General features: G+C 63.7%; 52 protein-coding genes (1 of these 52 only partly in view). 24 read left to right on the forward strand and 28 right to left on the reverse strand.

The genetic code is table 11. The features are described from left to right. The coding region (locus AAFO90_RS08060) for a calcium-binding protein (RefSeq protein ID WP_347509046.1) at positions 1 to 997 on the forward strand (997 nt) is incomplete at its 5' end. A 150-nt stretch (positions 998 to 1,147) separates the two neighbouring features. Here the strand turns inward: AAFO90_RS08060 and AAFO90_RS08065 are convergent. The 6 genes from AAFO90_RS08065 to AAFO90_RS08090 all read right to left on the reverse strand — a co-directional run bounded on the left by AAFO90_RS08065 (position 1,148) and on the right by AAFO90_RS08090 (position 8,837). Then, on the reverse strand, positions 1,148 to 2,425 hold the full coding sequence (locus AAFO90_RS08065; RefSeq protein ID WP_347509092.1) for an amidohydrolase family protein: 1,278 nt from the start codon (positions 2,423 to 2,425) through the stop codon (positions 1,148 to 1,150). After that, positions 2,425 to 3,369, reverse strand: a complete 945-nt coding sequence (locus AAFO90_RS08070; RefSeq protein ID WP_065272625.1) for an ABC transporter permease — start codon at positions 3,367 to 3,369, stop codon at positions 2,425 to 2,427. Before AAFO90_RS08070 ends, AAFO90_RS08065 begins: the two co-directional genes overlap by 1 nt. 1 nt (position 3,370) lies before the next feature. Next, positions 3,371 to 4,420 carry an ABC transporter permease gene (locus AAFO90_RS08075; protein ID WP_274866999.1) on the reverse strand — a complete coding sequence of 350 codons (1,050 nt, stop codon included), beginning with the start codon at positions 4,418 to 4,420 and terminating at the stop codon, positions 3,371 to 3,373. Then, positions 4,410 to 5,954, reverse strand: coding sequence for an ABC transporter ATP-binding protein (locus AAFO90_RS08080; protein ID WP_347509048.1), 1,545 nt, complete (start codon positions 5,952 to 5,954; stop codon positions 4,410 to 4,412). The genes AAFO90_RS08075 and AAFO90_RS08080 overlap by 11 nt, the downstream gene beginning before the upstream one ends. A 16-nt stretch (positions 5,955 to 5,970) precedes the next feature. Beyond that, positions 5,971 to 6,996, reverse strand: a complete 1,026-nt coding sequence (locus tag AAFO90_RS08085; protein ID WP_347509049.1) for a BMP family protein — start codon at positions 6,994 to 6,996, stop codon at positions 5,971 to 5,973. A gap of 233 nt (positions 6,997 to 7,229) precedes the next feature. Beyond that, positions 7,230 to 8,837: an acyl-CoA synthetase gene (locus tag AAFO90_RS08090; RefSeq protein ID WP_347509050.1), complete on the reverse strand. Its 1,608-nt coding sequence runs from the start codon at positions 8,835 to 8,837 to the stop codon at positions 7,230 to 7,232. Between the two features lie 220 nt (positions 8,838 to 9,057). Here AAFO90_RS08090 and AAFO90_RS08095 point away from each other — a divergent pair, with 220 nt between their 5' ends. Genes AAFO90_RS08095 through AAFO90_RS08105 form a run of 3 tightly spaced genes read left to right on the forward strand, consistent with a single transcriptional unit; the run spans position 9,058 to position 13,349 of the window. Continuing rightward, entirely contained in the window at positions 9,058 to 9,765 is a 708-nt protein-coding gene (locus AAFO90_RS08095; protein ID WP_274837614.1) for an ABC transporter ATP-binding protein, read from the forward strand. Between the two features lie 4 nt (positions 9,766 to 9,769). Continuing rightward, entirely contained in the window at positions 9,770 to 12,133 is a 2,364-nt protein-coding gene (locus tag AAFO90_RS08100; protein WP_347509051.1) for an FtsX-like permease family protein, read from the forward strand. 7 nt (positions 12,134 to 12,140) lie between these two features. Beyond that, complete coding sequence (locus tag AAFO90_RS08105; RefSeq protein ID WP_347509052.1) at positions 12,141 to 13,349, forward strand: HlyD family efflux transporter periplasmic adaptor subunit; 1,209 nt, start codon at positions 12,141 to 12,143, stop codon at positions 13,347 to 13,349. Between the two features lie 28 nt (positions 13,350 to 13,377). On the opposite strand, the gene AAFO90_RS08110 is transcribed toward AAFO90_RS08105, so the two are convergent. The 7 genes from AAFO90_RS08110 to AAFO90_RS08140 all read right to left on the reverse strand — a co-directional run bounded on the left by AAFO90_RS08110 (position 13,378) and on the right by AAFO90_RS08140 (position 20,671). Further along, positions 13,378 to 14,874: a class I adenylate-forming enzyme family protein gene (locus AAFO90_RS08110; protein WP_347509053.1), complete on the reverse strand. Its 1,497-nt coding sequence runs from the start codon at positions 14,872 to 14,874 to the stop codon at positions 13,378 to 13,380. Between the two features lie 48 nt (positions 14,875 to 14,922). Then, entirely contained in the window at positions 14,923 to 15,369 is a 447-nt protein-coding gene (locus AAFO90_RS08115) for a PaaI family thioesterase (RefSeq protein ID WP_347509054.1), read from the reverse strand. Between the two features lie 135 nt (positions 15,370 to 15,504). Further along, positions 15,505 to 16,329, reverse strand: a complete 825-nt coding sequence (locus AAFO90_RS08120) for an IclR family transcriptional regulator (protein WP_347509055.1) — start codon at positions 16,327 to 16,329, stop codon at positions 15,505 to 15,507. 18 nt (positions 16,330 to 16,347) lie between these two features. Continuing rightward, the gene (locus tag AAFO90_RS08125) at positions 16,348 to 17,688 is read right to left on the reverse strand and encodes a TRAP transporter large permease (protein ID WP_274837618.1); all 1,341 of its coding nucleotides are present in this window, start codon (positions 17,686 to 17,688) and stop codon (positions 16,348 to 16,350) included. Continuing rightward, positions 17,688 to 18,200 carry a TRAP transporter small permease gene (locus AAFO90_RS08130; RefSeq protein WP_347509056.1) on the reverse strand — a complete coding sequence of 171 codons (513 nt, stop codon included), beginning with the start codon at positions 18,198 to 18,200 and terminating at the stop codon, positions 17,688 to 17,690. Before AAFO90_RS08130 ends, AAFO90_RS08125 begins: the two co-directional genes overlap by 1 nt. 121 nt (positions 18,201 to 18,321) lie before the next feature. Further along, entirely contained in the window at positions 18,322 to 19,383 is a 1,062-nt protein-coding gene (locus tag AAFO90_RS08135; protein ID WP_065273719.1) for a C4-dicarboxylate TRAP transporter substrate-binding protein, read from the reverse strand. A 220-nt stretch (positions 19,384 to 19,603) separates the two neighbouring features. After that, on the reverse strand, positions 19,604 to 20,671 hold the full coding sequence (locus tag AAFO90_RS08140) for an AraC family transcriptional regulator (protein WP_347509057.1): 1,068 nt from the start codon (positions 20,669 to 20,671) through the stop codon (positions 19,604 to 19,606). A gap of 182 nt (positions 20,672 to 20,853) precedes the next feature. Here AAFO90_RS08140 and AAFO90_RS08145 point away from each other — a divergent pair, with 182 nt between their 5' ends. Genes AAFO90_RS08145 through AAFO90_RS08155 form a run of 3 tightly spaced genes read left to right on the forward strand, consistent with a single transcriptional unit; the run spans position 20,854 to position 23,414 of the window. Further along, positions 20,854 to 21,630: an SDR family oxidoreductase gene (locus AAFO90_RS08145; protein WP_347509058.1), complete on the forward strand. Its 777-nt coding sequence runs from the start codon at positions 20,854 to 20,856 to the stop codon at positions 21,628 to 21,630. A 38-nt stretch (positions 21,631 to 21,668) separates the two neighbouring features. Beyond that, positions 21,669 to 22,904 (forward strand): styrene monooxygenase/indole monooxygenase family protein, encoded by a 1,236-nt coding sequence (locus AAFO90_RS08150; RefSeq protein ID WP_347509059.1) that lies wholly within the window; start codon positions 21,669 to 21,671, stop codon positions 22,902 to 22,904. A gap of 9 nt (positions 22,905 to 22,913) precedes the next feature. After that, the gene (locus AAFO90_RS08155) at positions 22,914 to 23,414 is read left to right on the forward strand and encodes a flavin reductase family protein (protein ID WP_347509060.1); all 501 of its coding nucleotides are present in this window, start codon (positions 22,914 to 22,916) and stop codon (positions 23,412 to 23,414) included. Between the two features lie 19 nt (positions 23,415 to 23,433). Here AAFO90_RS08155 and AAFO90_RS08160 read toward each other — a convergent pair whose 3' ends face one another. After that, positions 23,434 to 24,369, reverse strand: coding sequence for a glyoxylate/hydroxypyruvate reductase A (locus AAFO90_RS08160; protein ID WP_347509061.1), 936 nt, complete (start codon positions 24,367 to 24,369; stop codon positions 23,434 to 23,436). A 123-nt stretch (positions 24,370 to 24,492) separates the two neighbouring features. On the opposite strand from AAFO90_RS08160, the gene AAFO90_RS08165 reads away from it, so the two are divergent. Beyond that, entirely contained in the window at positions 24,493 to 25,728 is a 1,236-nt protein-coding gene (locus AAFO90_RS08165; protein ID WP_347509062.1) for an acyl-CoA dehydrogenase family protein, read from the forward strand. A 5-nt stretch (positions 25,729 to 25,733) separates the two neighbouring features. Beyond that, positions 25,734 to 26,549, forward strand: coding sequence for a thioesterase family protein (locus AAFO90_RS08170; protein ID WP_347509063.1), 816 nt, complete (start codon positions 25,734 to 25,736; stop codon positions 26,547 to 26,549). A 325-nt stretch (positions 26,550 to 26,874) separates the two neighbouring features. On the opposite strand, the gene truA is transcribed toward AAFO90_RS08170, so the two are convergent. Next, complete coding sequence (gene truA, locus AAFO90_RS08175; RefSeq protein WP_347509093.1) at positions 26,875 to 27,654, reverse strand: tRNA pseudouridine(38-40) synthase TruA; 780 nt, start codon at positions 27,652 to 27,654, stop codon at positions 26,875 to 26,877. Between the two features lie 175 nt (positions 27,655 to 27,829). Here truA and AAFO90_RS08180 point away from each other — a divergent pair, with 175 nt between their 5' ends. Genes AAFO90_RS08180 through AAFO90_RS08190 form a run of 3 tightly spaced genes read left to right on the forward strand, consistent with a single transcriptional unit; the run spans position 27,830 to position 30,725 of the window. Then, positions 27,830 to 29,248 (forward strand): YcjX family protein, encoded by a 1,419-nt coding sequence (locus AAFO90_RS08180; RefSeq protein ID WP_347509064.1) that lies wholly within the window; start codon positions 27,830 to 27,832, stop codon positions 29,246 to 29,248. Next, positions 29,245 to 29,700 carry a GNAT family N-acetyltransferase gene (locus AAFO90_RS08185; protein WP_347509065.1) on the forward strand — a complete coding sequence of 152 codons (456 nt, stop codon included), beginning with the start codon at positions 29,245 to 29,247 and terminating at the stop codon, positions 29,698 to 29,700. The genes AAFO90_RS08180 and AAFO90_RS08185 overlap by 4 nt, the downstream gene beginning before the upstream one ends. Further along, positions 29,700 to 30,725: a TIGR01620 family protein gene (locus tag AAFO90_RS08190; protein ID WP_347509066.1), complete on the forward strand. Its 1,026-nt coding sequence runs from the start codon at positions 29,700 to 29,702 to the stop codon at positions 30,723 to 30,725. Before AAFO90_RS08185 ends, AAFO90_RS08190 begins: the two co-directional genes overlap by 1 nt. Before the next feature lie 9 nt (positions 30,726 to 30,734). Here the strand turns inward: AAFO90_RS08190 and AAFO90_RS08195 are convergent, their stop codons facing one another. Then, the gene (locus AAFO90_RS08195; RefSeq protein ID WP_347509067.1) at positions 30,735 to 31,175 is read right to left on the reverse strand and encodes a group III truncated hemoglobin; all 441 of its coding nucleotides are present in this window, start codon (positions 31,173 to 31,175) and stop codon (positions 30,735 to 30,737) included. A 175-nt stretch (positions 31,176 to 31,350) separates the two neighbouring features. Between AAFO90_RS08195 and AAFO90_RS08200 the strand changes: the two genes are divergently transcribed. Then, positions 31,351 to 32,646 (forward strand): calcium-binding protein, encoded by a 1,296-nt coding sequence (locus AAFO90_RS08200; RefSeq protein WP_347509068.1) that lies wholly within the window; start codon positions 31,351 to 31,353, stop codon positions 32,644 to 32,646. Between the two features lie 111 nt (positions 32,647 to 32,757). Beyond that, a complete protein-coding gene (locus AAFO90_RS08205) occupies positions 32,758 to 33,468 on the forward strand; it encodes a VIT1/CCC1 transporter family protein (RefSeq protein ID WP_274827710.1) in 711 nt (236 codons plus the stop codon). 151 nt (positions 33,469 to 33,619) lie between these two features. Here the strand turns inward: AAFO90_RS08205 and AAFO90_RS08210 are convergent, their stop codons facing one another. Then, a complete protein-coding gene (locus tag AAFO90_RS08210; protein WP_347509069.1) occupies positions 33,620 to 34,162 on the reverse strand; it encodes a hypothetical protein in 543 nt (180 codons plus the stop codon). Between the two features lie 327 nt (positions 34,163 to 34,489). On the opposite strand from AAFO90_RS08210, the gene ileS reads away from it, so the two are divergent. Then, on the forward strand, positions 34,490 to 37,486 hold the full coding sequence (gene ileS / locus AAFO90_RS08215; RefSeq protein WP_347509070.1) for an isoleucine--tRNA ligase: 2,997 nt from the start codon (positions 34,490 to 34,492) through the stop codon (positions 37,484 to 37,486). A gap of 126 nt (positions 37,487 to 37,612) precedes the next feature. On the opposite strand, the gene AAFO90_RS08220 is transcribed toward ileS, so the two are convergent. Further along, on the reverse strand, positions 37,613 to 38,179 hold the full coding sequence (locus AAFO90_RS08220; RefSeq protein ID WP_347509071.1) for a hypothetical protein: 567 nt from the start codon (positions 38,177 to 38,179) through the stop codon (positions 37,613 to 37,615). A gap of 326 nt (positions 38,180 to 38,505) precedes the next feature. Here AAFO90_RS08220 and AAFO90_RS08225 point away from each other — a divergent pair, with 326 nt between their 5' ends. Then, positions 38,506 to 38,994 carry a methylated-DNA--[protein]-cysteine S-methyltransferase gene (locus AAFO90_RS08225; protein WP_347509072.1) on the forward strand — a complete coding sequence of 163 codons (489 nt, stop codon included), beginning with the start codon at positions 38,506 to 38,508 and terminating at the stop codon, positions 38,992 to 38,994. Positions 38,995 to 39,037: 43 nt separating this feature from the next. Here AAFO90_RS08225 and AAFO90_RS08230 read toward each other — a convergent pair whose 3' ends face one another. Beyond that, positions 39,038 to 39,679 (reverse strand): hypothetical protein, encoded by a 642-nt coding sequence (locus AAFO90_RS08230; protein ID WP_274867016.1) that lies wholly within the window; start codon positions 39,677 to 39,679, stop codon positions 39,038 to 39,040. A 181-nt stretch (positions 39,680 to 39,860) separates the two neighbouring features. Further along, on the reverse strand, positions 39,861 to 40,556 hold the full coding sequence (locus AAFO90_RS08235) for a CDP-alcohol phosphatidyltransferase family protein (RefSeq protein ID WP_065272653.1): 696 nt from the start codon (positions 40,554 to 40,556) through the stop codon (positions 39,861 to 39,863). 482 nt (positions 40,557 to 41,038) lie between these two features. Here AAFO90_RS08235 and AAFO90_RS08240 point away from each other — a divergent pair, with 482 nt between their 5' ends. Next, positions 41,039 to 41,650 carry a class I SAM-dependent methyltransferase gene (locus AAFO90_RS08240; RefSeq protein ID WP_347509073.1) on the forward strand — a complete coding sequence of 204 codons (612 nt, stop codon included), beginning with the start codon at positions 41,039 to 41,041 and terminating at the stop codon, positions 41,648 to 41,650. Positions 41,651 to 41,669: 19 nt separating this feature from the next. Here AAFO90_RS08240 and AAFO90_RS08245 read toward each other — a convergent pair whose 3' ends face one another. From AAFO90_RS08245 to fsa, 3 genes are all read right to left on the reverse strand, one after another. Then, the gene (locus tag AAFO90_RS08245; protein ID WP_347509074.1) at positions 41,670 to 42,590 is read right to left on the reverse strand and encodes a tyrosine recombinase XerC; all 921 of its coding nucleotides are present in this window, start codon (positions 42,588 to 42,590) and stop codon (positions 41,670 to 41,672) included. Further along, positions 42,587 to 43,300, reverse strand: a complete 714-nt coding sequence (locus AAFO90_RS08250) for a DUF484 family protein (protein ID WP_274831324.1) — start codon at positions 43,298 to 43,300, stop codon at positions 42,587 to 42,589. Before AAFO90_RS08250 ends, AAFO90_RS08245 begins: the two co-directional genes overlap by 4 nt. 409 nt (positions 43,301 to 43,709) lie before the next feature. Further along, positions 43,710 to 44,363: a fructose-6-phosphate aldolase gene (gene fsa, locus AAFO90_RS08255; RefSeq protein ID WP_347509075.1), complete on the reverse strand. Its 654-nt coding sequence runs from the start codon at positions 44,361 to 44,363 to the stop codon at positions 43,710 to 43,712. 134 nt (positions 44,364 to 44,497) lie between these two features. Here fsa and AAFO90_RS08260 point away from each other — a divergent pair, with 134 nt between their 5' ends. Further along, complete coding sequence (locus AAFO90_RS08260) at positions 44,498 to 46,693, forward strand: primosomal protein N' (RefSeq protein ID WP_347509076.1); 2,196 nt, start codon at positions 44,498 to 44,500, stop codon at positions 46,691 to 46,693. 64 nt (positions 46,694 to 46,757) lie between these two features. On the opposite strand, the gene AAFO90_RS08265 is transcribed toward AAFO90_RS08260, so the two are convergent. The 4 genes from AAFO90_RS08265 to AAFO90_RS08280 form a co-directional block, all read right to left on the reverse strand. Then, the gene (locus AAFO90_RS08265; protein ID WP_347509077.1) at positions 46,758 to 47,537 is read right to left on the reverse strand and encodes an anti-sigma factor; all 780 of its coding nucleotides are present in this window, start codon (positions 47,535 to 47,537) and stop codon (positions 46,758 to 46,760) included. After that, on the reverse strand, positions 47,534 to 48,058 hold the full coding sequence (locus AAFO90_RS08270; RefSeq protein ID WP_274831320.1) for a sigma-70 family RNA polymerase sigma factor: 525 nt from the start codon (positions 48,056 to 48,058) through the stop codon (positions 47,534 to 47,536). The genes AAFO90_RS08265 and AAFO90_RS08270 overlap by 4 nt, the downstream gene beginning before the upstream one ends. A 30-nt stretch (positions 48,059 to 48,088) precedes the next feature. Beyond that, complete coding sequence (locus AAFO90_RS08275) at positions 48,089 to 48,466, reverse strand: hypothetical protein (RefSeq protein ID WP_065272661.1); 378 nt, start codon at positions 48,464 to 48,466, stop codon at positions 48,089 to 48,091. A gap of 97 nt (positions 48,467 to 48,563) precedes the next feature. Next, the gene (locus AAFO90_RS08280; RefSeq protein WP_065272662.1) at positions 48,564 to 49,625 is read right to left on the reverse strand and encodes a YeeE/YedE family protein; all 1,062 of its coding nucleotides are present in this window, start codon (positions 49,623 to 49,625) and stop codon (positions 48,564 to 48,566) included. A gap of 129 nt (positions 49,626 to 49,754) precedes the next feature. On the opposite strand from AAFO90_RS08280, the gene AAFO90_RS08285 reads away from it, so the two are divergent. The 3 genes from AAFO90_RS08285 (at position 49,755) to AAFO90_RS08295 (ending at position 52,443) form a co-directional block, all read left to right on the forward strand. After that, positions 49,755 to 50,990: an MFS transporter gene (locus AAFO90_RS08285; RefSeq protein WP_274834521.1), complete on the forward strand. Its 1,236-nt coding sequence runs from the start codon at positions 49,755 to 49,757 to the stop codon at positions 50,988 to 50,990. A gap of 125 nt (positions 50,991 to 51,115) precedes the next feature. Then, positions 51,116 to 51,988, forward strand: coding sequence for a 50S ribosomal protein L11 methyltransferase (locus tag AAFO90_RS08290; protein ID WP_274834520.1), 873 nt, complete (start codon positions 51,116 to 51,118; stop codon positions 51,986 to 51,988). A gap of 110 nt (positions 51,989 to 52,098) precedes the next feature. Continuing rightward, the gene (locus tag AAFO90_RS08295; protein WP_274867028.1) at positions 52,099 to 52,443 is read left to right on the forward strand and encodes a hypothetical protein; all 345 of its coding nucleotides are present in this window, start codon (positions 52,099 to 52,101) and stop codon (positions 52,441 to 52,443) included. 162 nt (positions 52,444 to 52,605) lie between these two features. Here the strand turns inward: AAFO90_RS08295 and AAFO90_RS08300 are convergent, their stop codons facing one another. Next, positions 52,606 to 52,824, reverse strand: a complete 219-nt coding sequence (locus AAFO90_RS08300; protein ID WP_065272666.1) for a DUF1127 domain-containing protein — start codon at positions 52,822 to 52,824, stop codon at positions 52,606 to 52,608. A 349-nt stretch (positions 52,825 to 53,173) separates the two neighbouring features. Here AAFO90_RS08300 and ruvC point away from each other — a divergent pair, with 349 nt between their 5' ends. The 3 genes from ruvC to ruvB all read left to right on the forward strand — a co-directional run. Further along, positions 53,174 to 53,671, forward strand: coding sequence for a crossover junction endodeoxyribonuclease RuvC (gene ruvC / locus AAFO90_RS08305; protein WP_065272667.1), 498 nt, complete (start codon positions 53,174 to 53,176; stop codon positions 53,669 to 53,671). Continuing rightward, positions 53,668 to 54,360 (forward strand): Holliday junction branch migration protein RuvA, encoded by a 693-nt coding sequence (ruvA, locus tag AAFO90_RS08310; RefSeq protein ID WP_347509078.1) that lies wholly within the window; start codon positions 53,668 to 53,670, stop codon positions 54,358 to 54,360. The genes ruvC and ruvA overlap by 4 nt, the downstream gene beginning before the upstream one ends. Positions 54,361 to 54,497: 137 nt before the next feature. After that, positions 54,498 to 55,413: the 5' portion of a Holliday junction branch migration DNA helicase RuvB gene (gene ruvB, locus AAFO90_RS08315; RefSeq protein ID WP_347509079.1), read on the forward strand. 116 nt of this gene lie beyond the right edge of the window; 916 of the gene's 1,032 nt are visible here — the first part of the coding sequence; it begins with the start codon at positions 54,498 to 54,500; the stop codon falls past the right edge of the window.

A 55,413-nucleotide genomic window follows, 5' to 3' on the forward strand; every position in this document is an offset into this window, starting at 1 on the left:
CGTACAAGGTAGCAACGGCGACGATAATCTGAACGGCGGCACGGGCAATGACAGTGTGCTTGGCGATCGCGGAAATGATATTCTGGACGGCGGTGACGGCAGTGACACTCTGGATGGTGGATTGCACGATGATATCTTGACCGGAGGGAGCGGGCTTGATGTGCTTACGGGCGGCTCTGGCAATGACTTTGTCGATGGTGGAATCGGCAGCGATACGATCTATGTCAGCAGTGGCTATGACACGCTCAAGGGCGGCGATGGCGCTGATACGTTTATCGTAGATGGTCTCGAAGTTACGGATAACATCGACGGGGGTTTGGGGTCGGATACATTGTTCTTTGCAAGTGGTGTTGCAACCATTCGCTCCAACTCAACAGCCCCGATTGGCATTGAGATCATCGAGCTGTCGGATGATACCACTGGCATCCTGAGAATACGTAACGCGAACGCGGCCACATTCGACTTTAGCGGCACGACGCTGGTGGGTACCAACACGATCGAGATCTATGGCTCGGCCAACACTCCGATCGAGGTGACCGGAACAAATTGGGGTGATCATCTTATCGGCGATTCTACTGCAATGAACACGCTGAATGGGGGCGGTGGGAACGATACCGTACAAGGTAGCAACGGCGACGATAATCTGAACGGCGGCACGGGCAATGACAGTGTGCTTGGCGATCGCGGAAATGATATTCTGGACGGCGGTGACGGCAGTGACACTCTGGATGGTGGATTGCACAATGACACCTTGTCCGGAGGCAACGGTGCAGATGTCTTCGTATTCGCCACCGATGGGGCCGAGGATGCAATTCTCGATTTTCAAGACAATATCGATACGCTGCAGTTTGTCGGATTGGGATTGAGCGATACGCAAGACGCTTTGAGCTATGCCGCCCAGGTTGGGAATCACGTTGTATTCGATTTTGCAGGCGCAGAATTGCTTACAGTAGAGAATGTTCTTCTCGCCGACCTTTCGGATGACATTCTCGTTTAAAGGATAAGATCTCGGCTCGCGGTCTTTGACAGATCCGCTGCCGAAAGCAGCAAGCGCAAGTTACGCCGCAAGCGCGGCGTAACAGCACCCCCATTTTCCTGCAAAAGGACTAAATGCTCGACAAGCGAAGGTCACTTGTGGACCTGCCCTCTACCCCACCTCATGCCGCCGCCGCACAGTCTCGGGCCGTCCCGGCAGCATAAGGCGCGCGTCCCCACGGGCGCTGCGGGCAATCACTTTGCCCTTGGCGACCACTGCTAGGCGGGCGGGGCGCAGGCGGACGGCTTCGGTGGGGGTGCTGGCATCCAGAACCACGAGGGAGGCGTCGTTGCCCACCCTCAGGCCATAGTCCTGCAGTCCGATGATCTGGGCGTTGACCTCGGTCACCATGGTGAAACAGCGGGCCATCTCATCGGGGTGGCTCATCTGCGCCACGTGGAGACCCATGAAGGCGACGTCCAGCATGTCTCCGGTGCCCAATGAATACCAGGGATCCAGCACACAGTCCTGACCCCAGCCGACGGGGATGCCCATCGCCTGCATTTCCTTCACCCGGGTAAGACCCCGGCGTTTGGGGAAAGTATCGTGCCGCCCCTGCAGCATGATGTTGATCAAGGGGTTGGGGATCGCGGAAATCCCGGCCTCGGCGATCAGGGGTAGCAGTTTGCTGACGTAGTAGTTGTCCATCGAATGCATCGAGGTCAGGTGACTGCCCGCAACGCGCCCCTCTAGGCCGAGCCGCTGGGTCTCATAGGCCAGCGCCTCGATATGGCGGGACATGGGATCGTCGGTCTCGTCGCAGTGGATGTCGACCATCAGGCCACGTTCGGCGGCGATCTCGCAGAGGTCACGCATCGACTGCGCGCCGTCCGCCATGGTGCGCTCAAAGTGAGGGATGCCGCCCACGACCTCGACCCCCATATCCAGCGCGCGGATCACGTTCTCGCGCCCCGTCTTGGTGCGGTAGAGGCCATCCTGCGGGAAGGCGACCAGCTGCAGGTCGATGTAATCTTTGACCTTCTCCTTCACCTCCAGCATGGCGGTGACGGTGTTGAGGTGATCGGGCGTTGTATCCACGTGAGAGCGGATCGCCAGCGTCCCCATCGAGGCCGCCCAGTCGCAATAGGTGAGGGCGCGCTCGACCATCTCATCCACGGTGGCAATGTCGCGCAGTTCCCCCCAAAGGGAGATCCCTTCGAGCAGCGTGCCAGAGGCGTTGAGCCGGGGTTTGCCGTAGGACAGCGTCGCATCCATGTGGAAATGCGGATCGACAAAGGGCGGCGCCACGAGATCGCCGCTTGCGTCGATGACCTCACCCGCTTCGGCATCGAGACGGGTCTCGATGGCGGTGATCTTGCCGCCTGTAATGCCGATATCGGCGGTTGTTCCATCGGGCAGGGTGCCGCCCTTGACGATCAGGTCGAACATCATCTTTCCCCCTTGTTGAAGGGCACCATCAGCGCCGCCGGGATCTCGGCGCGGCGGGACATCACCACCAGCGCCAGAATGGACAGGATATAGGGCATCATCAGGAAGACCTGATAGGGCACCACGGCCCCGATGCCGGTTTGTTGCAGTCGGATCTGCAGGGCGTCAAAGGCGGCAAACAGCACCGCGCCCAGCACTGCCTTGCCGGGTTTCCAGGCGCCAAAGACGACCAGCGCGATACAGATCCAGCCGCGCCCGTTCACCATGTCGAAGAAGAAACTGTCAAAGGCCGACAGCGTCAGGAAGGCGCCGCCAATGGCCATGAAGCCTGAGCCGACCACCACCGCGCCCATGCGGATCGCGGTGACCGACAGGCCCTGCGCCGCTACGGCTTGCGGGTTTTCCCCGGCCGCCCGCACCGCAAGGCCCAAGGGCGTCCGGTAAAGCACCAGCGCCGTCAGCCCCGCCAGCACAAAGGCGGCATAGGTCAGCGGCGTCTGGGAAAAGAGGGCAGGGCCTACGAGGGGCAGATCTGACAGAAGCGGGATCTCATAGGGCTGAAAGGCGGTGATTTTCGGCGGCGAAGACACCTCGGGCAGGATCACCCGGTAGGTATAGAAGGTCAGCGAGGTCGCCAACAGCGTCAGCCCGACCCCGACCACGTGCTGCGACAGGCCAAAGGGCACTGAGAATACCGAATGCACCAGCCCCAGCATCATGCCGGTCAGCATGGCCACCGCGACCCCGCCCCACAGCGGCAGACCGCCCCAGACCGCGATCCAGCCTGCAAATGCGCCCGCGACCATGATGCCCTCGATGCCGAGGTTCAGAACGCCCGCGCGTTCGCAGATCAGCTCTCCGATGGTGGCAAAGATCAGCGGCGATGCGATGCGGATGGCTGCAGCCCAGAAACTGGCCGACAGCAGGATGTCGATGAGATCCATGTCAGTCCCTCCGCAGGCGGAATTTGGTGAGAAGGATCGCTAGCACCATGAACAACAGGGCCGAGGCGAGCATGATATCGGCAAGGTAACTGGGCACGCCTGCGGCGCGGCTCATGCTGTCGGCGCCGACAAAGATGGCGGCCACGAACAGCGCCGCGACAACCACGCCCAGCGGGTGCAGCAGCGCCAGCATGGCGACCACGATGCCGGTGTAGCCAAAGCCGGGGCTGAGATCGAGCGTCAGCGATCCCTTGAGGCCCGAGACCTCGGAAAAGCCCGCAAGACCGGCAAGGCCACCGGACAGCAGCGCGGTTTTGAGGATCACCTTGGTGACCGGGATGCCGGCGAAACCGGCGGCCTCGGCATTCTGGCCGACGGCGCGCATTTCATAGCCCAGCGTGGTGCGGGTGTTGATCACCCAGACGGCAAGTGCCGCGATCAGCGCCAGCGCAAAGCCCCAGTGCAGGCGCAGCCCTTCGACGATGCGGGGCAGGCGAGCCTCTGGCAGCAGTCGCGCGGATTTGGGCCAGCCCATGCCCATGGGATCCTTCAGCGGCCCTTCCAGCAGGTAGCTGACAAACAACAGGAAAATGAAGTTGAGGAGCAGCGTCGTCACCACCTCATCGACACCCAGCCGGGTTTTCAACAGGGCAGGACCCAAGAGGATCAGCGCCCCGGCCAGCATCGCGGCAATGGCGCAGAGCGCCAGCATCAGCGGCGCGGGCAGCGACAGGGCACCGGTGCCCAGAACCACGGTGATCACCGCCCCGGCATAGAGCTGCGCCTCGGCGCCGATGTTCCACAGCTTGGCGCGGAAGGCCACCGCGATGGCCAGCCCGGTAAAGATCAGCGGCGTAGCGCTGTTCAGCGTCTCCAGAATGGCAAACTTGGATCCAAACGCGCCTTTTAGGATCAGGCCAAAGACGGCAAAGGGGTTGCCGCCCGCGATCATCGCCAGCAGGGCCGCCACCACAAAGGTCGCGGCGATGGCCAGCGCTGGCGGTAGCACGCGCCGTTCAAGGGAGGGCGCTGCAATCGGTTCAAGCCGCATCGGTCATGTCCTTGTCAAAGCCTTCGCCCGCCATCCAGCGGCCCAGATCCTCGGGGCGCATGGTGCCACGGGCAAATTCCGGGCTGAGCCGCCCTTCGGAAATCACGTGGATCACATCCGACAGGCGCATGATTTCATCGAGGTCCTCAGAGATCAGCAGAACGGCGGCGCCCCGATCGCGGGCCTTGGCTAGTTGTTCATGCACATAGTTCACCGCGCCAATGTCCAATCCCCGAACCGGCTGGTTGGCCAGAATGATGTCTGGCGCGCCTTCGAGCACTCGGCCGAGAATTAGTTTTTGCATATTGCCGCCCGACAATAGGCGAATGCGGATATCCGGCCCCGGGCAGCGGATGTCGTAGCCCTTGATCAGGCTCTCGGCAAAGGCGCGCGCTTTTTTCCAGTTCATCCAGCCGCGCTGGCTGAACCGGGTAGCGTAGGTTTCGAGGATCGCGTTCTCGGTCAGGTCGAAATCGGCGATGGTGCCGGTCTTGTGCCGGTCCTCGGGAATGCGGGCGACGCCGTTGGCAATAGCGGCGCGGGGCGACCAGCCCTGCGGTGCTTGCCCGTGCAGGGTGATTGTGCCGCTGGATGGGGCGATGAGGCCGGAAATCAGATCCGACAGCGCCGCCTGCCCATTGCCGGACACCCCGGCAAGCCCGGTGATCTGGCCCGCACGCAGGTCCAGCGCTACCCGTGCCAGTCCCGGCGCCGATCCGGCGCCTGGCGTGGTGACATCGCGCAACGACAGCAGCGGTGCGCCGGGCGTGGCGGGGGAAATGCTGGGCGCGCTGACCTCTGCGCCGACCATCAGCGCGGCGAGCTCCTCGCCATTGGTGTCTGCGGTGGCGCGCTCGGCCACCAGGCGGCCATGGCGCAGCACCAGCACGCGGTCGGAAATCGCCATGACTTCGTGCAATTTGTGGGAAATGAAGATCACCGACAGCCCCGAGGCAATCGCCTCGCGCAGGGTGGCGAACAGCGCGTCGGCCTCCTGCGGGGTCAAAACCGCGGTGGGCTCGTCCAGGATCAGGATCTTTGCATCGCGGTAAAGCGCCTTCAGGATCTCGACCCGCTGACGCTCGCCGACGGTCAAGCGACCGACCTTGGCGTCGGGATCGACCTTCAGGTGGAAGCGTTCCGACAGGTCGCGGATGCGCGCCTTGGCCACGGCGGGCCTCAGGCTGGCGGCACCAAGGGCATCAACGCCCAGCACGATGTTTTCCCAGACCGTCAGGTTCCCCGCGAGGGTGAAATGCTGATGCACCATGCCGACCCCCGCATCCAGCGCCGCGCGCGGATTGCCCGCGGGCAGGGGCTGGCCGAACAGCTCCACCGATCCTTCATCGGCGGTGTACTGGCCGAACAGGATGTTCATCAGCGTGGTCTTGCCCGCGCCGTTTTCCCCCAAAAGCGCGATCACCTCACCCCGGTGCAGGGAAAAGCTGACGTCTTCGTTGGCGGTGACGGGACCGAACCGTTTCGTAATGTTCTGAAGGCGCAGGACAACCTGCGCCTTGTCTGTTTCTGTCATAGCCGAAAGGCCCGTATCAGGAGGATTTGGGTTCTTCGTCGTTGATCGCAACGGTGAAGGAACCGTCCTTGATCGCGGCGGTGCGGGAGGCAACCAGATCCAGCGCCTCTTGCGGGATCTTGCCTTCGAAGGTGCCATAGGGCGCCAGCGAACAGCCGCCTTCCTTCATGAAGGAATACATGCCGTAGTCAGCGGCGGTAAAGCTGCCGTCCTTGACCGCTGCGATGGCCGCATCCAGCGTCGGTTCGAAATGCCAGATCGCCGAGGCCACCACGGTTTCGGGGTAATCCGACTGGGTGTCGATGACGTTGCCGATGGCCAGAAGGCCCTTTTCCTTGGCTGCGTCTGACACGCCAAAGCGTTCGGCGTAAAGGATGTCGGCGCCGTTCTCGACCATGGCAAAGGCGGTTTCCTTGGCCTTCGGCGGATCGAACCAGGAACCGATGAAGGAGACCTGGAACTTCATCTCGGGGCTCATCTCCCGCGCACCGGCCATGAAGGCGTGCATCAGGCGGTTCACTTCCGGAATCGGGAAGCCGCCGACCATGCCGATATTGCCGGATTTCGACATTGCGCCCGCGATAATGCCGGAAAGATAGGAGGCATCCTGAATATAGTTGTCAAAAACAGACAGGTTCGGGATTGCCGGGTCTTCCTTGAAGGAGGAGCCCATCAGGAAGGCCACATCGGGGTATTCGGCGGCGACTTCGCGTGCTTCAGCCTCGACACCGAAGATTTCACCGATGATCAGCTGGTAGCCCTGTTCGGCATATTCGCGCATCACGCGGGAATAGTCCGAGTTCGAGGTGTTCTCGGAATAGGTATAGCTGATGTCACCGCGGTCCTGGGCGGTCAGGGCGGCCACGTGGATACGGCTGACCCATTGCTGTTCGACCGGCACGGTATAGATGCCCGCGACCTTCAGCGGCTCAGAGGCCATCAGGCGGCCAGGTGCGGCAAAGGCGCCTGCGGTCAGAGCAGCGGCAGCGCTGGTGGCCAGGAACTGGCGGCGCGATACGGCGCCCTTGAATTCATTTGTCATGGAACAATCCCCCTGTTGAATAAGCCCCTGAAACACGGGACAATTGTCCAATCGGTAGAAACACCGCGCCGATCAGGCAAGCGGTCATATGTTGGACATGGATCCTTCTGAGCCTTCGCCTAATTTGTGGGCAAAGGCAAGAATTTTCGCCACTCAAAGCGTCAGATGCAGGACGCGGTTGGGGGGCGCCCCGCCCGTGCTCGGGGCGGGGGCTGGGGGCCTGGATCTACCGGTCAGGCACTCTCTTCTTCAAAGACGCCTGCGTATGCGATGCGCAGGTCGTGCTTCAGGATCTTGCCGCTGGCGTTCTTGGGCAGCGCCTCGACCAGGGCGATATGCTTGGGGCTTTTGAAATGGGCCAGGTTTTCACGGCAATAGTCCATCAGCGCCTCGGTGCTGGTGTCTTCGCCCGGTTTAGTCACCACCACGGCGGTTACCGCCTCGATCCATTTTGGGTGCGGAATACCAAAGACCGCGACCTCGGCCACGGCGGGGTGGTGAAAGATGCATTCCTCCACCTCGCGGCTGGCGACATTTTCACCCCCCGTTTTGATCATGTCCTTCTTGCGGTCGACCACATAGAGGTATCCTTCCTCGTCAAAACGGCCCAGATCGCCGGAATGGAACCAGCCGCCTTGAAAGGCTTCGGCGGTCTTGGCGGGATCCTTGTAGTAACCAAGGATCAGATGCGGGCTGCGGTGCACGATTTCGCCAATCTCGCCCACGGGCAGGTCGTTGCCGTCGTCATCGACCACGCGGGTTTCGACGTTCAGCGCGGGCCGGCCGGCCGAGCCGAGCTTGCTCAGCTGTTCATGCGGCAGCAGGATGGTGGCGACAGGGGCCATTTCCGTCTGGCCGTAGAAATTGAACAGGCGCAGGTTCGGCAGGCGGCTGGTCAGCTCCTCGATGATCGCGGTGGGCATGATCGAGGCACCGTAATAGCCCTTGCGCAGGGAACTGAGGTCGGTCTTGTCGAAATCCGGGTGGCGCAGCAGCGCGATCCAGACGGTGGGCGGGCAGAACAGTTTGGTGACGCCCTCGGCGGCGATGGCTTCCAGCATCTTGCCCGGATCGGCGGCCTCCATCAGAATGCTGGTGGCACCCAGATACATGTCGGGTGTCAGGAAGCAGTCCAACTGCGCGCAGTGGAACAGCGGCAGGCAGTGCAGTTCGATGTCGTCGGCGGCCATCTCGCCATCGCTGATGCAGCTGCCGTATTGCGCATAAAGCGCGTCCGAGGACAAAAGCGCCCCCTTGGGCCGGGATTCCGTGCCGCTGGTATACATCATCTGGATCGGATCATCGCCCGCGATCTCCACATAAGGCGCGCTGTCGTCGGCATGCTCCAGAACGGTCTCGGCGGCTTCCCAGCCTGCGGGAAACGCGTCGGCGGCATGGGCAATCGACAGGCGGAACAGCATCGGCTGTTGCAGCTGGGCGAGCGCCGCATCGGCAGTGGCACAGAGCGCGTCCTCGGCGATGATGGCCCGGGCGCCGGAGTGATCCAGGATATAGGCCACGTCTTCGGCATTCAGCATGAAGTTGACGGGCGTCGTCACCGCCCCCAGCCGTGCCAGCGCCAGTCGGAACACCACGAAGGCGCGGTTGTTGTGGGACAGGAGCGCCACCCTGTCGCCCTTGGTGATGCCGCGCGCGGCCAGACCGTTGGCAGCGCGGTTCACCGCTGCGTCAAGTTCGGCAAAGCTGTCGCGCTGCCCACGAAACACCAGCGCGGTCTTTTGCGGCGTGCGGGCGGCGCCGCGGCGCAAGAGATCGCCCAACTGCTGGCTGCGGGCACGGGCGATGGTGGCGGCAAGCGCCGCTTCGGTCTGTGTTGTCATTCTGTCCTCCCTGGTTCCGGCGAGATCCTGCCCGATGTCGCCGGGGCGTCAAGCCTTTGGGCGGGCAGGCCGCCCGTCACGTTGCGTGCCTTTTGCGGGGCAGGGGGGCGTTGCGGCTGCAACGGTAGGGGGCCCATCTGCCGGGGCTTTGTATTCGGGGTTGAGCCATGTCAAGGTTCAGAGCGCGCCGCGCCCTTATCGATGGGGCCAAGAGGTGAACATGCCCGACGTCGTCTTCAGAACCAAGGACCTGACCAAGGTCTATGATACCGGCCAGCAAAAGGTGCATGCGCTGGCGGGGGTCGATCTTGAACTATACGCTGGTGAGCTGGTGGTGCTGCTGGGGCCGTCGGGCAGTGGCAAATCCACGCTGCTGAACATTCTTGGCGGCCTGGATCACGCCACCGACGGCCGCGTCTGGTTCCGCGATCAGGAGCTGACGGGCATGGGCGACCGGGGGCTGACCCGGTTTCGTCGCGATCACGTCGGGTTTGTCTTTCAGTTCTACAATCTGGTGCCCAGTCTGACCGCCTGGGAAAACGTGCAGCTGGTGACGGACGTGGCGCGCGACCCGATGCCGCCAGAAGAGGCGCTGAGAGAGGTCGGTTTGGGCAGCCGTATGGATCACTTCCCGGCGGAAATGTCCGGCGGCGAGCAGCAGCGCGTCGCCATTGCCCGCGCCATCGCCAAACGCCCCGAGATCCTGTTGTGCGATGAACCCACAGGGGCGCTCGACAGCAAGACCGGGGTGCAGGTGCTGGAGGCGCTGCGCCGCATCAACGAGAGCACCGGAACCACCACCGTGGTGATCACCCACAATGCCGCGATCCGGCAGATGGCGCATCGGGTGATCTGGTTCCAGGATGGCAAGATCCGTCTGGTGGAGGAAAACGCCACCCGGCTCGCCCCTGCCGAGATCGAGTGGTAGGGCGATGCAGGCGCTGGATCTCAAACTCTTGCGCAGTTTCCGCCGCCTTTGGGCGCAGGCGCTGACCATTGCGCTGGTGCTGGCCTGCGGGGTTTCAATCCTGCTGATGGCCTTTGGCATGGAGCGGGCGCTGGATGACACCCGCGCCGCCTATTACGAGCGCAACCGCTTTGCCGATGTCTTTGCCCGCGCAACGCGGGTGCCGGATCACGAGATGGGACGGGTGCAGGCCATCGACGGTGTGCGCGCTGCCGAGGCGCGGGTCGAACACTATGCGATCCTCGATCTGCCGGAGAAGGTCGAGACGGTGACCGGGCTGGTGCTGTCGCTGCCCGGCAACGGCGGGCCGTTGCTCAACGTGCCACTCCTGCGGAGTGGGCGCCTGCCGGATGCGGATGCCTCGGACGAGGTGGCGATCAACGATCCCTTTGCCCGCGCCAACGGGCTGCGCCCCGGCGACCGGTTCAGCGCCAACCTGAACGGCCAGCGGCGCGACCTGCGGGTGACTGGCACGGTGCTGTCACCGGAATTCATCTATACTCTGGGGCCCGGTGCGCTGCTGCCGGACAACGAAACCTTTGGCATTATCTGGCTGCCGGAACGGGTGGCCGAAGCGGCCTTTGATATGAAGGGCGCCTTCAACAGCCTGTCGGTCAAGCTCAACCCCGCCGCCCGGCAAGATGAGGTGATCGACCGGATCGACGATATTCTGGCGCCCTATGGCGGGCTTGGCGCGCATGGCCGCGATCTGCAGCTGTCGGATCAGTTCATCGACGCCGAGCTGAGCGAGCTGCGCAATACCGCGCTGATCCTGCCGCCGATCTTCTTTGGGATCACCGCCTTTCTGGTGAATATGGTGGTGGGGCGGATCGTGCTGCTGGAGCGCAGCGAGATCGGCCTTTTGAAGGCGCTGGGCTATTCCAACTATGAGGTCTGCCTGCATTATCTGCTGCTTGCCGGGCTGATCGCCTGTCTTGGGGTGCTCATTGGCTGGGCTGCGGGCACCTGGCTGTCGCGGTCGCTGGCGCAGATCTACGCGCAGTTCTTCGAATTTCCCTATCTGATCTTCCACACGCGGCTTGATGCCTATGCGCTGTCCGGGGTGCTGGCGCTGCTGACCGCGGGTCTTGGCGCGGCGCAAAGCGCGCTGCATGTGGCCCGTATGGCGCCCGCGGTGGCGATGTCGCCGCCCGCGCCGCCCCGGTTCAAACGCAACCTTCTGGACCGGATGCTGACCCGGCTGCGTCCCTCGCAGGCGGTGATGATGATCCTGCGCAGTCTGGTGCGCTGGCCGGTGCGCTCGGGGCTCAGCATTCTGGGGCTGTCGCTGGCGGTGTCGGTGCTGGTGGCCTCGGGCTTTTTCCAGGACGCGCTGGACGAGATCATGGAGACCTCGTTTTATCAGGCGAACCGGCAGGATGCGGCGCTGATCTTTACGCCTGAAATCCCGGAAACGGCCCTGCCCGAGGTGGCAAACCTGCCTGGCGTGCTGCAGGCCGAGGGGCAGTTCTATCAGGCGGCGGTGCTGCGCCATGGCCATCTCAGCAAGGATATCTCGATCGAGGCCCGCCGCCCCGGCGCCGATCTGGCCCGCATTCTGGATGGCGACGGCCGGGTGGTGGAGCCGCCTGCAGGTGGCATCCTGCTGTCCGAACGGTTGGCCGGGCAGTTGGAGGCGCGGGCGGGCGATGTGATCGCGGTCGAGTTCAAGGGCGGGCGCAACGAAACGCACATGGTGCGGGTCACGGGCACGGTGACACAGTATTTCGGCATCGGAGCCTATATGGATCTCGACAGCCTCAGCGCGCTGCTGCGACAGGCGCCGCGCATCACCGTGGCGCATCTGCGGCTGGATCAGAACGCGGTGCCAGAGCTGCACGCGCTGCTGAAGGAAACGCCCTCGCTCAGCGGGCTCAGCATGATGAGCGAGATCCGCCAGTCGTTCCGCGAAACCATCCGCGAGAATGTCATCGTGATGACCACGGTCTACGGTGTGATCGCGGTGCTGATCACGGTCGGGGTGGCCTATAACGGCGCCCGCATCCAGATGTCCGAACGCGCCCGCGAATTGGCCAGCCTGCGCATCCTGGGCTTCACCCGGGCCGAGGTTTCTTTCATTCTGGTGGGGGAGACCATGCTGCTGGCGCTGCTGGCGCAGCCGGTCGGATGGCTTCTGGGTGCGGGGATTGCGGCGCTGCTGGCACATGGGTCGTCCAGTGACCTCTATTCGATTCCACTGGTACTGAAACCGGCGGGTTTTGCCACGGCCAGCCTTGTGGTGCTAGGGGCGGCGCTGGCGTCGGTGCTGCTGGTGCGGCGGCGACTGGACCGGCTGGATCTGGTCCAGGTTATGAAAACGCGGGAGTAGAAAGACGATGCTGAGAACACGAACCGTTGTCATGGCCGCAGGGGCGGCGCTGGTTGCCGGAACCTTGGCCTTTGTCGCCATGCGGACCGATCCGGTGGCGGTGGATCTGCATCAGATCGGCACCGGGCCTTTGCAGGTGACGGTCAATGCGGATGGCAAGACCCGCATCCGTGAAATCTATGATGTCGCGGCGCCGATCACCGGCACCGCGCAGCGCGCGCCGGTGCGGGTTGGGGATAGTGTGGTGGCCGGGGAAACCGTGGTGGCCGTGTTGACGCCCGCCGCTGCAAATCTGCTCGATGCGCGCAGCCAGGCCGAGGCCGAGGCCGCCGTGCGCGAGGCCGAGGCAGGACTGGCGGTGGCGCGCAGCAAGATGCGCCAGGCCTCGGAAACGCTGACCCTGTCGGAAAGCGAATTCCGCCGCGCCGATACGCTGGTGCAGCGCGGCGTGGTCTCCCGCACCCGGCTGGAGGAGATCGAACAGAAGTTGCACATTGACCGGGCGGCGATGACGGCGGCAGTGTCGGCGCTGGAAATGGCCAAGGGCACGCTGGATCGCGCCCGCGCCGCGCTGATCGAACCCGGCGCCGCCGAGGCAGGACAGACCTGCTGCCTGACCGTGACTGCGCCGATGTCGGGGCAGGTGCTGACCGTCGATGTGCTGAGCGAACAGACCGTGCTGGCCGGAACCCGGCTGATTTCCATCGGGGACCCCGAGGATCTGGAGATCGTTGCCGATCTTCTGTCCACCGATGCGGTGCGGCTGAAGGAAGGCGACCGGGCCATCGTGGAACGCTGGGGTCGCGATGCGCTGCTGGAGGCGCGGGTGCGGCGCATCGAACCGGCAGCCTATACCAAGGTCTCCGCCCTCGGGATCGAGGAACAGCGGGTCGATGTGATCCTCGACCTGACCTCTGCGCCCGAAGACTACGCGGGCATGGGCGATGGCTATGCCGTCTTCCTGCGGATCGTCGAATGGGAAGGCACGGACGTCCTGTCGGTGCCGCTGAGCGCGGTGTTCCGTCAGGGTGCAGGCTGGGCGGTCTTTGTCAATGAGGCGGGCGTAGCCCGGCGTAAAGCGGTGACGCTGGGCCGCCGCAACGACCGCAGCGCTGAGGTGTTGGAGGGGCTATCCCCCGGTGATCAGGTCATCCTGCACCCTTCGGACCTGATCTCGGACGGCAGCGCAATCGCGCCGCGCCCGGATCAGAGCTGAACCATGCTGGGCTGACCGCAGTGGCGGCTCAGTCCAAATCCGCTGCGAAGGTTTCGATCAACTTGTGCTTCAGGATCTTGCCGGTCGGGGCAGCAGGCAGCTGCAGGGTCAGTACCACCCGCGAGGGGCGTTTGTAGCCCGACAGCCGCTCGGCCACATGCGCCTTCAGCGTGGCCTCATCGGTGGCAGCAAGATCGGCCACCTGCACAAAGGCCAGCACCTCTTCATTGCCATCCGCCGCGCGGCCCACCACGGCGCTTTGTACCACGGCGGGGTGATCGTTCAGGGCTGCCTCGACCTCTTGCGGGTAGACGTTGAAGCCTGAGCGGATGATGATTTCCTTGCTGCGCCCGACGATATGCAACCGGCCCTGTTCATCGAACCGGCCGATGTCACCTGTGCTGAGCCAGCCATCTGCGTCGATGGTGGCGCGGGTGGCCTCGGGGTTGCGGTAATAGCCGACCATGACATGTGGGCCACGGGCCTCGATCTCGCCGGTTTCGGCGCCGTCCTTGATGCGGGCCTCGGTGCCGGGCAGGGCAGTGCCGACGCTGGTGTCGGGATCGCCGATCAGATTGGTGGTGGCCGACAGGCCGGCGGTGCATTCGGTCATGCCATAGCCATTTTGCAGCGCCAGACCGTAAAAGGCTTCGGCGTTGCGTTTCCAGGCCGGATCCAGCGGCGCCGCCCCGGAGGAGACATAGCGCAGCTTGCTGCCTTCCAGTTTTGTGACGCCCTGTTCGCGGGCGTATTGCATCAGCAGCGCGTGCATCTGGGGCACGGCGGGCAGCACGGTGACGCCATCCAGCAGCGCCTCATAAAGGGCGGCGGGGGTGAAGCGGGCCTGCAACCGCACCGCAGCCCCGGCGCGAGCCGAGGCGACGATCATCGAAGCCAGACCAAAGACATGGGTGACCGGCAGGCCGCCATAGACCTGATCGCCGGGCTTGATCCCGCGCAGATTGGCCGAGGCTTGTCCCGCAAACAGCAGGTTCGCATGGCTCAGCATCACGCCCTTGGGGTCGCCGGTGGTGCCGGTGGTATAAAGCATGACCGCGATCTGCTCCGGCCCGTCCTGAACCGGTTCCGGCGCGCTGGGTCCGGCCACGGCGATGGCCACCTGACCGTAAAGTCCATACCGGCTTTGCGCCTCCAGCCGGAGGGCGTGGGCGGCGGCGTCCTTTGACGAGGCGGTGGTCAGGACGATCACGCGCGGGGTGGCATGGGCGGTGACGCGGGTGATTTCATCCGCGCTCATCCGTGCATTGACCGGCACCGCCCAGGCGCCGATCCGGCTGCAGGCAAACAGGAAGGCCACCGTCGCCGCCGCGTTTTCCGACACGATCAAAACCCGGTCCCCCGGCGCCACGCCTTCGGCGCGCAGATCCGCCTCGGCGTCCTTGCTGGCCTGCTGCAGTTCAGCATAGCTCAGCGGGCGCCCGTCGAAATCAATGAGAGCCAGCGCCTCGGGAGAGGTCACGGCCCAATGCTCAACGGTTTCGTGGATGCGGGTATAGTTGGTCATGGGCTGGGTCCGGGGTCAAAAGTGAGTGTCAGGAGCGGTGCGTGCGGGTCAGTCTTTGGCAGCAGAGCCGCCGTTCAGCCGGTCGGTGGGAACCCGGCGAAATACCCCGTTCGAGGTGGCGATCAGGGTGCCGTCTTCTGCCTCCAGCCGCCCGGCGATGAACAGGGTGCTGCGCCCGCCGCCGGTGATCTGCCCGGTTGCGGTAACCCGTCCGGCATAGGCGGGGGCGATGAACTGGGTGGTCAGGGAGATGGTCAGAAACGGCGCGCGTCCCGTGGGATCGACGCTCATTGAGCCGGTGGCGCCGCTGGCGCTGTCCAGCAGCGTGGTGGCGATGCCGCCGTGCAGAACCCCGTGGCGGTTCAGGTGCGTTTCGTTGAGGTCCAGCCAGCAGCGCGCGCCGCCATTACCTGCGCTGTTGCTGACGTCCAGAACATAGCCGATCAGGCGCTGCGGGCCGGTTTCGGAATGGATGATCAGGTCGTCAGTGGACATTGAAGGCTCCTTGGTCTGCGGGGGCTGGACTGCGCCGGTCGCGGGCACAACACGGGCGCGCGCAGCCGATTTTGCGGCACCTTAGCAGGGTCATCGATCATTTCAATAAATAAAATACAATTCCGATATGCGGAATTAGCCGCGTTGGACAAGCGCCGGACTTTTGCCTGTCATTCGCTCTAGCGTACGTACGGCGGCCTGCAGTTTTGGTCCCACTTCGTTCTCCATCCGCTCGACCGTCAGCATCTCGGGGGTGGCGCCGCAGGTAAAGACTACGGGCTCGTCGAATTCATGGCTGCGGAAGGGCACGGAGACCGCGTTGACCGTACTGGCATAGCGTAGCCCGTGCCCGGCGATCACGAAGCCCCGGGCGACCAGCTGCGAATAGGCATCCTCGCGCAGGCTGGCTACGGTGACGTCGGAATCCTCGAGCATTTCGCCATAGGTGTCGACGTAGCTGGCGAATTCCCGGTCCGACTGGGCCGCAAGCTGGGCCTGCCCCGAGGAGGAATGCGTCAGCGGGATACGGTGACCGACCTCCAGCCAGATCGATGACGCCTGATGCGGGCGCCAGGTCTTGGTCAGTAGAATCTTCTGATCGTCCCGCACCCCGATCAGAACCAGGGTGCCGGTTTCATCCGCCAGCGGCTGCATGATGTCGGTGGCGGTATCGACGAAGGACACCGAGGCCGCCGCCACATTGCCAAGGGCCAGCAGGGCAGGGCCGGGGCGATACCGGTCATGCCGGTGCCCATGCGACAGGTAGCCAAGCGCCTGCAGGGTGAAGGTCAGCCGCGACACGGTGGATTTCGGCAGACCGGTGCGCTCGGACAGTTCCTGATTGCTGAGCCCGTCATCGCTGGGCCTGAAGGCGCGCAGAACACTCATCCCGCGCGCCAGGGTGGTTGCAAACCGGCGATCCGTCGGAGCTTCCTTGGCCATATGTGTCAATCCCGTCATGTTTTGCTTCAGACCGGATTACATCATCGAGTTCGGTAGAAGCAACGAAATCGCGGGAAAGGCCATCAGAAGGATCAGGACAATGACGTCGACGGACAGAAACCGTGCGATTCCGGCAAAGATCCGGTCGATCGGCGCGTCCTTGCCCACCACATTGGCGATGACAAAGACGTTGAGGCCCACCGGCGGTGTGATCAGGCCGATTTCCAACAGCTTGATGATCACGACGCCGAACCAGATCAGGTCCATCCCATAGGTTTCCACCAACGGCACCACCAGCGGCAGGGTCAGAACCATGATCCCGATGGGATCAAGGAACATGCCCAGCAAAAGGTAGATCAGCGCAATCGACAGTAGCAGCCAGAACACCGACAGCTCGGCCTGGGTCACCACATCGACAATCGCGGGGGCGACGCCGGTCAGCGCTACGAAGGCGACAAAGATCTTGGCCCCTGCGGCGATGAAGAAGATCGACGCGGTCTGCAGGCAGGTTTCGCGGAAGGCTTCCCAGATCGAGGTCAGGGTCAGCTTGCGCTGCAGCACACCAATTGCCACGGCGAGGCTGAGACAGACAGCTGCTGCCTCGGTCGCGGTGAAGATGCCGCCGTAGATGCCGCCGATGATGACGATGAACAGCACGAAGGCAGGCCAGGCCAGTGCCGCGGCGCGGAACCTGTCGGCATATGAAATCTCGGCCGTGTCCACCGGGGCGGCCGCCGGGTCGCGTTTGACCCAGATAAAGATCACCAGAACGAAACCGGCGAGGGTCAGAAGACCGGGCAGGATGCCAGCAACGAACAGTCGGTTGATCGAGGTTTCGGTGAAGATGCCGTAGATGATGAACAGAACGCTGGGCGGGATCAGGGATCCCAGGGTGCCGCCCGCTGCGACCGATGCGGTGGCCAGGCGGTTGTCATAGCCCATGCGCAGCATTTCCGGCGTGCAGATCCGGCCCATGGTCGAAGCGCAGGCAATCGAGGATCCGGTGATGGCGGAAAAGCCGCCGCAGCCCATGACCGATGCCATGGCAACGCCGCCCGGTACCGCCGACAGCCAGACCCGCGCTGCGTGGTAGATCCGTGTGGTGATATCGGCCTTATAGGCGATATGCCCCAGCGCGATGAACAACGGTATCATCGACAGATCATAGGAGTGAATAAGGTCGAAGGAGTTGGAAAACACCATCGAGGTGGTCGCCCGGATGGCGCGTTCCGGCATGAAGGTGCCGGTGCGGAAGGCGAATATGCAGAAGGTGCCGACGGCCGCCACAGCGGCAAGGGTGAAACTGATCGGCACCCGCAGGGCCAGCAGGATCAGAACGGCGGCAAAGGCAATCAGCCCAATCGTAGAGGCGTCCATCAGTCCAGTCCCTCGGCATGTGTGTCGGCAAAGCTGTAATCGCCCGCGCGGATGGCGCGGATGTCCTGCACCACCAGCACCAGAAGGCGCAGCCAGCACAGGGAAATCCCGATCAGGAAAATCAGGCGGCCGGGCCATTTCGGCAGTTCCAGATCGCCGTAGAAAAACCCGCCCGAGGTAAAGTTATGGGCAAATTCGCGCCCGCCGGCATAGATCAGCGGCATCAGGGCAAAGAGACCTACGATTGAGCCGAAGACCGCCAGCCAGGCCTGTGCCCGGGGCGGCAGGCGGCTGGCGAGGAATTCGACCGCTACGTGGCTGCGCGCCAGGGTGGCAGCGGCCAGCGGCAGCACGATGGCGGCGACCATCAGTTCGCGCACGATGACGATCGTGTCGGGCAGGGCCACGTTGAATATGGCCCGCGAAAATACGCTGGCGGTGATCATCAGCCCCAGGGCGATGACGGCTGCCACCGCAAGGTTCAGCAGGAAAGTTTCCAGTGCTTTCAGCATCAGAGCCTCGTGTGGGTCAGGCATTGCAGGAGAAAAAGCGGGGGCGGCAAGAGGCCCGCCCCCGCAGTCGTTGGTCCCGGTGTGGTGTTGCCACCAGTCATGAGGAGGCGGGACCTACGGTTTAGCGGGTCCAGGGATAACCCTTGCTGTCACGCTCTTCGGTGTATTTGGCGATCAGGCCGCGGTATTCTTCCAGGAGGGCCGCACCGTCCATGCCGGATGCGTTCATCTGCTCAACCCAGGCGTCGATGTGCTTGGTACCGGCGGCGACCAGCTTGGCACGCTCTTCCTCGGGCAGGGTGAAGACCTCGATACCCTTTTCCTTCATGGTTTCGATGGCAGCATCGTTCGCGGTGGTGATCAGACGACCGAATTCATCCGCCATGCCGCGACCGGCATCCAGCAGGACCTGCTGCTGGTCTTCGGAAAGGCTGTCAAAGACGTCCTTGTTCATCAGGATACCAAGACCGCCGACCTGACCCCAGTTCAGCAGGGTGTAGTTGTCCATGACTTCCTGCTGTTTGAGGGCGGTGACAGCGTAGGAATAGCCCTGCGAGCATTCCAGCAGACCGGTGTCCAGACCCTGATAGGCCTTGTAGATGCTCATGTTGACCATGTTGCCGCCCAGCTCGCCAAAGACCTTGCCGTAGGCGCCGGTGCCGCGGATCTTGCGGTCCTTGATGTCTTCGACCGAACGGATCGCATCGCCGGTGCAGCCGATGTGCACGGCTGAGGTGGTGAAGGTGCCGATATAAACGAGGTTCTTCTTGGCCAGATCCTCGGCAATCACCGGGGAAGAGCGCATCAGCTCATCCGTGGCGCGCATGCCGACCCAGGCGTCGGGGTTGTCGAGCGGCAGATCCGCGATGCCATAGGACTGCATTTCCTGCGGATAGTAGACCGCGATCACGGTGCCGAGGTCAGCAACGCCGTCACCGATGGATTGCACGGCGGCATTGGCCTTGAACAGGGCGCCGCCCCATTGCACGTCCACCTTCAGATCGCCGCCCGAGGTCTCTCCAACGGTATCGGCGAACCATTGCAGCGCGGCGGCACGGGCGCCGCGATTCGGGCCGGCCTCGCCGTGGATCAGGGTGGTCTGCGCCGAAGCAACGCCGGCAAAGGCCATCAGCGCAGCGGGCAGCAGGGCGGATTTCAGGCGTGATTTAAACGGGGTATTCATGACGGTCTCCTCCCAGAGATATTCCACTATGTAGAATTAAGTTCCGATATAGGGAAATTCTTGGCTGATCATGGGGAGAAAGGCAACAGGATTCTTGTGTCGATTGGCGCAGGCGGCTGACGCAAGGTCAGTTGCTGCATCGCAGCACTGAGGGCGCAGGCGGAGGGCTTCAGCCTCAAACCTGCAGAAATCCAATGGAAAACGGGAAAGGGGTGGAAATTCAGCCGAGAAAGTCGCGGGCGCGGGCGTTCTTCAGCGTTTCCTGTGGGGTACATCCATAGCGTGTCTTGTAGTATTGTGAGAACCGCCCGAGATGGGTCATGCCCCAGCGTTCGGCCACTTCGGTGACGCTGGCCTCGCGCCGCCCCTGCAGCAGATCCTCGTGTGCCCGCTGCAGACGGATGTCACGCAGATAGGCCATCGGCGCCATCGACAGGAAGCGTTTGAACCCCAGTTGCAGGTTGCGCGCGCTGACCCCGGCATAGGCGGCGATCTCGTCGATATCCAGCGGGCGGTCGAGGTTGGCCAGCATATAGGCCTGCGCCCGGCGCACATGGCCGGGAATGACCGAAGAGGTCACCCGCCGCAGCTGGCCGGAATAGTTGTGCCGATGCGCCTCCAGCAGGCCGGTCATCACCGTGTTTTCCATGTAATGCGTCAGCAGCGGGCTGGGATTTTCCGAAACGGCGGACGGGGCAGGGAATGGGGCGCTGGGGGGCAGGGTAGGATCCCGCGCCTGTTCCGCATCCGCCACCAGAAGATGCACCAAGCGCAGCAGCCGGGTCCCGGCGGGGCTGGTCAGATCCAGCGCCCCTTCGAATGCGATGGGTTGATCGGTGGTGAGGCCGAGATTGGCATTGGCGTGGGCGGTCAGCGCCCGGCGGCTGATCTGCAACAGCAGCTGTTTGCAGCCTTCCTCCCAGATCATCGTGGTTTCCCGGTGTGGGTTCAGCACCGCCGCCCGCCCCGCATCGCTGGTATAGCGATCGGTGCCATTGACGATGGCGGCGCTGCCGCTGACCGGGATTTGCACCAGATAGAACTGGTCCAGACATCCCGGCGCGATCTGCGTCTTGGCGCCATATTCGATGTAGTTCAGCGACACGCGTTCCCCTGGCACATGGTGGTGCCGCGCCTGGAATGGCGCCTTGCCGATGGTATTGAGCTGATGCGGACAGAAAATGCGGCCGACGGCCTCCCGGGCCTCGTCCAGATCGTGGGTGCGGAACCGCGCAAACCGCGCAAGCGGTACTGCCGGTTCCCGGAATGTCTCCTGCGGGCCTGGCATCTGTCGTCCTGTTGAACCTGCCCCTGCATAGCACGGGTTCCGCCATTCCACCTAGGGCGACGCAGATTTCTTCGTTTTTTGGATAATGGCTGCGCCTATCGGATAGCCGGAGACCGATGCGGCGGGAAACCTGTCTTTCACAACTGCACAAGAACCACAACAGCACGACAGGGATATGACAGATGAAGGGACTGGACGGCAAGGTTGCCATCATTCCAGGCGGCGCCACCAAGATCGGCGCAGCCATCGCACAGGCGTTTCGCGCCGCGGGCACAAAGGTAATGATCGCCGACATCAATGAAGAGGCAGGTCAGGCGCTGGTGGGCGATGGTATTGCCTTTTGCAAGACCAACCTGCGCGAGGATGATGACATCGCGGCGCTGGTCGCGGCCACCAAGAAAGAATTCGGGCGCATCGACTTTCTGGTCAACGTGGCCTGTTCCTACCTCGACAACGGCGCGGAATCGACCCGGGAGGAGTGGCTGGAAAGCCTTGATGTGAACATCGTCGGCTCGGTCATGCTGATGCAGGCCGCGCGCGAAGAACTGGCCAAGAACCGCGGCGCCATCGTCAATTTCGGCTCGATCTCGGCGCGCGTCGCGCAAAAGGGTCGCTGGCTCTATCCGGTGTCCAAGGCGGCAATCCTGCAGCTGACGCGCAACCAGGCGATGGATCTGGCGCCCGATGGCATTCGCGTCAACGCGGTCAGCCCCGGCTGGACCTGGTCGAACATCATGGATGAGCTGACCGGCGGCGACCGGGAGAAGACCGACAGCGTGGCCAAGCCGTTCCACCTTCTGGGGCGCACCGGCAACCCCGAGGAAGTCGCCAATTCGGTGCTGTTCCTCTGCTCGGATGAGGCGGGCTTCATCACCGGCACCGATATCCGCGTCGACGGCGGCTATACCGCAATGGGTCCGGAACGCGACGAAGAAGCCATCGCCCAGCTGATGGCCTGAGCCTGCGCATAAAAACAAACCGACAGGGAGTAACAACCATGAGAAAGATCACCATCATCGGTGGCGGCCAGTCCGGACTGCAACTGGGGCTTGGCCTGTTGAAACAGGGCTACAAGGTCCGCATCGTGCAGAACCGCACCGCCGAAGACATCAAGACCGGCCGTGTCATGTCCAGCCAGTGCATGTTTGGCGAATCGGTACAGAACGAGCGCGATCTCGGTATCGATTTCTGGACCGAGGACCAGTGCCCCCCGGTCGAAGGCATTTCCTTTGCCGTGCCGCACCCCGAAGAGGCAGGCGCCAAGGCGATCGACTGGACCGGGCGGCTGGACCGCTTTGCCTATTCGGTGGACCAGCGGGTCAAGATCCCGGTCTGGCTGGAGGAATTCGAACGCCTCGGCGGCCAGCTGGTCATCAAGGACGCCGGCATCAGCGATCTGGAGCTTTATGCGCGTGAAGACGATCTGGTGCTGGTCGCCTCGGGTAAGGGCGACGTGGGTCGGCTGTTCGAACGCGACGCGGAAAAATCCCCCTATGACAAGCCGATGCGGGCGCTGGCGCTGACCTATGTCACCGGCATGACCCCGCGCCCCGAGCATTCGGCGGTCTGTTTCAACCTGATCCCGGGCGTTGGCGAGTATTTTGTCTTCCCGGCGCTGACCACAACCGGCCCTTGCGAGATCATGGTGTTTGAAGGCGTGCCGGGCGGTCCGATGGATTGTTGGGGCGATGTGAAATCCCCCGAACAGCATCTGGCGAAATCCAAGGAAATCCTGTCGACCTTCCTGCCGTGGGAGGCCGAGCGGTGCACCAATATCGAGCTGACCGACGACAACGGCATCCTCGCGGGCCGCTTCCCGCCGACGGTGCGCAAACCGGTGGCGACGCTGCCCTCGGGCGCCAAGGTGCTGGGCATCGGCGATGCGGTCTGCCTCAACGATCCGATCACCGGGCAGGGGTCCAACAACGCCTCCAAGGCGGCCAAGGTCTATATGGACCGGATTCTTGCGCGGGATGATCTGCCCTTTGACGAGGCCTGGATGCAGGGCACATTCAACGCCTATTGGGACTATGCGCAATGGGTGGTGAACTGGACCAACATGATGCTGCTGCCGCCGCCGCCGCATGTGCTTAATATCATGGGCACCGCCTGCGCCGAGCCGCGTCTGGCCAACCGGATCACCAACGGGTTCGACGATCCGCGCGACTTCTTCCCGTGGTTCGCCGATCCGCAGGCGGCAGAGGCCTATCTGTCGCAACTGCAGGCGGCCTGAGGCATGGGCATGAGCGTCGATCCAGCCAGCTTCCGTTCGGCGATGGCGCGGTTCCCGGGGGCGGTGACGGTGATCACCGCCCTGTCGGGGCCAGATGCGGGCCGGGAACGTCGGGGCATCACCGCCACCGCCGTTTGTTCGGTGTCGGCAGAGCCGCCCAGCCTTCTGGTCTGCGTCAACCGCGCCACCGGCACTGGCGCCGCGATCCGGGACACCGGGCGGTTCAATGTCAACTTGCTGGCCAAACCCGATGGCCTGCTGGCCTTGCAATTCGCGGGGCAGGGTGGGGTCACCGGCGAAGAGAAATTCTCCGAGGGCGATTGGCAGGAGGACGCCCGCGGCCTGCCGCGCCTTGCCTCTGCGCTGTTGTGTTTTTCCTGCGAGGTGAGCGAAGCGACTGACGCGGGCAGCCATACGGTGTTCATCGGTGAGATCACCGATATCGTCCACGGCGATGGCGAGCCGCTGCTCTATGAACGGTCGGGGTTCCAATGTCTGGCCCCGATCTGAACACTGGTTTTCGGGCGCGTCAGTAACCGCGCGCCCGGTCCACCTCGTGCAGCAGCGCCTGACCGGTGCCAAGGCGGCGCAGGTTCTCCACCACATCCCCCAGTGCATCCCCCAGATGCCAGCCCGACACATGCGGGGTGATGGTCACACGCGGGTGGCGCCACAGCGGATCATCTTGGGGCAGGGGTTCCGTGCACAGGACATCCAGCACCGCATGACCGGGCGTGCCGCGATCCAGCGCTGCGATCAGCGCGGGTTCATCAATCAGATCGCCGCGCCCGGCGTTGATCAGCACCGCGCCGGGTTTCATCGCCGCCAGCAGCTCCGCATCCATCAGCTCGCGTGTATCGGCGGTCGAGGGCAGGATGGCGCAGACGTAATCGCATTGGCCCAGCATCTGCGGCAGTGCCTCTGCGCCGTGGTGACAGGTGATGCCTTCGATCTCCTTGGGGGAGCGGCTCCAGCCGTGAACCTGAAAGCCAAGGCTCGCCATCAGTCGCGCGGTCAGCCCGCCGATATGACCAAGGCCAAGAACGCCGACCGTTGTCATATGGGTGCGTTTCGGGGCCACCGAATCCCATTTAGCCCGGGCCTGCGCCGCCGCGTGATGCAGGAGATTGCGCTGTTCGCGCAAAATATAGGCGAGACAGTATTCCGCGATTTCGCGCGCGGGTTCTTCCGGCTTCAGCCGTGCCACGCGCACATGCGGCGCCACGGTGGGGTGGTTGACGATGGTTTCGACACCGGCGCCCAGTTTCTGCACCAGTTGCAGATTGGGCAGCTGTGCGGCGATGTCGGTTTTCAGCGAAGACACGGCCAGCATGGTGATCTCATCCAGGTTGCCAGGGTTTGAGGCCGGGCGGATATCCGCGCCGGGGCTGAGCGCGCGCAGCTCTTCTGCCAGCTCTTCTTCGGTGAACCAGCCGCCATGTCCGATGCTGATAAGTAGTGCCATTCGCTCTGTTTCCTTCCGTTACTTCCGTACCGTCAGCCTGTTACGTTCCGTCACAGTGCTGGACAGCGTTCGCGCGACTAAGCCATGATTTCAGCCAAAGCGAAAGGCGCAGGGAGGAAGGTCATGGATATGAATTTTGGGATGCGGGACGAGAACCGCAAGCTGCTGGACCGGGTCGCAGCAATGGTGCGTGATGAGATCATGCCGCTGGAGGCCGAATACCAGGCTGAGATCGGCAAGGGCGACCGCTGGACCTATACCGAGCGTCAGGCAGAGATCCTTGAAGGGCTGAAGGCCAAGGCGAAAGCTGCCGGTCTGTGGAACTTCTGGCTGACCGACAGCGACCGTGGCTTTGGCCTCACCACCGTGGAATATGCCCATTTTGCCGAGGAAATGGGCAAGACGCCGCTGGGCTCCGAAGTGTTCAACTGTTCAGCTCCCGATACCGGCAATATGGAAGTCTTCGAGCGCTACGGTACCGACAAGATGAAGAAGGAATGGCTGGCGCCGCTGCTGGAGGGGGAAATCCGCTCTGCCTATCTGATGACCGAGCCGGAAGTTGCATCTTCCGATGCCACCAATATCGACATGTCCTGCATACGCGATGGCGATGATTATGTCTTGAATGGTGAAAAATACTGGGCCTCGGGTGCGGGCGATCCGCGCTGCAAGGTCTATATCGTGATGGTGCGCACCGGCGGTGATGATCTGCCGAAACACGGGCGCCATTCGATGATCGTGGTGCCTGCCGATGCGCCGGGCATCGAGATCCTGCGCCCGATGGAGGTCTTTGGCCACGATGATGCGCCCCATGGCCACATGCACCTTCGCTTCACCAACGTGCGCGTTCCGGCCGAGAACCTGCTGGTTGGCGAAGGACGCGGCTTCGAGATCGCCCAAGGGCGCCTTGGGCCGGGTCGCATTCACCACTGCATGCGTTCGATCGGTCAGGCCGAGTCGGCGCTGGAGCTGATGTGCCGCCGCTCGCTTGAAAAAGAAGCCTTTGGCAAGAAGCTGGCGCAGCTGGGGGCCAACTACGATATCATCGCTGAATGTCGCATGGAGATCGAGATGGCGCGGCTTCTGTGCCTCAAGGCCGCCTGGATGATGGATCAGGGCGATGCGCGCGCCGCCGCGCCGCATATCTCGCAGATCAAGGTGGTTGCCCCGCGCGTTGCGCTGAAGGTGCTGGATGAGGCGATGCAGATGCACGGCGGTCAGGGCATTTCTCAGGACACACCGCTGGCCATGGGCTGGACCTGGCAGCGGGCGCTGCGCTTTGCCGATGGGCCGGATGCGGTGCACCGCCGTCAGGTGGCGCGGACCGAGCTGAAGAAATACACGCAGGAAAAGGTCTGAGGCTGATGTCAAAGGCGCAGTCGTCGAACGCCCTGTCGGCGGCGCCGTTCTTTTCCCAGCGCGCCGATGGCGCCTTTGTCGGTAATGACCCGGCTCGGGGTCCCTGGTCCCCGGATCATTGCCACGCCGGTCCGGTCACCGGGCTGGTGGCGCGGGCGGCAGAGCAGGCGGTGGGGCCGGGCAAGATGCTGACCCGGCTCACCCTCGACATCCTGCGCCCCCTGCCGCTGGCGGGGCTTTGGGTGGCGGCGGAAACCACCCGCCACACCCGGACGCTGGCAACCACTTCGGTGACGGTCCACGATGACGACGGAACGCTCTGCGTGCGGGCCTCTTCGATGCATCTGGTCGAGAAGGATCTGGGCCAGGTGCCGACGGCGCCGGTCACGCCCCTGCGGCTGGAGGAGGCCACGCCCGGCGATTTCACCATCGGCGCCGGGCTGCACGACAGGCCCTATTTCGGGCAGTTTCTGGATGTTGCCTATCCACCGGGGGCGGGCTTTGGCCCTGGCCCTAAGGCGATGTGGATGCGCACGACGACGCTTCTGGAGGGAGAGGAGCAGTCGCCGATCCAGTCGCTCTGCGCGCTTGCCGATTGCGGCAATGGTATCTCCTGGAACGCGCGTCCGGCCGAAATGGGGTTCATGAACACCGACCTGACCCTGCATGTGCACCGCGCCCCGGAAAGCGACTGGCTGGCCTCCGACTCCGTGTCGCATTGGCACGGCACCGGTATCGGCATGTCGCAATCGGTCCTGCAGGACACCAGGGGGCCGGTCGCAACCGCCTTGCAGACCCTGGTGCTGCACCCGCCCTCCTGAAGTTGCGGCGGGTGAGGGCTCCCGCCTGTTTGCAGCATTCTGCGAATGCTCCGCACAGTTGGGCGTGGCGCCGCTGGCGCGGCGCAGGGCTGCTGGGGAAGCGGTTCAGGGGCAGGTCTGCCCTGAACGCGCGCCTTCGATTGTGTCTTTGAAATGCCGCCTCAAGGGTAAACCGCGCGTGCCGCGCGGCGGCAGGGCCGCCCTTGACCCGGCGGTTGGGTGAGGGATCCGCGCCGCGTTTGCGGCGCCCGGCCCAAGGCTTTGCCTGGTATCTGCGAAGCACGAAAAAGGCGCGGGAGCCCGCCCCTGCATTTCGGGACGGGTGCTATCGACTGTCTGTGGCAAAGATCGGATCGGGGTACCCGACGCGGGCCAGATAAAGGCCATGTCCGGGGCAGACCGGGCCACAGGCGGCGCGATCGCGGGCCTCAAGCGCCGCCTTTACGTCGACGGGGGACCAGCTGCCTGCGCCGACCCGTTCCAGCGTGCCGACAAAGCTGCGCACCTGATTGTGCAGAAAGCTGCGGGCGCGCACGTGGAAATGGATTTCCGGCCCGGTGAAGCCCGCGACCCGTTCCACCGTCAGCTCATCCAGGGTTTTGACCGGGCTGGCGGCCTGGCAGATGGTGGAGCGGAAGGTGGTGAAATCGTGATGGCCGATCAGGTGATCTGCGGCCTGCTGCATCGCCTCGGCATCAAGTTCATGCGGCACCTGCCAGACCTGGCCTGCCTCATGGGTGGCCGGGGCGCGGCGCATCAGGATGCGGAAGAGGTATTGCCGCTCGACCGCCGAGAACCGCGCGTGCCAGTCATCGGAGACCCTTGCGCAGGCGGTGATGGCGACCGGATTGGGCTTCAGGTGGAAGTTCAGCGCCTCTGACAGGCGGAAGGGGTCCCAGTCTTTCTGCAGATCGCAATGCGCCACCTGGCCCAGCCCGTGCACTCCGGCATCGGTACGTCCGGCGGCGGCGATGGTGTGATCCCCAGGCTCCAGTCGCGCCAGCGCAGCCTCGATCGCCCCCTGCACAGAGGGGTGTTCCTTCTGCCTTTGCCAGCCGGCAAAGGGCGCCCCATGATATTCGACTTTGAGAGCAAAACGCGGCATGGCGCGGCAGTAGCGCGGTGCGGGACACAAGGCAAGTCCTTTGCCCCGGCGACCTTGGCTTGCTGCATCGGGCTCTGGTATCCAGCCTGGAGCCTGCCTATCTTGGGGGCAGCGGCCCGGCCGTCGGAGCGACCAAGCAGAGCAGAGTACAGCAGAACAGGACAAAGGCAGGCGCGTGGTACTGACATCCCTAGCCGACAGCGCAGCCCGCCGGGTCGAGGCCCTGGGCAGCAGCCTGTCGGAGACTTTTCTGGAACCGAGCCTGCGGCTCGGCGTCACCGGGCTGGCGCGGGCGGGCAAGACCGTCTTTATCACTTCGCTGGTGGCCAATCTGATGAACCGGGGCCGCATGGTGCAGCTATCGGCGGCGCGGGACGGGCGGATCGAGACTGCCTATCTGCAACCGCAGCCCGACGACACCGTGCCGCGGTTCGATTATGAATCCCATCTGGCCGCCCTCACCGGGGCTGATCCGCATTGGCCGGACAGCACCCGCGCCGTTTCCGAACTGCGCCTCAGCCTGAAGGTGCGGCCCTCGGGGCTGCTCGCCGGGCTGCAAGGGCCCCGGGTGTTGCATCTGGATATCGTGGATTATCCGGGGGAATGGTTGCTGGATCTGGCGCTGCTGGACAAGAGCTTTGATCAGTGGTCCGGCGAAGTGCTGGCCCGGATCGCCGGGCGGGAAGAGGCGCAGGGTTTCCTTGCCGCCGCAGAGGCCACCGATGCGGATGCCGCCCATGACGAGGGGCAGGCGCAGGCGCTGGCGGAAGCCTTTACCGAATACCTCAACGCCGCGCGCAAAGCCGGGTATTATGACTGTACGCCGGGCCGGTTCCTGCTGCCGGGGGATCTCGCAGGCTCACCGGTGCTGACCTTTGCGCCGCTTGCCGCCGGGGAGGGCAGCGCGCCGCGTGGCAGTCTGCGGCGGGAAATGGCGCGCCGCTACGAGGCCTACAAGGCGCGGGTGGTGAAGCCGTTCTTTCGCGATCACTTTTCCCGCATCGACCGGCAGGTGGTGCTGGTCGATGCGCTGGGGGCGATCCATTCCGGCCCGCCTGCGGTCGAGGATCTACGCCAGTCGATGGCGGATATCCTGGGCGCCTTCCGGCCTGGGCGCAACCGGTTCCTGACCCGGATCCTGGGCGGCAAAAGGGTGGAGAAGATCCTGTTCGCCGCCACCAAGGCGGACCATTTGCACCACGTCCAGCATCCGCAGCTGACCGCCATCATCGAGGCGCTGACTCGCGAGGCGCAGGACCGCGCCCGCTTTGCCGGGGCGGAAACGGCGGCCCTGTCGCTGGCCTCTTTGCGGACCACGACCGAGGAAATGCGCCCCCATCAGGGACAGGAGTTGCCCTGCGTGCGCGGAACCCTGCTGGAGGGTGGACGGCAAGCGGCCTTTTACCCCGGCGCTTTGCCCGAGGACCCGGGCAAGCTGCTGACCCCGGCGCGGCAAGGGGCGGAGAGCTGGCTGGAGGGAGACTATCAGAGCATGGCCTTTGCGCCTGCGCCCCTGAGCCTCAGACCCGGGGATGGCTTGCCGCATATCCGACTGGACCGGGCCGCCGAATTCCTGATCGGAGATCGTCTATGAGCCTTGAATTGCGCCCGGCGCGCCCGACGGATGCGGGCACGATTGGCGATATCCTGCACCGGTTTGCGGCAGAAACGCCCTGGATGCCAGAGCTGTATTCCGGGGCCGAGGCGATTTCCTTTTGCGGGGTGATGATCGACCGGGGGTGGGTCACCGTGGCCGAGGAGGGCGCCAGGGTGCTGGGATTTTTGGCCCGTGATGGTCCGGAAATCTGCGCCCTCTATCTGGCGCCCGAGGCGCGCGGGCAGGGCATAGGCAAACGCCTTCTGGAGGCGGCCAAGGGGGGCAGCGGGCATCTGCATCTCTGGACCTTTGAGGCCAATACCGGGGCGCAGCGGTTCTACCTGCGCGAAGGGTTTACTGAGACGGCGCGCAGCGATGGCGCGCGCAATGACGAAGGGCTGCCGGATATTTCCTATGCCTGGCAGGCCGCGAAACAGGAGGCCGCGTGATGAGCCAGGGACCCGTCGTCTTCGACCTGGAGGAAGACCAGAAACCGGCCCCCGCTGTCAGCGATGCGCCGCCGGTTCCCGATCTTGGGCCGGAGGTGCCGGGCGGGCCGCCTCCGGCTGCCATGCAGCGGGCTGCGGCGCTGGCGGCGCGGCCACCCTCGCGGCTGTCGCGCTGGTTCTGGGGCACGGTTCTGGCACTGCTCTGCGCGATGGTGTCAGTTGCGGCCTGGGACTTTGCCACCGGGCTGATTGCGCGGGTGCCGGTTCTGGGCTGGGCGATCTCTGCCGCTTTGCTGCTGGCGTTGGTGCTGGCGGCGCTGATGCTGCTGCGCGAAGGGCTGGCGCTGGCGCGGCTGAAGCGGGTTGACGATCTGCGACAGGCCGCGATCCCGGCGGTGGAGGATCCCACGGCGGCGCGCGCCTATGTGGCGCGGCTGGAGCGGTTTTATGGAGATCGTGCGGATCTGGCCTGGCATCGCGCACGACTGGCCGAGCGCACTCCCGAGGTGATGGATGCCGATGCCTTGCTGCAGCTGGCCGAGGACGAGTTGCTGGCGCCGCTGGATGCGCGCGCCCTGCAGGAGGTCGAAGGCGCCGCGCGGCAGGTGGCGACGGTGACGGCGCTGGTGCCGCTGGCACTGGCCGATGTTGTGACGGCGCTTGTTGCCTCGGTGCGGATGATCCGGCGGGTGGCCGAGATCTACGGCGGACGCTCGGGCCTCTTTGGCTCCTGGCGGCTGACGCGGGCGGTGCTGGCGCATCTGGTGGCCACCGGCGCGGTTGCGGCGGGGGACGATCTGCTGGAATCCGTGCTGGGCGGATCGGTCCTGTCGAAATTGTCGCGGCGGTTTGGCGAAGGAGTGGTCAATGGGGCGCTGTCGGCGCGGGTTGGCATCGCCGCGATGGAGGTCTGCCGCCCGATGCCGTTTTCCCCGCGCCACCGCCCTTCGACCCGCAGGGTCGTGCAGCGGGCGCTGTCCGGTCTGTTTTCAAAATCCAGGTCAAAGGTGGACGCAGACCGCTAGGCGCGCGCCTTAGAACAGTTTGGGCGGGGCATCCTTGGGCTGGCGCATGGCGGTTACGCCGGTTCTGAAGCCTTCGCCGATCCGGTCGGCGAGCGCGCCCCAGCTTTGCGCGGTCTGCGTGGGCAGTTCGGCCTTCAGAACGCTGTGAAACAGGTCAAGCCAGAGTGGGAAATGCTCGGCCTTGATATCGGGGCGGGAGACATGCACCCGCATCGGATTGCCGTTGTAGCACTTCTCGCGCAGGATTGCGTTGCGCCAGAACCGGGCGATCTTTTCCTCGTGTTCCGGCCAGTCGGTCACATGGGCGCCGAACACCGGCCCTAACACGGGGTGCTGCCGTATCTTGCCATAAAAAACACGCACGACCTCGTCGATCTCGGCGCCGCTGATGTCAAAGCGGCGCAGCGGGGCGTCTTGCGCGGGGGGGCTGGGCAGATCGGAGGAGGTCACGGGAGTTCCTGACTTTGGTTTCGAAGGACAGCAATAGCCGGGCCGGAGGCGCGGGAAAAGGGGGCTGACCTAGGCTGGCCAAAGCCGTTTGAAAAAAAATCGCATCGGGGCTGAAACTTTTTGCGTGGGGGCTTCGTGGCTGTGGGCAGAGGTTCAAACAAAGGGAGAGATACCTATGGCCCATCTGGCTTCATCCTATGCGTCTTATGAAACGTTCCTGCGCGGCGCCGACGCCTTCTGGTCGGTAGACCTGGGGGCGATGAACAATTCGGGCGTCACCGGCGATGCGCTGCTGTCGGTCAACACCGAAGAGGACGGCACCCGCTATCTGAATATCTCGATCTCGGCGGCGGGGCTGACCCCGGATGTGCGCCACGCCCAGCACGTGCATGGCACCTTTGATGCCGAAGGCAATCCTTCGGATGCACGCATGCCGGTGACTGCGGATGATGCGGATCAGGACGGATTTGTCGAAGTGCTGGAAGGGTTGGCCGCCTATGGCGACATCCTGTTGCCGCTGACCGATGGCGATGGGGTGCTGCCGATGACCCGGTCGGACGGCACGATGAATTTCATCCAGAGTTATGAGCTGGGTGACGACAGCAACTTCTTCAGCCCGGTCAGCGGCAACGACTATACTGCGGCGGATCTGATGCCGATGGAAAACCGGGAAATCGTTATTCATGGGCAAAATGTGGGGTCGGGCTTCGGCGCCGGGACCGGCGGCGAGATCAACGGATCGCAGGATGGCTATGTGGGCCTGCTGCCCGTGGCCGCGGGTGAGATCGAAGGCACCAACCGGGCGCAGGCGCTCGACATCCTTGAGGACCAGTTCCAGCGGGCTTCGGAAACCGTGCGTCTGGGCGCGGGGGACGATGTCTTTGACGGCGGTCTTGGCAACGACCGGATCTATGGTGGCAAGGGCACCGACCGGATCGATGGCGGCGCCGATGATGACTGGCTCTGGGGGCGCAGCCAGAACGATGTGCTGCGCGGTGATGGTGGCGACGATCATCTTTTCGGTAACAAGGGCAGCGACCGCCTGTTCGGTGATGAGGGGGATGACCACCTGAAGGGCCACGGTGGCGGCGATGATCTGAACGGGGGCTTTGGCAATGACATGCTGAAAGGCCACCGCGGAGATGATATGCTGGAGGGCGGCGCCGGACGCGACATGCTGAAGGGTCACAGCGGCGATGATGTCCTGACCGGCGGCAATGGCCGCGACGTGCTGACCGGTGGCGCGGGCTGGGATGAGTTCGTCTATACCGATATGCGCGAAGGGCGCGACCGGATCACCGATTTTGAGGACGGGATCGACCTGATCAGCCTCAATACCCTGGGCATGGATTTTGCCGATCTCAGCATCAGCGATGCGGGGCGCGGCGCGCGGGTGGAATTTGGCAATACCTCGATCCTGCTCGAAGGCGTCATGGCGGATCAGCTGGACCAAAGCGATTTCATCTTCTGATCCCTGCTGTTGAGGGCAAAACAACGACGGGGCGCGGTCTTCTATTTGAGGGCTGCGCCCCTTCTTTTGCCGCGATAGGGTAGCGTAAATGCCCTGCCCGGAGACCCCGCAATGACAGACCACGGCCACAGCCCGCAGGAGATCAAGGACCGGATCGGCGCACCGCCGGGGCGGGGGGTGCTGCGCGATGTGGTCTATGGCGGCATCGACGGATCCGTCACCACCTTTGCCATCGTGGCGGGGGTGGCGGGCGCGGGGCTGTCGCCCTTTGTGATCGTGGCGCTGGGGCTGGCCAATGTGCTGGCCGATGGATTCTCGATGGCGGCAGGTAACTATTCCGGCACCAAGGCCGAACTGGACGACGCCCGCCGACTGCGCCAGGTCGAGAACCATCATATCGACCACTACCCGGATGGTGAGCGTGAAGAGGTGCGAGAGATCCTGCGGCTCAAGGGTTTGAGCGGTCGTGTGCTGGACGAGGCCACCGACGAGATCTGCAAGAACCGCGAAACCTGGGTCGATCTGATGATCGAGGGCGAATACGGGCTCGCCGGGGTGGACCCGCACCCGATGAAGGCCGCCATCGCTACCTTTGCTGCCTTTCTGGTGGCGGGGATGGTGCCGCTGCTGCCCTTTCTCTTCGGTCTTTCCAACGCCTTTACCGTGTCCTCCTGGATGACCATGGGCTGTTTCTTTGCCATTGGCGCCCTCAAAAGCCGCTGGTCGCTGGCGCCCTGGTGGCGCTCGGGCGGGGAAACGCTGGTGATCGGCGGTGCGGCGGCGGCCATGGCCTATGGCGTGGGGCTGATGTTCCACGCTTGAGGCGCGGTGTCTGCCCGGCGGGGGAAAATGTTTCGCGTGCGAAACGGTTTAAGGCCTTGTCAGGTTATCCTGACATTCCATTTTTATTGCGCGCTGAGGCCCCGCAACGGGGGCCGCAGAACCTGTGCTTCTGACTGATCCGCAGCGCGGATCACTTGACCTGGATTTTCGGAGGGTAGCCGTAGAGGTCCAGAGACTTGTCGCGTTCACTGGACATTCCGGCCAGCACAGCCGCCCCCAGCAGACCACCACCCCAAAGAACCTGCGCGGCGGCATTTTCCTGGGCCTTGAGCTTGGTGAGGTTCGTCACCTCTATGGTTTGAGTGACAGTCTTTTTGCCATCTGTGCAGGCGATCGTCATCGGCGGTGTGGCGCGACCAAAGCTGGGCAGGTTCACCTTGCCCGGAACCCGCAGGGCGCCCGAAAAGGCGGAGCTGGTCAGTGTACAGTCCGCTTGGGTCATGGGGGGATTGGCTTCGTTCAACTCGTTTTGCGCAAAGCTGATCCGGGTCTGTGTCGCCGTTTGCAATGGCAGCCTTTTCCCGGCCGCGGTCAGCGAGATATTCTTTGAGACAGGCAGCTGTTCTGCGGTTTGCAGCCTGCTGGCGTAGGTTTCGCTGGGGGATTCTGCTGTGTCGCAAGCCGAAAGCGTGACGCTGGCGGAAAGCAGCGCGGGTAGAATGTAGGTTTTCACTAAAAAGGGTCCTGTGTTGTGTTCTTTTAATTGATTATTCCTCCGTAAATACAGCGCATGGGTGTGTCCGGCAACTGTTGAGGCGCAAGAATGTTGCGCAGCAGCGCAGGGTGTCGCGACGTTGTGTGCTTTACCCTCCTGATGCAGCGCCCTATAAGGCCCGCATGTCCCACCGTGCGGCCATCATTATTCGAATTACGTACCCGGCGCTCTGATCCGAACACGGAATCCTAAGAGCCGCCGGGCAAAGGTGCTTGAGCCATCGCACCGAACCGAATATCCCACAGATAATCCTGACGACGACCAGCTATTCAAAGGACGCCACCGATGTGCGCCGACACGCCTCAGACCCCCGACTATAAAGACACCCTGAACCTGCCCAAGACCGATTTCCCCATGCGCGCGGGCCTGCCCAAGCGGGAACCCGCATGGCTTGAGCGCTGGGCAAAGATCGGTGTCTATGACCGGCTGCGCGAAAACAACGAAGGCCGCGAGCCGTTCACGCTGCATGATGGCCCGCCCTACGCCAACGGCCACCTGCACATCGGTCACGCGCTGAACAAGACCATCAAGGACATGATCGTGCGCTCGCACCAGATGATGGGCTATGATGCGCGTTACGTGCCGGGCTGGGACTGCCACGGTCTGCCGATCGAATGGAAGATCGAGGAACAGTACCGCAAGAAGGGTAAGAACAAGGACGCGGTGCCAGTCATCGAGTTCCGCCAGGAGTGTCGCGCCTTTGCCGATGAATGGGTCGATATCCAGCGGGAAGAGTTCAAACGCCTTGGCATCACCGGCAACTGGGCGAATCCGTACCTTACGATGGATTACCACGCCGAAGCGGTGATCGCGGGCGAATTCCAGAAGTTCCTGATGAACGGCACGCTGTATCAGGGCTCCAAACCCGTGATGTGGTCGCCGGTGGAAAAAACCGCGCTGGCCGAGGCCGAGGTGGAATACCACGACAAGGAAAGCTTCACCATCTGGGTGAAGTTCAAGGTCGTGCGTGGACCCGAAAACAATTTTGGCGACTCTCTCGCCAAGATTTACGTCGATGAAGAAGAAGGCAGAAGGCACGCGGAAGAGCGGATCTCGCGCCTTCTCGACGCCTATGTCGTGATTTGGACCACCACCCCCTGGACCATGCCCTCGAACAAGGCCGTGGTTTACGGCGAAGACATTGCCTATGGCCTTTATGAGGTGACCGGCACGCCAGAGGAATCCTGGGTCAAGGTGGGCGATAAATACGTGCTGGCCGACAACCTAGCGGCGGATGTGTTTAAACGCGCCCGCCTTGAAGACGACCAGTGGAAGCGTGTGGATGATGTGGACCAGTGGGAATTGAAAGGGTTGCAATTGATGCACCCCCTCGCAGGTGCCGAGGGCAGCAACGGTGAATGGGACGCTCCCCGCGACTTCCGCGCCGCCGACTTTGTCACCGACACCGAAGGCACCGGTTTCGTGCACTGCGCGCCCAGCCACGGGATGGAGGAATTCGAACTCTACCGTGACCTTGGCATGCTGAAGCAGGTCATCACCTACAATGTGATGGACGACGGTTCCTTCCGTGCCGACCTGCCGTTCTTTGGTGGCAAATACATCCTCAACCGCAAAGGCGGCGAGGGCGATGCCAACAAGACCGTCATCGACAAGCTGGTCGAGGTCGGCGGGCTGATGGCGCGTGGCAAGATCAAGCACAGCTATCCGCATTCCTGGCGCTCCAAGGCGCCGATCATCTATCGCAACACGCCGCAATGGTTTGCAGCCGTGGACAAGGAACTGGGCGACGGGCTCGATACCTATGGCAAGACCATCCGCGAGCGGGCGCTGACCTCGATCGACCAGCTGGTGAAATGGACGCCGCAGACCGGGCGCAATCGTCTCTATTCGATGATCGAAGCGCGCCCCGACTGGGTGCTGTCGCGCCAGCGCGCCTGGGGCGTGCCGCTTACCTGCTTTACCAAGAAGGGCGCCCTGCCCACCGACGATGATTTCCTGCTGCGCAACGATGAGGTCAACGCCCGTATCGTCGCCGCCTTTGACGAAAAGGGCGCCGATGTCTGGTACGAGGACGGCTTCAAGGCGCAGGTGCTGGACGGTATCGTTGATCCCGACGCCTATGATCAGGTCTTTGACGTTCTCGACGTGTGGTTCGATTCCGGCTCCACCCATGCCTTTGTGCTGCGTGACCGCGAAGATGGCACCGAGGATGGTATCGCCGATGTCTATATGGAAGGCACCGACCAGCACCGTGGCTGGTTCCACTCTTCCCTGCTGGAGGCCTGTGGCACCCTGGGCCGCGCGCCCTACCGCAACGTGGTGACCCACGGCTTCACGCTGGATGAGAAGGGCATGAAGATGTCCAAATCGCTGGGCAACACCATCGTGCCGGAAAAGGTCGTACAGCAATACGGCGCCGATATCCTGCGTCTGTGGGTGGCCCAGACCGATTACACCGCCGACCAGCGGATCGGCCCGGAAATCCTGAAAGGCACCGCCGACAGCTATCGCCGTTTGCGCAACACCATGCGGTACATGCTGGGCAGCCTTGGCGATTTCACCGAGGACCAGCGCGTTGATCCCGCCGAAATGCCCGAGCTGGAGCAATGGGTGCTGCACCGTCTTGCGGAACTGGATCACAAGGTGCGCTCCGGCTATGCCGCCTTCGACTTCCAGGGCGTGTTCTCCGCGGTCTTCACCTTTGCCACCGTGGATCTGTCGGCCTTCTATTTCGACGTGCGCAAGGACGCGCTCTATTGTGATGGCGATACGCTGAATGCCCGCGCCGCGCGCACCGTTCTGGACATCCTGTTCCACCGCCTGACCACTTGGCTGGCGCCGATCCTGGTCTTCACCATGGAAGAGGTCTGGCTGGAACGCTTCCCGGGCGAGGACAGCTCGGTGCACCTCGTCGACATCCCCGACACGCCCGCTGACTGGTTGAACGAGCCGCTGGCCGCGAAATGGGCCGCGATCCGTCAGGCCCGCCGGGTGGTGACCTCGGCGCTGGAAATCCAGCGCACCGACAAGGTGATCGGTGCCTCGCTTGAAGCAGCGCCGGTGGTACATCTGCGCGATGCGGAAGTTCTGGAAGCGCTGAAATCGGTGAATTTTGCCGATATCTGCATCACCTCGGATGTGGTTTTGACCGGCGATCCGGCCCCAGCCGAAGCCTTCCGCATGCCCGAGATCGACGGCATCTCGGTTGTGTTCGAAAAGGCCGAAGGCGAGAAATGCCAGCGCTGCTGGAAGATCCTGCCGGATGTGGGCACCCATGCCCATGCCGGTGTCTGCGGTCGCTGCGACAGCGCGCTGAGCTAAGGCTGACCACCCTCTCGCGCGAGGAGGCTAGTCCAAAACAGATTGCGCCGCCGTTGCCTGTTGAGGGCAACGGCGGCGTTTTTTCGTCGGACATCCGGGTCTTTGGAGAGGGTCGGCGCGCGGAGATCAGGCAGCAACGACCTTTTGCGCGGCCTTGTAATTGGCGCAGGCGTTGATGACGTTCATCGGCAGCGGCCCAACCGGGTGGCCGGCCAGCAGAGCGATATACTGCCGCCACAGCGCCTTGGCAGCGGCGGAAATCTCGGATTGGGCACCGTAGGCAGAGCCTGTCACGCGTTCCCGGCGCATGTCGTCCTGCGTCTTTTCCCAGGGTGATGCATCCGGTTGCCCCGGCATCTGCTGGGCGTCGCGCACCGCCAAGGACGGTTTGGCCGGGCCAGTGAAGACCGAGTTCACACTGCTATTCTGCATGTTTGGCGAATTCTGCAGGGCCTCTTCGCGCTGCTGCCGGAAGGCCAGACCCTGCTGGCTGCCATCGACCTGTTCGGTCGCGGCTTGAATCTTTTCCTTCTCAGGCAAGGCTTTCAGGCGATAGGCCGATTGTTCGGAGAGGCCCATCTTTTCGGACAGGCTGGCGTTCTCCTTTTCAGCCTGCACTGGGCCGACCATGACCGGCTGATTGGCTGACCAGCTTTGTTTCCAGGCCAGGTTGGCCGCATCCAGTCGAATCATGTCCTTGTTCCCACCTTTACTTTACCGAGACGTGCAGCTGATCGGTCCCGGCATTGCTCCTCCAGATGGCCGAAAGGCTGTCCGTGGCAGAGGCCGGGATATTGCAGCACGACGCAGGCACCCCGCTCTGCGTTCCATCATTAATACATATTAATTAAACTGCTTGGCACCTGCCCGCTTGGGCAGGGGAGAGCGGCAGAGGGATATGGCACCTATACCAAAGTGCGCATTTCGCGCCCTGAGCGGGGCGCTTGTGCTTGCGGCCCGCTTCGCCCCGCCGCAGGGTGGGAGCGCCCTAAGTGAACAACCGCAAGAGGACAGAACGCATGCAGCAGCCGAGCGCGCATCTTCAAACCCCGGTCGGGCGGGTGGTCGTGACCGCGCAAGATGGGGTGATCACCCGGCTGCGCTGGCAGGAAACTCCCGCAGAACCTGCGCAGGCGCCTGCCGGAGATGCCGCAACGAAGGAGGTGCTGAACCGGGCATTGGCGCAGCTGCGTGCCTATTTCGCGGGAGAGTTAGAGGCCTTCAGCCTGCCGCTGGATGTGGCAGGGTCGGCCTATCAGCAGGCAGTTTGTGCGGAAATCGCCGCCATTCCCTTTGGCGAAACGCGCACCTACGGTCAGCTGGCGCAGACTCTTGGCAGTTCGGCGCAGGCGGTAGGCAATGCTTGCGGCGCCAATCCCATTCCGATCATCATCCCCTGTCATCGGGTGCTGGGTGGCAGCGGGCTTGGTGGGTTTTCAGGGCAGGGTGGGGTCGAAACAAAAGTATCCCTGCTGCGCCATGAGGGCGCGGCAGGGTTGCTGATCTGAGATCCTAAGATTTCTCCGTCAGGCGAGACGCCTGAAGCGCTGTTCAGGAAAACAATGCTTTCGCCTTGTCATACTCTGACATGGCGCCGGTGCCGGTTGGGGCAGGATCGCCTGCGGCCAGACCCAGAACGACGGTTTCCATATCCGCGCCGCTGGTCTCTGCCAGGCTGGTGTCCGCCTGCGCGGGCTCTGCCTCTTCGGGGACCTCAAGCGGGCTGACCGCGACCTCGGTCGCCGGATCGCTGTCGCTGACATTGCTTACCGAAACGGTGATCTCGCCCGCTTCATTGGTTTCAAACAGGGCCACAAGGCCGCCGTGTTCGCCGTTCTCGAAGTTAATCCTGATCTCACCGCCGCCGGTGCCGCTGTCTGTCGCGACATTCAGCCCGCCGTCCTCGCGGGTGACCTCGATGTCGAATGCGCCACCGAGGTCTTCAATCCGGATGGAAATTTCGCCAAAGCTGCCGCTCAGCACCGCATTGACACCCTTGGGCGGTGTGGTTTCTGCCGGAGGCTCTGCGGGCGTTTCAGCGGCCTGCTTGGCGCGCCAGCCCCAGGCCTTGGCATGATCGGGCGGACCAACGCGGTCCGGCTGATCCGACTGGCCGGGCGGCGTGAACTGCCGGGGCGCAGAGTGGGCGTGATGGGCGGATGACTGGCCGCCGGGGGCATGGATCGAATTCATGATATGATCTCCTGAACGATTGGAACACACCCCCGGTGCAAAGGATGCTCCATCGATCCTGACGATCAGAATTTAAGGCAGGCTTACCCCAGGGAAGTCATAGTGCCTCGCATTTGAGACGTATTCAGAAGCTACTGGTTTCAGGCCGGTTTTGTCGCACGTGGTTGCGTCTGCAGCAGGCTCAGGCGCGTTTGGGCGGGAAGATCTGCTGCACGATCCCGACGAAAAGCAGGTAGACCGAGGTCACGATCAGCCCCCAGTGGGCCCAGCTTTCGGGATGGAAATCGATCCAGGCCGCATAGCCTGCCAGCGCGGTCCAGACCAGCGCCACCGGCAGCGAAATGCGGCGCCAGCGCTGGGTGCGGACCGGATGAATGAACTTCAGCGGCAGGAACATCGCGATGGAGAGCAACGTCACCAGCGCCAGGCTGGTCCAGTGGCTCGGCTCCAGCGCAAAGATCACCAGCACCAGCATGTTCCAGCAGCCGGGGAAGCCGGAAAAGGAGTTGTCCTTTGTCTTCATCCGGGTGTCAGCAAAATACATCGCGCTGGCAAAGGTGATGACGATAATGGCGAACCAGCCGGTCCAGCCTGCCATCAGCCCGGATTTAAACAGGGCAAAAGCCGGGATGAATACATAGGTCAGGTAATCGATGATTAGATCCAGCAGGACCCCGTCAAACTGCGGCGCGTAGCGTTTTACGTGATAATGCCGCGCCAGGGGGCCATCCACACCGTCCACCGCAAAGGCCACCACAAGCCACAGGAACATCAGGCTCCACTTGGCATCGGCGGCCGCCAGCATTGCCAGAATGGCAAAGACGGCGCCGGTGGCGGTTAGAAGATGAACGAGAATGGCGCGGATCTGAGGTTTCATTCACCCGTGATGGCGAATTTGCCCTCGGCCCGCAAGGGTTCAGTGTAGCGTTTTGCTGATATGGGGCGCGTTTTCCACGGCCGCATCAAAGGCGGCACCATCATCGGACATATACAGCATTTCCCTTACGACGCCGGGGATGGAGCCGGGGAAGGGCCAATGCGAAACAGGAATGGAGCGGGGGAGGCGGATCTGAGAGACGGGCGCCGCCGGTGCAGCGGGAGCCTGGCCAAAACAGAAATGGGGGTCGTGATACATAGGGCATCCTTTCTGGAGCGGGTGTGTCCCTATCAACTCTGAATGCGGTTAAGGAGAGGTTGTCGGCAGGTTTCGGAATATATTGCATTTTATTGATTCCGCGCGCCGGAACGCCTGCCTCATCCGGCGGTGTGCCGCGTGGTTGTTTTGCATTCTGATAACTGCATGTCTAATGTGCTGGCCAGATATGCTCCGGCACGGGGAGCGTCTGAAGGAGGAGCGTGATGCCAGACCAGAGCGCACATTGGAACGCTGTCTATGAGAGCAAGGCGCCGACGAGAGTCAGCTGGTATCAGGCGTATCCCAAGGCTTCGCTGAAGGCTATTGATCTGATCGGCGCGCAGGATCAGCCGTTTCTGGATGTCGGGGGTGGCGCTTCAGATCTGGCGGCGGTTCTGCTGGAACGTGGCTGGCGGGATCTGACGGTTCTGGATATTTCCAACGCTGCTTTGGCGGTACAGGCACAGCGGCTGGGAGACCGGGCGCCGGAGGTTGCGCGCATCGCTGCCAATATCACTGAATGGGTGCCGCCGCGCGCCTATGGGATCTGGCACGATCGGGCGGTGTTCCACTTTCTGACCAACGCGGCCGACCGTGCCGCCTATGTGGCTGCTTTGCGGGTTGGGGTGCGTCCCGATGGACATGTGATCCTTGCAACCTTTGCGCCGGACGGGCCGGAGACATGCAGCGGCCTGCCGGTGCGCAGATATTCCGCCGAAGGGCTGGGGCAGGAGCTGGGGGACGCGTTTACCCTGTTGCACCACTGGCGAGAAGTACACCAGACACCGGGCGGCGCCGAGCAACCCTTTACCTGGGCTGTCTTCCAGCGACGCTGAGGGGCCTTTCGGTCTGAGATCAGGCCTTGGGATGGGCGCGGTTGTAGACTTCCATCAGATATGCCGTATCCACCGCCGTGTAGGCCTGCGTGGTGGAAAGCGAGGCATGGCCCAGAAGCTCCTGAATGGCGCGCAGATCGCCTCCGGCTTCCAGCAGGTGGGTGGCAAAACTGTGCCGCAGCGCGTGGGGCGTGGCCGAGGCAGGCAGGCCCAGCTGGGAGCGGGTTCTGGCCATGACCCCCTGGATCTGGCGGGGATTGAGGGCACCGCCGCGCTGGCCGCGAAACAGCGGTGCGTCCTGCGTTTGCGGATGCGGGCTGAGGTCCAGATAGCGATCCACCGCATCGCGGGCGGCGGCGATCACAGGCACCACCCGTTCCTTTTCGCCCTTGCCCTTGATCCGCAGGACCTGTGGCAGCGGCGCATCGCCGCCGGTGAGTCTAAGCGCCTCGGAAATGCGCAAGCCGCAGCCGTAAAGCAGGGTCACGACCGCCACGTCGCGGGCGGCGACCCAGTCGCTGGTGGATTGCAGCTCAACCGTCTCGATGACGGCGCGGGCAGCGTCCTGCGCCAGCGGGCGGGGCAGCTTTTTCTGGAACTTCGGTGCCCGCACCGCAAGAACCGCGGTGGGCTCGAACCCTTCGCGTGTCGCCAACCAGCGATAGAAGCTTTTGACCGAGGAGAGTTTGCGTGCCAGCGAGCGTGAACCGGTGCCCGCGCTGCGCTCGGAGGCCATCCAGGCGCGCATGTCGGCGGTAGAGATCTGCGCCAGCGCCCCCAGCCCCTGCGGGCCGCCGGTATGGCTGGTCATGAAGGTAAGGAAGCCGGTGACATCGCCCTGATAGGCGGTGATCGTATTGGCCGAGGCGCCCCCCAGCGCGGCAAGCCCCTCCAGCCAGTGCTGCAGGGCGTCGCGGCAGGCCGGGGAGATCAGGCTCATGACAGCCAGCGGCGCATGGTTCGTTCAAAGACGCCCGCGAAGAAGCCGAGAAGGTCAGTGCCCTGCTGCGGCGAGAACTGATGCGGATCCTCAGAGCCAAGCACCAGCATGCCGGGCAGGCGGCCGCTCCCCAGATCCAGCTTCAGGCAAGCTTCGGAGCGGATCCACTCCGCCTTGCCGCCATAGATCCGGGCGCTGCCGGTCTGCAGCTGGCGCAGGGTGACCTGACGGTCCGGCCCGCCGCGCCCGCCTGCGGCGGCATAGTCGGCGACATAGCCGGGCGAGACGATTTTCAGCACATCGCCGATACGTTCGGCGGCGGCGCTGCCGTCCTCCTGCCGGGTTTCCAGCACCAGCGCCAGCGCATCGACGCGCAGGATTTCGGCCATCTCCTGATTGAGGCTGGCCAGGAAACCAGTGAAATCGGTGGGATCCAGCAGGCGCAGCACCGCGCGGTGGATCTGGTTGGTGCCGGACAGGTTTTCATAGGCCGCGGCGATGACCGAACGGTGGGTGTCCTCCAGCCGGTCCAGTCGCGCCTCCAGCCGCTCCATGGCGATGCCGCGCAGATCCACGATATTCGAGCCCATGGCGCGCTCATTGGCGCTGACGAGGGCGTTCATCAGATTCTGATCCTCCAGGATCGCGTCTGGTTTTTCCAGAATCGCGGCGCGCAGGGCGTCGTCGAGTTTGGCGGTATTGCTGCTCATGTTCGAACCTCTTTGGGGTCTTTTGACCGGGTTATAACATGGGTTTTGGGCGATGCGGGTGAAAAATGTGTCTCTGGTGGGAAAACGCCGAAGCTCCGCATTAAGGGTATCGGGAGGCTCCCGCCCACTGCGGGGCCGCCATGGGCGGCCTCCTCGCTGGTTGGGCCGGGCGCCGGGCTGTTGCCCGGCGTTGCGGTCCTGGCGGACCTTTTGAGGTTTGCTGAGAAGCGTTTGAGGGGGCGCTCTGCCCCCTCAAAGCGCCCTGTCGATTGTGTTTTGAAAGGTGCCGCGTCAAGGGTGGATCGCGCGGAGCGCGACCGCTGCGCGGCCCTTGACCCGGCGGGGTGTGGGATAAGAAAAAGGCGCCCCGGAAAGGGCGCCTTTGGGTCGTCGGGTTATTGGACCCGGATCAGAGGATCTTGATGCCTGCGGCCTTGATATCGGCGAGGAAGGCATCGAGGCCCTTGTCGGTGAGCGGGTGGTTCACCATGGATTTGATCACGGCAGGGGGGGCGGTGATCACGTCGGCGCCGATGCGAGCAGAGTCCAGCACGTGGTTCACGGTGCGGATCGAGGCGGCGAGAATCTCGGTCTCGAACCCGTAGTTGTCGTAGATGGTGCGGATGTCTTCGATCAGCTCCATGCCATCGAGGTTGATGTCATCCAGACGCCCGATGAAGGGAGAGATGAAGCTGGCACCGGCCTTGGCCGCCAGAAGCGCCTGATTGGCGGAGAAGCACAGCGTCACGTTGACCATATTTCCGTCGTCGCTGAGCACCTTGCAGGCCTTGAGGCCATCCCAGGTCAGCGGCACCTTGACGGCGATATTCTCGGCGATTTCGACCAGCTTGCGGCCTTCGGCGATCATGGTTTCGGCATCGGTGGCCGTCACTTCGGCGGAAACGGGACCGTCGACCAGATCACAGATTTCCTTGGTGACTTCGATGATGTCACGGCCGGATTTCTTGATCAGCGAGGGGTTGGTGGTGACGCCATCCACCATGCCAAGGTCATTGAGTTCGGCAATGGCATCGATTTCGGCGGTATCTACGAAGAATTTCATATCCGGGAATCCTTTGGCGTGGGTTGGCCTTGATTGGGCTAGCCTTTACCTCATGGGGGAGGCATTAAAAAGCCCCGGCGGTTTTGCAGGGACACTTTGCACGGACAATTTGCAAGGGCACAAGGTGGGTAGCGGTGAGCGATCAGGAGCATTTCGAAGCAGGAGAGCGGGTGGCGGTGCTGACCACGCAGCCGCTTGACCGGCTTCTGGATTACCGCGCCCCCGAGGGCGGTTGTTTCCTCGGTGCCTATGTCGAGGTGCCGCTGGGTCCGCGCAAGGTACTGGGCGTGGTCTGGGGGCCGGGCGCGGGCGATTTTGATTCGTCGAAACTGCGCAGCGTGATCCGGGTTCTGGATGTGGCGCCGATGCGCAGCGAGATGCGCGCGTTTCTGGGCAAGGCGGCCGATTACACGCTGACGCCGATGCCCGCGATGCTGCGGCTGGCGAGCCGGGCGCCGGGGCTGTCCGATCCGCCCTCGATGCGCAAGATCCTGCGCCGCGGCGATCAAGAGCCGGACCGGATGACCGATGCCCGCGCCCGGGTTTTGGACGCGATGGAGGAATTTGGTGGGCTGGCTTTCACCCCCAAGGAACTGGCCGATATGGCGGGCGTGACTCCGTCGGTGGTCAAGGGGCTCGTAAAACAGGGCGCCCTGCGCGAGGAGGAAACCCCGCGCGATCTGCCCTACCCGCATCTGGACCCCGATCTGCCGGGCAAGGCGCTGACCGACGATCAGGCGGCAGCAGCGGCGGCGCTGGAAGAGGGCGTCAAAAGCGGCGCCTATGGCACCACGCTGCTGAAAGGTGTCACCGGATCGGGCAAAACCGAGGTTTATCTGGAAGCGGTGGCGGCGGCCTTGCGCGCCGGGCGGCAGGCGCTGGTCCTGTTGCCCGAGATCGCGCTGACAGCGGAGTTTCTGAAACGGGTCGAAGCGCGGTTCGGCGCCACCCCGGCGGAATGGCATTCCGGCGCCACCATGACCGAACGCCGACGGGTCTGGCGCATGGTGGGGCAGGGCAAGGCGCAGCTGGTGATCGGCGCGCGCTCGGCGCTGTTCCTGCCGTACCGGAACCTTGGGCTGATCATCGTCGATGAGGAACACGACACCTCCTACAAGCAGGAGGATGGCGTCCTTTACAATGCCCGCGACATGGCGGTGCTGCGCGCGGCCATGTGTTCGGCGCAGGTGGTATTGGCCTCGGCGACGCCCAGCCTTGAAACCTGGGCCAACGCCGACGCAGGCAAGTACAAGCGGCTGGATCTGACCTCGCGCTTTGGCGCCTCGGTGCTGCCGGAGATGCGCGCGGTGGATATGCGGGCCGAGGATCTTCTGCCCTCGACATGGATCTCTCCGACGCTGAAATACGCCATGAAGGCCCGGCTGGAGCGGGGGGAACAGTCGCTGTTGTTCCTCAACCGGCGGGGTTTTGCGCCGGTGACCATCTGCCGGGCCTGCGGCGCACAGGTGGCCTGCGATCACTGCGACAGCCGCATGGTCGAGCACCGGTTCCTGAAACGGCTGATGTGCCACCAATGCGGTGAGACGAAACCGGTGCCCGAGGTCTGCCCCTCCTGTCAGGTCGAGGGCAAGATGGCCCCGGTCGGCCCCGGGATCGAACGGCTGGGCGAGGAAGCCGCCGCGCTGTTTCCCGAAGCGCGCATCGCGGTTCTCAGCTCGGATCTGTTTGGGTCGGCCCGCGCGCTGAAGCAGCGGATCGAGGAGATTGCGGCGGGGGAGGCGGATATTATCCTCGGCACGCAATTGGTGGCCAAGGGGCATAACTTTCCGCTGCTGACGCTGGTGGGCGTGATCGATGCGGACCTGGGTCTGCAGGGGTCTGACCTGCGCGCAGCAGAGCGGACATTCCAGCTGATGCGGCAGGTCGCGGGGCGTGCGGGCCGGGCGGAAAAGCCGGGCGAGGCGCTCTTGCAGACCTTTCAGCCCGAACATCCGGTGATCCGGGCGATCCTGTCGGGGGACGAGGAGGCCTTCTGGAAGGCTGAGGCCGCTGAACGGCAGGCCGCCGGGGTGCCGCCCTTTGGCCGTATGGCGGGGATCATCCTGTCGGGATCGGATCTGGCGCAGGTCTTTGATCTTGGCGAAACGCTGGCGCGCAACGATGGCGCCCTGCGCCAGATCGGCGCGCAGCTGTTCGGCCCGGCCCCTGCGCCCATCGCCCGGGTCCGGGGCCGCCACCGGGTAAGGCTGCTGGTGAAGGTGGCCAAGGGCGCGCCCTTGCAAGAGGCCATCGCCCGTTGGATCGCGTCGGTGCGGCCAAAGGGCGATCTGCGCCTCAGCGTCGATATCGACCCGCAGAGTTTCTTTTAGGGCACGGGGCCTTCTTGCTCCCTTGCGTACACCGCTTTTCGCTGGCCGATATGGTCACGAAAAGTCAGAGCAGCTGATCATAGGCTTTCTCGGCCAGTGTGCGCAGGTGATCGCGTGGCATCTGGCCGACCACCGCATAGCCCAACGGGCCATCCTGCCAGTAAAGGCCTTGTGTTGCTCCTTCACCGGCATAACGGAAGGCGCTGTCGCCGCCGGAATGCTGGGGGGCAATATAAAGGGTGATCCGGGTGCCAGCGTCGTTTTCGTACATGAAAAGCCCGGCCGTTCCGTCCTCGGACGGTAGAACCCGGCCGCCCATCAGCGCAAAACCGGAGGCCGCGAGGTCGGGTGGAACCAGCGGGGCGCCGACGCGTTTTGAGATCCAGCTTTCCAGATGGTCGCGCTGACTGGCGGGCACTTCGACCGGGTGCACCACCTCGACCACATAGGTGTCATGAGCCTTGAGCGCGGCCTGTGCCAGATCATTGCCAGACGTCATGGGAGCCAGCGCGCCGCGCCCGATCCAGCCGCCAAGCCCGCCAAGTGTCAGAAGACCGACCATTGCCGCCACGCGTGCCGGGGCGCGAAGGGGCGAGCGCGGCGCGGTTGCAGGGGCGGGGCGGCGCAGAATATCGGTCAGGGCCTCGGGCGTGGGCTCCTCCGGTTCGGAGAAGAGCATCCGCAATTCCTCGTCCTGCTGCGCCCAGTCGGCGAGCCGTGTCTGTGCCGTGGGGTCGGCTGCGATCCGCTCGGTCAGCGCGGCACGGGCGGCCTCGTCCAGTTCGCCGTGGTGATAGGCGAGCAGCTCATCATCGCTCAGCGGGGTGTCGGGATGGGTGGTCATCGGTTGGGTCTTCCCGTTGGTTTCGGCGCGGCGGACGTTGCGCCGCCGCGGCCGGTCATGGTGCGCAGGCTGGCGCGGGCCCGGGCCAGCCGTGACATCAGCGTACCGCGCGGAATGTCGAGCATGGTTGCGGCCTCGTCGAATGTGGCGCCATCAAGCGCCACAAGCAACAGAGCGCGGCGCTGGTCCTCGGGCAGCCGGGCGATGGCAGCCTCGGTTTCACGCAGCGCCATATGTGCCTCCTGTCCTGCCGGGCGCGAGGGTTCGCTTGGCAGCTCGTCGACGGCGATCAGGTGGCCAGGCCGTGGGGCCCGGCGCATCAGGTCGCGGTGGCGGTTGATCAGGATGCGGAACAACCAAGCTCGCAGCGCACCATCGGGACGGCGCTGGTGCAGCTTGGCTACGGCCCGTTCGAGGCAATCCTGGACAAGATCATCGCCTGCCTCGGCGTCGCGCATCAGCGCATGGGCGTAGCGGCGCAGTGCCGGGATCTGGGCTTCGATCTTGTCCAGGTCAGTCATGGGAGGGGGACCTTCGGGGCTGGGGCGCGCCTACGGACGGGCCAGGTGCCAGACGCCCTTGACGCCGTCACCGGTGATATCGCCGGACTTGGCATCCTTGAACCATGTGTAGAGCGGCTTGCCCTCGTGGGTCCACTGGCGGGCGCCATCGGCGCGCAGGATGATGCCAAAGGCGCCCTGCGGTCGGGCCTTGCTGCTGGCCTCCAGCGGCGGCCATTTCGTGGCGCAATCGCCATAGCAGTTGGAAACGGCGGCTGTGTCCTTGTCGAAGGTATAAAGCGACATGCCGCTGCCGTCGGTCAGGATCGCGCCTTTGGCGCTGTCGCCGCTCTGGATCGCGGTAGCAGCCTGTACGACTGAGCCAATCATGGCTGCGGCGATAACGGCAATAGGGAAGGTGAAGCGCATCTTTTGGTCCTTTCATCTAAGATCGTACCGGTCCGTTGCGACCGGCAGATAATAAGACGCGCCTGCGCGAGAAATAATCCCGCTGACCTACAAATTTTTAGGCGGTCACCGTCCGGCCCGGCTGATCGATAAGGAAATCGGTCAGCATCGCTCCGATCCACATGCAGAACAGCGCCAGCCAGGCAGTGCCGGCAAAGATCGACCCGCCGGTGACGCCCGCGCCGATGGCGCAGCCACCCGCCAGCATGCCGCCAAATCCCATCAGGGCCGCGCCGATCATCGCCTTGCGCATGGTGACAGCGCCGTCAAAGGCCTGGATCCTCATCTCCCCGGACAGGGCAGCAGCCAGCATCGCGCCGATAAAGACGCCCGGCACCAGGCCCACGTCGAATTCAAGAATGGCGTTTCGGTCGAGGAAGAACATCAGGGTATGGGCCGAGGGGCCGGTGAAGGTGGCACTTTCGATCTGCACCGGGTCAAAGGCGACGAGGCTGAGCTCATAGGTCAGCACCCAGCCCATGGCGACGGCAAACCCCACGCCCGAGGCAAAGATCAGCCGCGCCGCGCCGATACGGTTGCGGCGCGACAGCCAGAGCGCCAGCACAGCAATCGCCGCGCCAAGGGCCAGACCGCCCCATTCCGGCAGGCCAAAGGTGGCAAGAAGATCCATGTTGCGCCCGCCGGAGGTCACCCAGAGCCCTGCCAGCCGGTCGCGCAGCGGTGACAGCACGCCCGAAAGGCTCATCTGCGCCACCACGGCAAAGATCAGCCCGGACACGACCGAGCGCAGGTTGCCGGTGGCCGCCAGCACCAGAAGCCGCCCCGAGCAGCCCCGCGCCAGCACCATGCCCGCGCCAAAGATCAGGCCGCCGATCACCGCGCCGGACCAGCTGCCCGGCACTGCCATCATCCGCGCATCGGCTGCGCTCATCAGTCCCAGAAGCTGCGCCGCCTGCACCCAGACCACGGCGGTGGAAAAGGTCAGCAGCCAGACCGCCACCTTGTCCTCCATCCGGCCGCGCGCGAATTCCACCGTGGCCGCGCGCAGGCAAAAGCGGGAGCGCTGCGCCGCAACGCCAAAGGTCAGACCGGTGAGCAACCCGAACAGGGCCGCCGTCGGGGCCTCTCCGATGCCTTCTACAAGTGAAACCAGATCCATTGCGCGCCTCCTGATCTATGCACGCATCGTAATATGTATAAATCAGAGGCGCTGCATTGATGCAGATCAGATGTGCACGGGCGGTTTTGCTCTCGCCAGAGCGGGCAAAGGGGCGTACATGCTTGACCCATGTTCAATCCCGTCCCGATAGAGACCGCGCGCAACATGCCGCGCTGGCGTCGCCCGACCACGCTGTTGTTCGTCATGGCGCTATGTATGCCGATTGCCTTCAATGCCTGGAATGCGCTGCTCAACAACTTTGTCATCGAGGTGGCTCAGTTCGACGGCGCCGATATCGGCCTGCTTCACACGGTGCGGGAAATCCCAGGATTTCTGGCCATCGGGGTGATCGCAGTGATCCTGCTGGTGCGTGAACAGGTGTTGGGGCTGGTGTCGCTGATGCTCCTCGGTGCGGCGACAGCGGTGACCGCCTGGTTCCCCTCGCTGGGCGGGATCCTGACCATCACCATGCTGTCCTCGATTGGGTTTCACTACTACGAGACGGTGAACCAGTCGTTGCAGTTGCAATGGCTGCCAAAGGCACGGGCGCCGCAGATCCTGGGCTGGCTTCTGGCCGCTGGATCGGCGGCGACGCTGGTTGTCTACGGGCTGATTGTCCTGCTGTGGGAGCCGCTGAACCTCAGCTACAACGTCGTTTTCATGAGCGCAGGCGGGGTGACGACGCTGCTGGCGCTGGTTTGCCTCATGGTCTATCCGCAATTCGAGGCACCGCACCCGCAGGTCAAAAAGTTGATCCTGCGCCGCCGCTACTGGCTCTATTATGCGCTGCAATTCATGGCCGGGGCGCGGCGGCAGATCTTTGTCGTCTTTGCCGGCTTCATGATGGTCGAGAAATTTGGGTTCGAGGTGCATGAAGTCACCGCCCTGTTCCTGATCAACCTGGTGATCAACATGACCGTGGCGCCGCTGCTGGGCCGGTTTGTCGCTAAGTTCGGGGAACGGCGAACCCTGATCTTTGAATACGCCGGGCTGGCCGTGGTCTTTGCCATGTATGGCGGCATCTACTGGTTCGGTTGGGGCGTCGTGCTGGCGGCGACGCTTTATGTCATCGACCACGTGCTGTTTGCGCTGGCGCTGGCGTTGAAGACCTATTTTCAGAAAATCGCCGATCCCGGCGATATCGCCCCCACCGCAGCGGTTGCCTTTACCATCAACCATATCGCGGCCGTCTTCCTGCCGGTCCTGCTGGGTCTTTTGTGGGTGATCTCTCCGGCGGCGGTCTTTGGTCTGGCGGCGGCGATGGCGTTGATCTCGCTGACGCTGGCCTGCCTGATCCCGCGCCATCCCGAGCCGGGCAACGAGACAGTGTTCAGCAAGTTCACCGCTGCCGCCCCAGCCGAGTAAAGGCGAGACATTGGAGGGGAAGGCCGTGCGCAGTGTGTGGTCGGGCCGGTCGGCCTGCACGCCTTACGCTTGACGGGACCGTCTGCGGGGCCTAGGCGCTGTACAGCACATCCTGGAGACCCGCCATGCCCACTTTCACCGCCCTGACCACCCTCACCGGAAAAGCCAAAGCCGAGGCGCTGGGCGATGCGATGGAACGTCTGACCCCGGAACCGACCGGTGTCGGCGTTTTCGAGGTCGAAGACGGATCGGGCCTGTGGGAGGTTGGCGGCTATTTCACCGAAGCCCCGGATGAGGCCGGTCTTGCGCTGCTGGCAGCGATGCATGAGGCGAAACCCTTTGCCGTCTCTGAACTGCCGGAAACCGACTGGGTCGCCCATGTGCGCCGCGAACTGGCCCCGGTTGAGGCCGGGCGGTTCTTCGTCTACGGCAGCCATGATGCGGACAAGGTTCCGGGGGACAAGATCCCGCTCCTGATCGAGGCGGCAATGGCATTCGGCACCGGACACCACGGCACCACGCTGGGCTGTCTTCGGGCGCTGGATCATCTGATCGACACCGGGTTTACTGGCGCCAAGGTGGCCGACATCGGCTGCGGCACCGCGGTTCTGGCCATGGCGGCGGCGCGGGTCTGGGACGGGCAGTTCATGGCCAGCGATATCGATCAGGTCGCTGTCGAGGTCGCGGAGGCGAACCTCAAGGCCAATGACATGGGCGGGCAGGTCACCTGTCTTGAGGCCGCAGGCTTTGATCATCCTGACCTGAAGGCGGTGGCACCCTATGATCTGATCTTTGCCAATATCCTGAAAGGCCCGCTTGTGGCGCTGTCGCCGGATATCGCCGCAAACCTGCGCAAGGACGGCTTCGCCATCCTGTCGGGCATCCTCAACGAACAGGCCGATGATGTGATCGCGGTCTACGCAGAGAACGGTCTGGCCCTGCGTCGACGTGATGAAATTGGCGAATGGACGACGCTCTTGCTGCAGAAAGAGAGCTGATTGAGCTAAGTTTGCCTCTTATTTTAAATATCTGCCCAAAACTTGCCACATTTCGCGCGCATACTGCCTCAATCGCTGGTGGGGGCCAGTAGGTTTTGGGGGCTCGTGTTATGGGCAAGCAACATCAAGAATTCCAGGCGCGTCTGCGGCGCCTTGAAGGCAAGCACAACGACATGTCTGCTGGCTATTCCGCCCGGGTGCGCTCGGACGGTCTGATCGTGGTGGCACCGCGCCAGATACGCTCGCGGATCACACCGCGCGCGGTGGTGTTTTTCCTCTGTGCCTTTTTCCTGTTCAAGGGTTTCCTGATGGCGGCGCTGGGGTTCGCCAGCTACGACGCACGGGTGGCGGACCTGTCCCAAGGGGTCGCGGTCGAGCGGGCCGGTGCCTTTCTGATGCAAGCCGAGCCGGTGTCCATGCTGATCGGAGAAAAACTCCGCCCCTATCTGCACTGAATAGCGGTATCGCGCGTTTTCCCTGCCGCCTGTATCGGTTGCGGCGGCGGGTGCCGACACATTCCTGAATTCAGACGAAAAACGCCGCAGACCAGGGTGGTCCGCGGCGTCTTACTGTGCGCCCTGAGGGAAAAAGAGCGTCAGTCAGGTCAAGGGAGGCGATCAGAAGACCGGCTTGCCCTCTGCAATGTCGTCGATGTCGCCGCGGCACATGCCGATGTCGGCCAGTTCGCGGTCGCTGAGACCGGACAGCGCCTTGCGGGTTACACGCGCGTCATTCCAGGCCACGACAGAGGCCAGAGTGGTGGTCAGAAGGCCGCCGATACGGCCAAACAGGCCGACGGAGCCATAGGTGGTGCGGGTGGTGTCGAATGCAGCCATATCCTTGTCCTCTTGGGTATGTGTTACTGTGATGCGCCGTGTGACGTTAATCGGCAGGTAGAGGCGAAATCCGTCGGCAGCAAGGTCGATTTTTGCATGGCCCTATGCAAATTTTGCATGGCTTTTGGCCTTGTAAATAAGGGCTCTCCTCCGTTTTGCAGTGTTTGCGCCAGCGGATGTCGCAGCCCGACATCGAGAAGGCGTTTTCGAACCCGAATTTACCGATTTGCGCCGTCTCCGGTGTTCGCGCCCCTGGGCGGCCCGAGGCGAAAGGGTTTGGATATGTTCGCCTTTTGTGCTAGTGGATCTTCAAAACAATTCGAACCAATGAGCAGGGACCGGTCACAGCATGCGGATTTTGGGAATCGACCCGGGGCTGCGGACCCTCGGTTGGGGCGTTATCGAATCGCAGGGCACGCGCCTGTCGCATGTGGCGAACGGGCTGTGCCAGTCAGATGGGGATGATCTGGGAGAGCGGCTCTTGTCGCTCCACAATCAGGTCAGCGAGGTGATCGCGGCCTACCGTCCAGATCAGGCGGCCATCGAACAGACCTTCGTGAACAAGGACGGTGCAGGGACGCTGAAACTGGGACAGGCGCGCGGCGTTGCGCTGTTGACCCTGGCCAAGGCCGGTCTGCCGGTGGGGGAATATGCGCCCAACCGGGTGAAGAAGACAGTGGTTGGCGTCGGACATGCGGACAAGGGGCAGATCCTGCATATGGTCAAACTGCAACTGCCCGGCTGCGCGCCCAAGGGCGCGGATGCGGCCGATGCGCTGGCGATTGCCATCTGTCACGCCTATTACGGGGGTACGCAGCAGCGGGTCCTGAAGGAGGTGCGGGCATGATCGGAAAACTCACCGGACGGTTGGAGTACCGCGCCCAGGACCACGTGCTGATCGACGTGCGCGGCGTTGGCTATATTGTCTATTGCTCGGATCGCACCATGGCGGCGCTGCCCGGTGTCGGAGAGGCGGTTGCGCTTTATACCGAACTCCTGGTGCGCGAGGACCTGATGCAGCTGTTCGGGTTTACTTCGCTGGTGGAAAAAGAATGGCATCGGCTGCTGACCTCGGTGCAGGGGGTCGGGGCGAAGGTCTCGCTGGCCATCCTCAGCGCGCTCGGGCCAGATGGGGTCAGCCGCGCCATTGCGCTTGGCGATTGGGCAGCGGTCAAGGCGGCCAAGGGTGTCGGGCCCAAAACCGCGCAGCGCATCGTGCTCGATCTGAAGGACAAGGCGCCCGGCGTGATGGCCATGGGCGGGACCGTCACCGAGGCAATGGACGGGCCTGAGCTGGACGCGGTGGTGGAAACGGGCGAACCCGCCCCCGCGGCAAAACCCGCGCGCAAGAAACAGCAGAAACAACCCAGCGGAGCTGCTGCGGCCTCGGCCGGGGCGCTGTCTGCGCTGGGGAACCTTGGCTATGGGCCGTCGGATGCCGCCGCTGCCGTGGCCGAGGCCGCAGCAGCAGAGCCGGAAGCCGGAGAGGCGGCGCTGATCCGCGCCGCGCTGCGCCTGCTGGCGCCGAAAGGGTGATCGAAGAATGGATTTTATGAACGAAGGGCAGCTCCCGTCCGCGGGCGGAAAGCGAAGCGCTCGCCCGGGGGGGCGGACGGGCGCTGCCCGGCCTGACGGCCAGGCGGTTTGGGCGGTAACCGACAGGCAGGCTGCACATGATTGACGCCGATCCCACCCTGCGCCCCGAACCGCTGCCCGAAGACGGTGCGGGGGATGGCGACCGCGCCCTGCGCCCGCAGGGGCTGGGCGAATTCATCGGCCAGGCCGAAGCGCGTGCCAACCTGCGCGTCTTTATCGAAAGCGCCCGCCGCCGCGGCGAGGCGATGGACCATACGCTGTTTCACGGGCCTCCCGGCCTTGGTAAGACAACGCTGGCGCAGATCGTGGCGCGCGAGCTGGGCGTCAACTTCCGCATGACCTCTGGCCCGGTGCTGGCCAAGGCAGGCGATCTGGCCGCGATCCTGACCAATCTGGAGGCGCGGGACGTCCTGTTCATTGACGAGATCCACCGGTTGAACCCGGCGGTCGAAGAGGTGCTTTACCCGGCGATGGAGGATTTCGAGCTGGATCTCGTCATTGGTGAAGGCCCGGCGGCCCGCACCGTGCGGATCGAATTGCAGCCCTTTACTCTGGTTGGGGCCACCACCCGGATGGGCCTGCTAACCACGCCACTCAGGGACCGGTTCGGCATTCCCACGCGGCTGCAGTTTTATACCGTGGAAGAGCTGCACGAGATCGTCACCCGCAACGCCCGCAAGCTGGGCGCCCCGGCGGATGAGGCCGGCGCGCGGGAGATCGCGCGGCGCGCCCGCGGCACCCCCAGGATCGCCGGGCGGCTCTTGCGCCGCGTGGTGGACTTTGCGGTGGTCGAGGGCGATGGCACGATCACCCGGGAGCTGGCCGATGGCGCGCTGACCCGGCTTGGTGTCGATAATCTGGGCCTAGATGGCGCCGATCGCCGTTACCTGCGGCTGATTGCCGAGAATTATTCGGGCGGTCCGGTGGGCATCGAAACCCTGTCGGCGGCGTTGAGCGAAAGCCGTGATGCGCTGGAAGAGGTGATCGAGCCCT

The sequence above is a fragment of the Phaeobacter sp. CAU 1743 genome (assembly GCF_039839315.1).
GTDB classification, from domain to species: Bacteria; Pseudomonadota; Alphaproteobacteria; order Rhodobacterales; family Rhodobacteraceae; genus Phycobacter; species Phycobacter gallaeciensis_A.

Bases quoted from the DNA above. Each gene is read 5' to 3' on its own strand.
- AAFO90_RS08125 (WP_274837618.1), bottom strand. From the start codon at position 17,688: ATGGACGCCTCTACGATTGGGCTGATTGCCTTTGCCGCCGTTCTGATC.
- AAFO90_RS08245 (WP_347509074.1), bottom strand. From the start codon at position 42,590: ATGAGCCTGATCTCCCCGGCCTGCCGCGACGCCCTGCAGCACTGGCTG.
- AAFO90_RS08275 (WP_065272661.1), bottom strand. From the start codon at position 48,466: ATGCGCTTCACCTTCCCTATTGCCGTTATCGCCGCAGCCATGATTGGC.
- AAFO90_RS08235 (WP_065272653.1), bottom strand. From the start codon at position 40,556: ATGAAACCTCAGATCCGCGCCATTCTCGTTCATCTTCTAACCGCCACC.
- AAFO90_RS08085 (WP_347509049.1), bottom strand. From the start codon at position 6,996: ATGACAAATGAATTCAAGGGCGCCGTATCGCGCCGCCAGTTCCTGGCC.
- AAFO90_RS08095 (WP_274837614.1), top strand. From the start codon at position 9,058: ATGCCCGACGTCGTCTTCAGAACCAAGGACCTGACCAAGGTCTATGAT.
- AAFO90_RS08165 (WP_347509062.1), top strand. From the start codon at position 24,493: ATGGATATGAATTTTGGGATGCGGGACGAGAACCGCAAGCTGCTGGAC.
- AAFO90_RS08190 (WP_347509066.1), top strand. From the start codon at position 29,700: ATGAGCCAGGGACCCGTCGTCTTCGACCTGGAGGAAGACCAGAAACCG.
- AAFO90_RS08140 (WP_347509057.1), bottom strand. From the start codon at position 20,671: ATGCCAGGCCCGCAGGAGACATTCCGGGAACCGGCAGTACCGCTTGCG.
- AAFO90_RS08070 (WP_065272625.1), bottom strand. From the start codon at position 3,369: ATGGATCTCATCGACATCCTGCTGTCGGCCAGTTTCTGGGCTGCAGCC.
- AAFO90_RS08090 (WP_347509050.1), bottom strand. From the start codon at position 8,837: ATGACAACACAGACCGAAGCGGCGCTTGCCGCCACCATCGCCCGTGCC.
- AAFO90_RS08170 (WP_347509063.1), top strand. From the start codon at position 25,734: ATGTCAAAGGCGCAGTCGTCGAACGCCCTGTCGGCGGCGCCGTTCTTT.
- AAFO90_RS08295 (WP_274867028.1), top strand. From the start codon at position 52,099: ATGGGCAAGCAACATCAAGAATTCCAGGCGCGTCTGCGGCGCCTTGAA.
- ruvA (WP_347509078.1), top strand. From the start codon at position 53,668: ATGATCGGAAAACTCACCGGACGGTTGGAGTACCGCGCCCAGGACCAC.
- AAFO90_RS08240 (WP_347509073.1), top strand. From the start codon at position 41,039: ATGCCAGACCAGAGCGCACATTGGAACGCTGTCTATGAGAGCAAGGCG.
- AAFO90_RS08230 (WP_274867016.1), bottom strand. From the start codon at position 39,679: ATGAATTCGATCCATGCCCCCGGCGGCCAGTCATCCGCCCATCACGCC.
- ruvC (WP_065272667.1), top strand. From the start codon at position 53,174: ATGCGGATTTTGGGAATCGACCCGGGGCTGCGGACCCTCGGTTGGGGC.
- AAFO90_RS08105 (WP_347509052.1), top strand. From the start codon at position 12,141: ATGCTGAGAACACGAACCGTTGTCATGGCCGCAGGGGCGGCGCTGGTT.
- AAFO90_RS08160 (WP_347509061.1), bottom strand. From the start codon at position 24,369: ATGGCACTACTTATCAGCATCGGACATGGCGGCTGGTTCACCGAAGAA.
- AAFO90_RS08135 (WP_065273719.1), bottom strand. From the start codon at position 19,383: ATGAATACCCCGTTTAAATCACGCCTGAAATCCGCCCTGCTGCCCGCT.
- AAFO90_RS08290 (WP_274834520.1), top strand. From the start codon at position 51,116: ATGCCCACTTTCACCGCCCTGACCACCCTCACCGGAAAAGCCAAAGCC.
- AAFO90_RS08080 (WP_347509048.1), bottom strand. From the start codon at position 5,954: ATGACAGAAACAGACAAGGCGCAGGTTGTCCTGCGCCTTCAGAACATT.
- AAFO90_RS08300 (WP_065272666.1), bottom strand. From the start codon at position 52,824: ATGGCTGCATTCGACACCACCCGCACCACCTATGGCTCCGTCGGCCTG.
- AAFO90_RS08120 (WP_347509055.1), bottom strand. From the start codon at position 16,329: ATGACGGGATTGACACATATGGCCAAGGAAGCTCCGACGGATCGCCGG.
- AAFO90_RS08250 (WP_274831324.1), bottom strand. From the start codon at position 43,300: ATGAGCAGCAATACCGCCAAACTCGACGACGCCCTGCGCGCCGCGATT.
- AAFO90_RS08225 (WP_347509072.1), top strand. From the start codon at position 38,506: ATGCAGCAGCCGAGCGCGCATCTTCAAACCCCGGTCGGGCGGGTGGTC.
- AAFO90_RS08185 (WP_347509065.1), top strand. From the start codon at position 29,245: ATGAGCCTTGAATTGCGCCCGGCGCGCCCGACGGATGCGGGCACGATT.
- ileS (WP_347509070.1), top strand. From the start codon at position 34,490: ATGTGCGCCGACACGCCTCAGACCCCCGACTATAAAGACACCCTGAAC.
- AAFO90_RS08155 (WP_347509060.1), top strand. From the start codon at position 22,914: ATGAGCGTCGATCCAGCCAGCTTCCGTTCGGCGATGGCGCGGTTCCCG.
- AAFO90_RS08100 (WP_347509051.1), top strand. From the start codon at position 9,770: ATGCAGGCGCTGGATCTCAAACTCTTGCGCAGTTTCCGCCGCCTTTGG.
- AAFO90_RS08115 (WP_347509054.1), bottom strand. From the start codon at position 15,369: ATGTCCACTGACGACCTGATCATCCATTCCGAAACCGGCCCGCAGCGC.
- AAFO90_RS08220 (WP_347509071.1), bottom strand. From the start codon at position 38,179: ATGATTCGACTGGATGCGGCCAACCTGGCCTGGAAACAAAGCTGGTCA.
- AAFO90_RS08200 (WP_347509068.1), top strand. From the start codon at position 31,351: ATGGCCCATCTGGCTTCATCCTATGCGTCTTATGAAACGTTCCTGCGC.
- truA (WP_347509093.1), bottom strand. From the start codon at position 27,654: ATGCCGCGTTTTGCTCTCAAAGTCGAATATCATGGGGCGCCCTTTGCC.
- fsa (WP_347509075.1), bottom strand. From the start codon at position 44,363: ATGAAATTCTTCGTAGATACCGCCGAAATCGATGCCATTGCCGAACTC.
- AAFO90_RS08285 (WP_274834521.1), top strand. From the start codon at position 49,755: ATGTTCAATCCCGTCCCGATAGAGACCGCGCGCAACATGCCGCGCTGG.
- AAFO90_RS08270 (WP_274831320.1), bottom strand. From the start codon at position 48,058: ATGACTGACCTGGACAAGATCGAAGCCCAGATCCCGGCACTGCGCCGC.
- AAFO90_RS08130 (WP_347509056.1), bottom strand. From the start codon at position 18,200: ATGCTGAAAGCACTGGAAACTTTCCTGCTGAACCTTGCGGTGGCAGCC.
- AAFO90_RS08145 (WP_347509058.1), top strand. From the start codon at position 20,854: ATGAAGGGACTGGACGGCAAGGTTGCCATCATTCCAGGCGGCGCCACC.
- AAFO90_RS08110 (WP_347509053.1), bottom strand. From the start codon at position 14,874: ATGACCAACTATACCCGCATCCACGAAACCGTTGAGCATTGGGCCGTG.
- AAFO90_RS08150 (WP_347509059.1), top strand. From the start codon at position 21,669: ATGAGAAAGATCACCATCATCGGTGGCGGCCAGTCCGGACTGCAACTG.
- AAFO90_RS08205 (WP_274827710.1), top strand. From the start codon at position 32,758: ATGACAGACCACGGCCACAGCCCGCAGGAGATCAAGGACCGGATCGGC.
- AAFO90_RS08075 (WP_274866999.1), bottom strand. From the start codon at position 4,420: ATGCGGCTTGAACCGATTGCAGCGCCCTCCCTTGAACGGCGCGTGCTA.
- AAFO90_RS08280 (WP_065272662.1), bottom strand. From the start codon at position 49,625: ATGGATCTGGTTTCACTTGTAGAAGGCATCGGAGAGGCCCCGACGGCG.
- AAFO90_RS08265 (WP_347509077.1), bottom strand. From the start codon at position 47,537: ATGACCACCCATCCCGACACCCCGCTGAGCGATGATGAGCTGCTCGCC.
- AAFO90_RS08065 (WP_347509092.1), bottom strand. From the start codon at position 2,425: ATGTTCGACCTGATCGTCAAGGGCGGCACCCTGCCCGATGGAACAACC.